General features: G+C 49.2%; 45 protein-coding genes and 2 pseudogenes (1 of these 47 running past the window's edge). 19 read left to right on the top strand and 28 right to left on the bottom strand.

The features are described 5' to 3' along the window. Positions 1 to 384, top strand: a pseudogene (locus AC6R0R_RS02570) (aminotransferase class III-fold pyridoxal phosphate-dependent enzyme); its annotated part reaches 232 nt to the left of the window's first position; the annotation flags it as partial. Positions 385 to 430: 46 nt separating this feature from the next. On the opposite strand, the gene AC6R0R_RS02565 reads toward AC6R0R_RS02570, so the two are convergent. Next, positions 431 to 1,069 (bottom strand): YccT family protein, encoded by a 639-nt coding sequence (locus AC6R0R_RS02565; RefSeq protein WP_500625602.1) that lies wholly within the window; start codon positions 1,067 to 1,069, stop codon positions 431 to 433. A 73-nt stretch (positions 1,070 to 1,142) separates the two neighbouring features. After that, the gene (locus AC6R0R_RS02560; protein WP_500625601.1) at positions 1,143 to 2,075 is read right to left on the bottom strand and encodes a porin; all 933 of its coding nucleotides are present in this window, start codon (positions 2,073 to 2,075) and stop codon (positions 1,143 to 1,145) included. Between the two features lie 515 nt (positions 2,076 to 2,590). Here AC6R0R_RS02560 and dinG point away from each other — a divergent pair. The 4 genes from dinG (at position 2,591) to rsmS (ending at position 6,323) form a co-directional block, all read left to right on the top strand. After that, entirely contained in the window at positions 2,591 to 4,663 is a 2,073-nt protein-coding gene (dinG, locus tag AC6R0R_RS02555; protein ID WP_500625600.1) for an ATP-dependent DNA helicase DinG, read from the top strand. A gap of 60 nt (positions 4,664 to 4,723) precedes the next feature. After that, the gene (locus tag AC6R0R_RS02550; RefSeq protein ID WP_487902031.1) at positions 4,724 to 5,503 is read left to right on the top strand and encodes a sulfite exporter TauE/SafE family protein; all 780 of its coding nucleotides are present in this window, start codon (positions 4,724 to 4,726) and stop codon (positions 5,501 to 5,503) included. A gap of 95 nt (positions 5,504 to 5,598) precedes the next feature. Next, on the top strand, positions 5,599 to 6,147 hold the full coding sequence (locus AC6R0R_RS02545; RefSeq protein ID WP_500625599.1) for a primosomal replication protein: 549 nt from the start codon (positions 5,599 to 5,601) through the stop codon (positions 6,145 to 6,147). Further along, positions 6,147 to 6,323, top strand: coding sequence for a pleiotropic regulatory protein RsmS (rsmS, locus tag AC6R0R_RS02540; RefSeq protein WP_500625598.1), 177 nt, complete (start codon positions 6,147 to 6,149; stop codon positions 6,321 to 6,323). The genes AC6R0R_RS02545 and rsmS overlap by 1 nt, the downstream gene beginning before the upstream one ends. Positions 6,324 to 6,452: 129 nt before the next feature. Here the strand turns inward: rsmS and AC6R0R_RS02535 are convergent, their stop codons facing one another. Then, the gene (locus AC6R0R_RS02535; RefSeq protein ID WP_500625597.1) at positions 6,453 to 8,570 is read right to left on the bottom strand and encodes a methyl-accepting chemotaxis protein; all 2,118 of its coding nucleotides are present in this window, start codon (positions 8,568 to 8,570) and stop codon (positions 6,453 to 6,455) included. A 213-nt stretch (positions 8,571 to 8,783) separates the two neighbouring features. On the opposite strand from AC6R0R_RS02535, the gene xthA reads away from it, so the two are divergent. After that, entirely contained in the window at positions 8,784 to 9,590 is an 807-nt protein-coding gene (xthA, locus tag AC6R0R_RS02530) for an exodeoxyribonuclease III (protein ID WP_500625596.1), read from the top strand. A 151-nt stretch (positions 9,591 to 9,741) separates the two neighbouring features. Here the strand turns inward: xthA and fabV are convergent, their stop codons facing one another. The 3 genes from fabV to psrA form a co-directional block, all read right to left on the bottom strand. Beyond that, positions 9,742 to 10,944 carry an enoyl-ACP reductase FabV gene (gene fabV, locus AC6R0R_RS02525; RefSeq protein ID WP_334550818.1) on the bottom strand — a complete coding sequence of 401 codons (1,203 nt, stop codon included), beginning with the start codon at positions 10,942 to 10,944 and terminating at the stop codon, positions 9,742 to 9,744. Between the two features lie 204 nt (positions 10,945 to 11,148). Then, positions 11,149 to 13,434 carry an acyl-CoA dehydrogenase gene (locus AC6R0R_RS02520; RefSeq protein ID WP_500625595.1) on the bottom strand — a complete coding sequence of 762 codons (2,286 nt, stop codon included), beginning with the start codon at positions 13,432 to 13,434 and terminating at the stop codon, positions 11,149 to 11,151. Positions 13,435 to 13,527: 93 nt separating this feature from the next. Continuing rightward, positions 13,528 to 14,154 carry a TetR family transcriptional repressor PsrA gene (psrA, locus tag AC6R0R_RS02515; RefSeq protein ID WP_334550821.1) on the bottom strand — a complete coding sequence of 209 codons (627 nt, stop codon included), beginning with the start codon at positions 14,152 to 14,154 and terminating at the stop codon, positions 13,528 to 13,530. Between the two features lie 447 nt (positions 14,155 to 14,601). Between psrA and AC6R0R_RS02510 the strand changes: the two genes are divergently transcribed. Both AC6R0R_RS02510 and AC6R0R_RS02505 read left to right on the top strand, forming a co-directional pair. Next, positions 14,602 to 15,498: a 1-aminocyclopropane-1-carboxylate deaminase/D-cysteine desulfhydrase gene (locus tag AC6R0R_RS02510; RefSeq protein WP_500625594.1), complete on the top strand. Its 897-nt coding sequence runs from the start codon at positions 14,602 to 14,604 to the stop codon at positions 15,496 to 15,498. A gap of 54 nt (positions 15,499 to 15,552) precedes the next feature. Continuing rightward, positions 15,553 to 15,879 carry a DUF1496 domain-containing protein gene (locus AC6R0R_RS02505; protein ID WP_334550831.1) on the top strand — a complete coding sequence of 109 codons (327 nt, stop codon included), beginning with the start codon at positions 15,553 to 15,555 and terminating at the stop codon, positions 15,877 to 15,879. Here AC6R0R_RS02505 and AC6R0R_RS02500 read toward each other — a convergent pair. Beyond that, a complete protein-coding gene (locus AC6R0R_RS02500; protein ID WP_487902367.1) occupies positions 15,876 to 16,997 on the bottom strand; it encodes a GNAT family N-acetyltransferase/peptidase C39 family protein in 1,122 nt (373 codons plus the stop codon). The genes AC6R0R_RS02505 and AC6R0R_RS02500 overlap by 4 nt on opposite strands. 69 nt (positions 16,998 to 17,066) lie before the next feature. Between AC6R0R_RS02500 and AC6R0R_RS02495 the strand changes: the two genes are divergently transcribed. After that, positions 17,067 to 18,518, top strand: a complete 1,452-nt coding sequence (locus tag AC6R0R_RS02495; RefSeq protein ID WP_500625593.1) for a RimK family ATP-grasp domain-containing protein — start codon at positions 17,067 to 17,069, stop codon at positions 18,516 to 18,518. Between the two features lie 60 nt (positions 18,519 to 18,578). On the opposite strand, the gene AC6R0R_RS02490 is transcribed toward AC6R0R_RS02495, so the two are convergent. The 7 genes from AC6R0R_RS02490 to AC6R0R_RS02460 form a co-directional block, all read right to left on the bottom strand. After that, positions 18,579 to 20,213: a response regulator gene (locus tag AC6R0R_RS02490; protein WP_500625592.1), complete on the bottom strand. Its 1,635-nt coding sequence runs from the start codon at positions 20,211 to 20,213 to the stop codon at positions 18,579 to 18,581. Beyond that, entirely contained in the window at positions 20,210 to 20,569 is a 360-nt protein-coding gene (locus AC6R0R_RS02485) for an Hpt domain-containing protein (RefSeq protein WP_500625591.1), read from the bottom strand. The genes AC6R0R_RS02490 and AC6R0R_RS02485 overlap by 4 nt, the downstream gene beginning before the upstream one ends. A gap of 10 nt (positions 20,570 to 20,579) precedes the next feature. Further along, positions 20,580 to 21,968 (bottom strand): sensor domain-containing diguanylate cyclase, encoded by a 1,389-nt coding sequence (locus tag AC6R0R_RS02480; RefSeq protein WP_500625590.1) that lies wholly within the window; start codon positions 21,966 to 21,968, stop codon positions 20,580 to 20,582. Next, a complete protein-coding gene (locus AC6R0R_RS02475) occupies positions 21,965 to 22,561 on the bottom strand; it encodes a response regulator (protein ID WP_487902371.1) in 597 nt (198 codons plus the stop codon). The genes AC6R0R_RS02480 and AC6R0R_RS02475 overlap by 4 nt, the downstream gene beginning before the upstream one ends. Continuing rightward, positions 22,558 to 23,727 carry an EAL domain-containing response regulator gene (locus tag AC6R0R_RS02470; protein ID WP_500625589.1) on the bottom strand — a complete coding sequence of 390 codons (1,170 nt, stop codon included), beginning with the start codon at positions 23,725 to 23,727 and terminating at the stop codon, positions 22,558 to 22,560. Before AC6R0R_RS02470 ends, AC6R0R_RS02475 begins: the two co-directional genes overlap by 4 nt. Further along, the gene (locus AC6R0R_RS02465; protein WP_500625588.1) at positions 23,724 to 27,419 is read right to left on the bottom strand and encodes an ATP-binding protein; all 3,696 of its coding nucleotides are present in this window, start codon (positions 27,417 to 27,419) and stop codon (positions 23,724 to 23,726) included. The genes AC6R0R_RS02470 and AC6R0R_RS02465 overlap by 4 nt, the downstream gene beginning before the upstream one ends. A gap of 314 nt (positions 27,420 to 27,733) precedes the next feature. Beyond that, entirely contained in the window at positions 27,734 to 28,816 is a 1,083-nt protein-coding gene (locus tag AC6R0R_RS02460; protein WP_500625587.1) for an ABC transporter substrate-binding protein, read from the bottom strand. 128 nt (positions 28,817 to 28,944) lie between these two features. Here AC6R0R_RS02460 and AC6R0R_RS02455 point away from each other — a divergent pair, with 128 nt between their 5' ends. Further along, positions 28,945 to 29,997 (top strand): FecCD family ABC transporter permease, encoded by a 1,053-nt coding sequence (locus tag AC6R0R_RS02455; RefSeq protein ID WP_500625586.1) that lies wholly within the window; start codon positions 28,945 to 28,947, stop codon positions 29,995 to 29,997. After that, a complete protein-coding gene (locus tag AC6R0R_RS02450; RefSeq protein ID WP_487902375.1) occupies positions 29,997 to 30,767 on the top strand; it encodes an ABC transporter ATP-binding protein in 771 nt (256 codons plus the stop codon). Before AC6R0R_RS02455 ends, AC6R0R_RS02450 begins: the two co-directional genes overlap by 1 nt. A gap of 53 nt (positions 30,768 to 30,820) precedes the next feature. Here the strand turns inward: AC6R0R_RS02450 and AC6R0R_RS02445 are convergent, their stop codons facing one another. Both AC6R0R_RS02445 and sohB read right to left on the bottom strand, forming a co-directional pair. Then, positions 30,821 to 32,683, bottom strand: coding sequence for a methyl-accepting chemotaxis protein (locus tag AC6R0R_RS02445; protein WP_500625585.1), 1,863 nt, complete (start codon positions 32,681 to 32,683; stop codon positions 30,821 to 30,823). 200 nt (positions 32,684 to 32,883) lie between these two features. Further along, the gene (gene sohB, locus AC6R0R_RS02440; RefSeq protein WP_500625584.1) at positions 32,884 to 33,945 is read right to left on the bottom strand and encodes a protease SohB; all 1,062 of its coding nucleotides are present in this window, start codon (positions 33,943 to 33,945) and stop codon (positions 32,884 to 32,886) included. Positions 33,946 to 34,034: 89 nt separating this feature from the next. Here sohB and AC6R0R_RS02435 point away from each other — a divergent pair, with 89 nt between their 5' ends. The 4 genes from AC6R0R_RS02435 to AC6R0R_RS02420 all read left to right on the top strand — a co-directional run bounded on the left by AC6R0R_RS02435 (position 34,035) and on the right by AC6R0R_RS02420 (position 40,135). Continuing rightward, complete coding sequence (locus tag AC6R0R_RS02435; RefSeq protein ID WP_500625583.1) at positions 34,035 to 34,778, top strand: YciK family oxidoreductase; 744 nt, start codon at positions 34,035 to 34,037, stop codon at positions 34,776 to 34,778. A gap of 129 nt (positions 34,779 to 34,907) precedes the next feature. Then, positions 34,908 to 35,591, top strand: a complete 684-nt coding sequence (gene imuA / locus AC6R0R_RS02430) for a translesion DNA synthesis-associated protein ImuA (protein WP_500625582.1) — start codon at positions 34,908 to 34,910, stop codon at positions 35,589 to 35,591. A 2-nt stretch (positions 35,592 to 35,593) separates the two neighbouring features. Then, on the top strand, positions 35,594 to 37,042 hold the full coding sequence (locus AC6R0R_RS02425; RefSeq protein WP_500625581.1) for a Y-family DNA polymerase: 1,449 nt from the start codon (positions 35,594 to 35,596) through the stop codon (positions 37,040 to 37,042). A 21-nt stretch (positions 37,043 to 37,063) separates the two neighbouring features. Next, positions 37,064 to 40,135 (top strand): error-prone DNA polymerase, encoded by a 3,072-nt coding sequence (locus AC6R0R_RS02420; RefSeq protein ID WP_500625580.1) that lies wholly within the window; start codon positions 37,064 to 37,066, stop codon positions 40,133 to 40,135. Positions 40,136 to 40,181: 46 nt separating this feature from the next. Here the strand turns inward: AC6R0R_RS02420 and AC6R0R_RS02415 are convergent, their stop codons facing one another. Both AC6R0R_RS02415 and mlc read right to left on the bottom strand, forming a co-directional pair. Next, a complete protein-coding gene (locus AC6R0R_RS02415; RefSeq protein ID WP_500625579.1) occupies positions 40,182 to 41,129 on the bottom strand; it encodes a chemotaxis protein CheV in 948 nt (315 codons plus the stop codon). Positions 41,130 to 41,242: 113 nt separating this feature from the next. Next, positions 41,243 to 42,460 (bottom strand): sugar metabolism global transcriptional regulator Mlc, encoded by a 1,218-nt coding sequence (gene mlc / locus AC6R0R_RS02410; RefSeq protein ID WP_500625578.1) that lies wholly within the window; start codon positions 42,458 to 42,460, stop codon positions 41,243 to 41,245. A gap of 351 nt (positions 42,461 to 42,811) precedes the next feature. Between mlc and pyk the strand changes: the two genes are divergently transcribed. Next, positions 42,812 to 44,254 (top strand): pyruvate kinase, encoded by a 1,443-nt coding sequence (gene pyk / locus AC6R0R_RS02405; protein ID WP_500625577.1) that lies wholly within the window; start codon positions 42,812 to 42,814, stop codon positions 44,252 to 44,254. Positions 44,255 to 44,357: 103 nt separating this feature from the next. Here pyk and AC6R0R_RS02400 read toward each other — a convergent pair whose 3' ends face one another. Continuing rightward, entirely contained in the window at positions 44,358 to 45,503 is a 1,146-nt protein-coding gene (locus tag AC6R0R_RS02400) for a patatin-like phospholipase family protein (protein WP_500625576.1), read from the bottom strand. Between the two features lie 8 nt (positions 45,504 to 45,511). After that, entirely contained in the window at positions 45,512 to 45,604 is a 93-nt protein-coding gene (gene cydH / locus AC6R0R_RS02395; protein WP_334550872.1) for a cytochrome bd-I oxidase subunit CydH, read from the bottom strand. A gap of 142 nt (positions 45,605 to 45,746) precedes the next feature. Here cydH and AC6R0R_RS02390 point away from each other — a divergent pair, with 142 nt between their 5' ends. After that, positions 45,747 to 46,340 (top strand): outer membrane beta-barrel protein, encoded by a 594-nt coding sequence (locus AC6R0R_RS02390; protein ID WP_500625575.1) that lies wholly within the window; start codon positions 45,747 to 45,749, stop codon positions 46,338 to 46,340. Positions 46,341 to 46,411: 71 nt separating this feature from the next. Here the strand turns inward: AC6R0R_RS02390 and AC6R0R_RS02385 are convergent, their stop codons facing one another. The 6 genes from AC6R0R_RS02385 to AC6R0R_RS02360 all read right to left on the bottom strand — a co-directional run bounded on the left by AC6R0R_RS02385 (position 46,412) and on the right by AC6R0R_RS02360 (position 52,529). Next, the gene (locus AC6R0R_RS02385) at positions 46,412 to 46,834 is read right to left on the bottom strand and encodes a hypothetical protein (RefSeq protein ID WP_500625574.1); all 423 of its coding nucleotides are present in this window, start codon (positions 46,832 to 46,834) and stop codon (positions 46,412 to 46,414) included. Between the two features lie 156 nt (positions 46,835 to 46,990). Beyond that, positions 46,991 to 47,986 (bottom strand): murein tripeptide/oligopeptide ABC transporter ATP binding protein OppF, encoded by a 996-nt coding sequence (gene oppF / locus AC6R0R_RS02380; RefSeq protein ID WP_487902387.1) that lies wholly within the window; start codon positions 47,984 to 47,986, stop codon positions 46,991 to 46,993. After that, positions 47,983 to 48,954 carry an ABC transporter ATP-binding protein gene (locus AC6R0R_RS02375; protein WP_334550877.1) on the bottom strand — a complete coding sequence of 324 codons (972 nt, stop codon included), beginning with the start codon at positions 48,952 to 48,954 and terminating at the stop codon, positions 47,983 to 47,985. Before AC6R0R_RS02375 ends, oppF begins: the two co-directional genes overlap by 4 nt. Positions 48,955 to 48,981: 27 nt before the next feature. Then, on the bottom strand, positions 48,982 to 49,884 hold the full coding sequence (gene oppC / locus AC6R0R_RS02370) for an oligopeptide ABC transporter permease OppC (RefSeq protein WP_334550879.1): 903 nt from the start codon (positions 49,882 to 49,884) through the stop codon (positions 48,982 to 48,984). Between the two features lie 15 nt (positions 49,885 to 49,899). Continuing rightward, positions 49,900 to 50,820: an oligopeptide ABC transporter permease OppB gene (gene oppB, locus AC6R0R_RS02365; RefSeq protein ID WP_248331649.1), complete on the bottom strand. Its 921-nt coding sequence runs from the start codon at positions 50,818 to 50,820 to the stop codon at positions 49,900 to 49,902. A 74-nt stretch (positions 50,821 to 50,894) separates the two neighbouring features. Then, positions 50,895 to 52,529, bottom strand: a complete 1,635-nt coding sequence (locus tag AC6R0R_RS02360; RefSeq protein WP_334550882.1) for an ABC transporter substrate-binding protein — start codon at positions 52,527 to 52,529, stop codon at positions 50,895 to 50,897. 754 nt (positions 52,530 to 53,283) lie between these two features. On the opposite strand from AC6R0R_RS02360, the gene AC6R0R_RS02355 reads away from it, so the two are divergent. Beyond that, the gene (locus tag AC6R0R_RS02355) at positions 53,284 to 54,762 is read left to right on the top strand and encodes a phospholipase D family protein (RefSeq protein ID WP_500625603.1); all 1,479 of its coding nucleotides are present in this window, start codon (positions 53,284 to 53,286) and stop codon (positions 54,760 to 54,762) included. Positions 54,763 to 54,798: 36 nt separating this feature from the next. Here the strand turns inward: AC6R0R_RS02355 and AC6R0R_RS02350 are convergent, their stop codons facing one another. Continuing rightward, a complete protein-coding gene (locus AC6R0R_RS02350) occupies positions 54,799 to 55,269 on the bottom strand; it encodes a GNAT family N-acetyltransferase (RefSeq protein ID WP_500625573.1) in 471 nt (156 codons plus the stop codon). Positions 55,270 to 55,633: 364 nt separating this feature from the next. Continuing rightward, positions 55,634 to 56,179 (bottom strand): RICIN domain-containing protein, encoded by a 546-nt coding sequence (locus tag AC6R0R_RS02345; RefSeq protein ID WP_500625572.1) that lies wholly within the window; start codon positions 56,177 to 56,179, stop codon positions 55,634 to 55,636. Positions 56,180 to 56,894: 715 nt separating this feature from the next. On the opposite strand from AC6R0R_RS02345, the pseudogene AC6R0R_RS02340 reads away from it, so the two are divergent. Continuing rightward, a pseudogene (locus AC6R0R_RS02340) lies at positions 56,895 to 57,671 on the top strand (reverse transcriptase domain-containing protein); the annotation flags it as partial.

Genomic DNA, 57,671 nt, shown 5'->3' with positions numbered 1-57,671 from the left:
GCCCTACTTTTATGGGGCAACCCCCTCGCCTGCGCCGTCGCGAGTGCCAGTATGGCGTTGTTAAAAAAGGGCGAATGGCAAACACAAGTTGCGGGCATCGAACGTCAGTTTGCCTCACTACTACCGAGACTAAAAAAACATAAAAAGGTCAAAGACGTGCGCTGGCTCGGCGCGATTGGTGTGGTAGAGACGACAACCACTGTGGATATGGAAAACATCCAAGCGCATTTTGTTGCGCAAGGTGTCTGGATACGCCCATTCGGACGTCTAATCTATATGATGCCGCCGTTTATCAGCGAACCTGAGCATATTGAGAAGTTGGTGATAGCAGTAGAGAACGCGCTAGAGAAAGAGGTGTGTTTTAAAACTCAAACTAAATCCTAGTTCCTAAAACCCAAAATCTAGGAACTAGGAACTAGACACTAGGAACTTACTCCTGATCAATCATCCAGCGGCGGAAAGCTTTGCGCTCTTCGGTGGAAGATTTTAGGTACCAGGCTTTGAGTTGCTCAAGACTGTTGGTGTCAACACTAGGCATAGCCTCACTTCCTTGCTTCGACTCGGTTTCAGGGGCTAACTCAGCGCTGGCGACTAGAGCAGCACTTGCAGCAAATACCACACCTCTCGCTTGGTTGTGTTGGGCAACGAGCTTAGGTAGGTCGTAATACGGAAAAATACCTTCACCGCTATCCAATACCTCCTGAGAGTATTCAATCGACTCGCCATTTTTAGTTTTTATTACCCACTCCGGAGCTTGTTTAAAGTGCGCGTTGGCTTGCTGATAACTGTGTAATTTTGGTGCTTCAACGACCAAATCACTTTCCGGTGCATTGAACATAAGGACGTAAGGCGCAGAATCAAAGACTCGCGATTTACCTGAATCACTCAATTTCTTACTGTACTTTACCACCAACTGGGTAGGGCCTTGATCGACACTGACACTTTGACGCTTTTCTTGATTTTGCTCACCGTCGACAAACAGCAACTCAACGTTCGATTGTGGCTCTAGCATCCCCGCTGACACTCCGAAACTCATCAATACGCAAAGTAAGCCCATGGATTTATTCATACACTCAATTCCTATAGTCCATAATAAAAAACCACCCCGAAGGGTGGTTTGATTGTATCTCATTTAGGTGAGATTAGAAGTAAGCTTTAACACCTACAGCAACGCCAGTTTGGTTGCTATCTACGTTGTCACCACCAACTTCTGCATAAAGTGTAGAATTTGGTGCTAGTCCGTAACCTGCGTTTACATACCAAGTATCGACGTCATCGGCACCGTCTTGCTCAGAAGTACTGAAACCTGCTGCTAGAGTAACTTTTTCGATAGTGTAAGTAGCCGCTAGACCAATTGTATCAACGTCAGTGTAATCTTTGTCAAGGTTGTAGTAAGCCACTGCTAATTCTAGGTTTTCAACACCAGCGTAGCGTGCTTGAACAGACCAAAGTGACTCATCGCGCTTGCCAGTTGCAACGTTTGAATCGAAAACTTCGCCATTTCCGTAGAAAGCAGTGAAGTCGAAGTCAGCAACTCGGTAGCCAAGTTTACCGTCAAAGTAAACAGTGTCGTCTGTTAAAGTACCTGTATCACCATTTTCATCTTGAACTAGTGCAACAGAAGCGTAGAAGTCACTCTTGTCGATATCCCAACGAACAGTTTCGTCAGCACAGAAGTGGTCATCACTGCCGCCAAAGAACGTGTTTAAACCAAACTGGTAGTCAGAGCCGATACCAGCGTCGTCCATTACAGCACATAGACGACCAACCTTGAAAGAACCTGCTGTGTCAGAGTACAAAGCTACATAAGCATCACCTTCAGATGTACCTACGTCAGTAAACTCCCAGAAACCGCCGAATTGTAGGGAATCGTTGATCGCGTAACGAACGTCAAAGCTTAGGTCAGCGTCTTGAATGTCCTGAGTGAAGTCAGAACCATCGGCTTTATCCTTCACATAAACAACTTCGATGTCGCCGCCCATGGTTACTGACACTTTGTCTTGATTGTAAATTTCAAAACCAGCGTGTGCTGAACTTGTTGCAAGTACTGCTAGTGCTACTAGAGTCTTTTTCATAATAATCCACTGCCTTTTCTATAGAATGGGAATTCCCTATCCGGTTCCCTTTATGTTTTAGAAGATGACTCAAACTCTTTATTGGTCCGATGTCATCGCCACTAAATTTCGAGGTTTAGATTGCAAAAGATTCCCCTAAGTGTCAAATGTTCTAAATCACACAACTAAAAAAACATAAATTGGTTTAAAATCATGTATTTACATATAAACCTGCCGTTTTTTAGACCAGGTTCATAAAAATATCGTTACGCCACGCACCTTACCAAAACCGTTAACATTTAGACTTAAACGCCAATAAATCGATAAAATTATGCGAATTGCAGAATATAAGCCTACCATTTGTGATTATTTGGAGTGATATATATTTTACAATTAGAATTAATTATAAGTTCTTGAAGGTTCAGTTTTTTTTTGTGAAGGAGATCTAGATTTGATCATTTGAGATTCTATTTCGTGAACTGAGTAGCGTTTAGCAAACTGTGCTATCATCCGTCGCCCATAGCGAAGGTCCCCATATGATTGCCAGTAAGATACAAAATTCTATCCGCCACAGTTATCAATCTCTCCAACATCAGTTAGAAAACTTCGTTCCTCGCCGGGCACAAAACTACTTGGTCGCAGAGATCGCCAAAACATTATGTGGCGAGTATCACAAATCTAATCGGATGATTGTTGCAGAAGCGGGGACCGGGATCGGCAAATCACTCTCCTATCTGATGGCAGTAATACCCGTTGCGCTGTTCAATAATCGTAAAGTGGTCATCTCCACCGCCACCGTCGCGCTGCAAGAGCAGCTCATCAATAAGGATTTGCCCCTATATAGACGCCTCTCTGATCGTGAGTTCTCCTTTATCCTCGCCAAAGGCCGAGGCCGTTATTGCTGTGCTGAAAAGCTCTACACCGCGTGTGGGGCAGACGGCGGGCAGATGGCGATGTTCGAAAGTAAACCGAAGAAAAAAGAGGTTGAACTGCTTGAGCTCATGCACACCAAGTTGGCACAAAACAAATGGAATGGTGACCGTGACGCTTGGCCCAAGCCAATTCCCGACCACTTGTGGCAAATGATTGTCAGCGATAAGCACAGCTGCAACACCAGTTTACCAGCGCATCGCCAGTGTCCGTTTCAAAAGGCCCGTGCCGAGCTTGATAAGGTCGACGTGATCATTGCCAACCACAGCTTGGTGATGGCCGATGCCGATCTCGGGGGTGGCGTGATACTTCCAGAGCCTGAGAACACCTTTTATGTGTTTGATGAGGCGCACCACTTACCCCACGTCGCGCGCGATCACGCCTCTGCCGCAGCCAGTTGTAAAGGCGCTGCCAGTTGGCTAGAAAAGCTCAATCAAAGTGTGACCAGATTTGCAGGCCTTGCCGATGAAAAGCGCGTCGCAAGGTTTAAAAACGAGTTGCAAGACAGCATTGCGCAGCTTATTCCAACGTTAGCGAAGCTCCCCGCACAGTTTGATACGCAAGCGTTTGAAGATCGTCATTATCGCTTTGAACATGGCGAACTGCCCACTTGGCTATTTGAACAGGCCAAAGAATTGAAGACCTATTCGGTCAAAGGTGCTCAGGCCGTCGCTAAAGTGGCGGATCTGATTTCAGAACGCGTTAAAGACGGTGAAATTGCGAACCGACTCGCAGAACCCGCGCTCGCTGAGCTCGGTTTTTACATTCAGCGTTTTGACAATCTCGCCCAAGTTTGGCGCTTAATGGCCGAACCCACACGTGAAAAAGGCGCGCCTTTAGCGCGTTGGCTATCCCTACATCCAGAACGCGAAGGCGACATTATCGTCAATGTCTCGCCGCTCGAAGTCGGTTGGCAATTGGATCAACAGATCTGGAGTCGCTGCGTCGGTGCAGTGCTCACTTCCGCGACTCTGCGCGCGCTCAACTCATTCAGTTTTTTCTGTCGCCAAGCTGGCGTGAGTGAAAAAGAGGAAGACGGCGTGCGCTTTCTTGCGCTCTCATCGCCGTTTGATTACGCCAACCAAGCCGAATTGGTCATACCGGCAATGAAGATGGAGCCCCAAGCGCCACAGTTTACTGAATATCTTATAGAGATATTGCCTAACTGGATTGAAGACAAACAGGCCAATTTGGTTTTATTCTCCTCCTATTGGCAAATGAACCAAGTCGCAGAAGCGCTGAGTAGCGAATTTGTTAAAAAGGGTTGGGCGCTGCAAATTCATGGTCAAGAGTCGCGCTCTGAAATTCTAAAAAAACATAAAACCCTTGTGCAGTGCGGCAAGACGAGCATTCTGTTTGGCACTGGCAGCTTCTCAGAAGGGCTGGATTTACCGGGTGACTTGCTGACCAACCTGGTGATCACCAAGATTCCGTTTGCGGTGCCGACCTCCCCCGTGGAGCGCTCCCATGCAGAATACATCGAGCGCAAAGGCGGAAATCCGTTTATGCAGATCTCGGTACCCGAAGCGAGTAAAAAGCTGATTCAGTCTGTCGGTCGCTTGCTGCGTAAAGAGCGCGATTCTGGTAGAGTCGTCATCCTTGATCGCAGACTGGTCACCAAACGTTACGGGAGTGCGCTGTTGGACTCACTTCCGCCATTTAAACGCACCATCAAATAGTGGCGCGATTGACACCCATAACTTACAAGCGCTTCAAGCATATAAAGAAGAATACACATTATGGAACTTTTTGAGCCAACCATGTTGTTGGTGTTGGCACTGGTTGCTTTTGTTGCTGGATTTATTGATGCCGTCGCCGGCGGTGGCGGCATGTTAACGGTACCTGCTCTGCTGTCACTCGGCCTACCGCCGCACATTGCGCTCGGTACCAACAAGTTAGCGGCGACCTTCGCATCATCAACCGCCGCGTTTACTTACTACCGAAAGCGCCTGTTTAAACCTGAATGTTGGCTAAGAGCGTTCTTTGCCACCCTAGCTGGGGCAATCTTGGGCACCTTGTTTGTTGATTTCATCTCAACTGAGTGGCTTGAAAAAATCTTACCGCTGATTATTCTGGCGGCGGCTGTCTATACTGTTTGGCATAAAACACCGAACGCAAACATCAATGAATCGCCACCACCTTGCCCTGTACTGCATAAAAAGCAGATAGGCCAAGGTTTGATTCTAGGCTTTTATGATGGCGTTGCCGGCCCCGGTACTGGCGCTTTTTGGACCGTGAGTTCAATGGCGCTCTATCGCCTCAATATTTTGTTGGCTTCAGGCTTGGCCAAGGCGATGAACTTTACCAGCAACTTCACGTCATTGGTGACATTTGCCATTTTGGGTCATATCGATTGGGTGTTGGGCCTGACGATGGGTGTCTGTTTGATGGCTGGCGCGTTCGTCGGCGCTCATTCCGCGATACGATTTGGCGCAACGTTTATACGCCCAGTCTTTGTCACCGTCGTCAGTGTGCTCGCCGTCAAGCTGGCGTTTGATGCGTGGTTTATCCCTAGTTAACGCAATCATTGCTCAACGAAAGCATTACTTGACGAAAACACTGATTAACGCCATCACTGCGCGTAACTTGCATAGGAAGCGACAAGTAGAACGCTATGAATAGATTCGATTCGCTAAAACAAACCTTAGACAACCTTGCCCTGCAAGCGGCGGGGCTTGATCGCCAACGCGGAGAGCACCACCTACCGCTATTTGATGAACGGCTGTTTTCTTGCCGAGCTAAACTGCTTGTCCCCTGCGTGACAGAAACCCAAGCCACATTGACGTCGATTTTGCGCGAAGAACAAGCGGGCAAATTGACCACGCACCGAGCAGAATACCTCGGCGAGCGTTTACTGTCGCAAATCAGTGCCATTGAGCGCGAATTGGCCACCACCTCAATCCGTAAAAACGAACCTAAGCACAAAAGCTATTATAGAAAGCCCATCAACGAGCTCTATCAACAACTGGCGCAGCATCAAGAGTGGGAACGTCGCTTAAAAGAGATGGTGAGAGATAAAGAGCGTGCACTGCAAAACGCCTCATCGTTTGCCCAAGCACAAGCGCAGCAAGCGTTACTGGCTACCGAGCAGCGTCTAAAACGGTGCCAAGAGTCTAAGTTGAAAATCGAAAATCAGATCACCTATCGAGAGAGAAACCAGTAATGTCTAGTCAAGAACAGTCAACGGCAGTAAACAGCGGGCTTGAAAACGCCCCCGAAGAGGTCAAACTGGCGGTAGATTTAATCTACTTATTGGAGAGCAACGAGATCGATCCTCACACTGCTTTGGCCGCAATCGACATCGTAAAAAGCGATTTAGAGAGAAAATTGGCGCAATAAGGTCAACGTCCTGACTTCAAAGACTTACTTTCTTGCTTAACGACTAATCGCTGGATAAAACAAAAACGCGCTCGGTGATGTGATTCACCGAGCGCGTTTTTCTCAATAAGAGGTGTATGTCCTTTGAGGCTACACCTTAAATTGATTGACCAGTTGCTGCTGATTTTTCGACAGCTCACTGATCTGGCCGCTGACCGTTTCTGACTCTTCCGCTTGAGACAAAATTTGTGCGCTCAGATCGCGGATATTAGCGACACTTTGATTCACTTCGCCTGACACCGACTGCTGCTCTTCTGCCGCTTTAACAATCTGATTGTTCATATCGTTGATGGAAGCGATCGCGCCAAATACGTGATTAAGCTCTTGTACCGCCTGTTCAACCTGGCTGGCAGAGTGATTGGCGAGCTCATTGCCCTCTTGAATCGCAGACACCACATCTTGGGTGCCCTTCTGCACACTTTCAATCACTTTGCGAATTTCACCGACTGAGTCTTGGGTACGGCTGGCGAGATTACGGACCTCATCGGCCACCACGGCAAAGCCACGCCCCTGATCACCCGCGCGCGCCGCTTCAATCGCAGCGTTGAGCGCCAACAGGTTGGTTTGCTCCGAAATGCCCTCAATCACAGTCAAAATTTCCGTGATGTTGGCGTTGTTCTTCGCCAGCTCTTCCACTATGGGCACCGCTGCGGTCATGCGTTCAACCAGATGTTCCATTTCATGTTGCGATTTTTCAATCACTTGTTGACCGACGGTTGCCGCCTGATGCGCTTTATCCGCCTCTTGCACCGCAATTTCTGCGTTTTGTACCACAAGGCCTGCGGTTTGCGTCATCTCTTCAGACGCCGTCGCGACTAAGTCGACCTCTTTAAACTGGGCGTCACTGCTGCGTCTCGTGCCTTGGGCGGCCACTTTCGATTGTTCGGTTGTGGTCCCTACTTGCATCGTGGTATCAATCACATCACGAATAATGTGTTGCAGCTTTTCCAAAAACGAGTTGAAACCCATGGCGAGCTGACCAATTTCATCCGCCGATTTCACCTCAATACGTTGGGTAAGATCGCCTTCGCCCGACGCGATATCATCCAAACGCGCCACCACGTCACGAATCGGTTTCACCAAGCGATTAGCCATAACACCAATCGTAAATAAACCAAACAGCACCAGGACCGAACCCGCCAACAGTTCGGTGGTCACGCTCGATTCCACTTGCGCCGTAATGGTCGCGTCAAGGTCATCGGCATCGGCCAACACACTGTTTCTTGGCATATCAAACAATACGCCCCAGGTTTGATTCGCCACCATAATCGGTGCGAACACCGTCATCCAGTCACCGCTTTCGCTCCACTGTGTCACCACTTCTTGACCCAAGAGCAACTCTCGTAGCGCTTCACTGCTGTGCATGTCGCTCTGATAAGGTTGACCAATGGCCGCGTCAGGCGCGTCACTGGCGATCAAAGAGCCATCAAAGCTAACAATATTGACGCTGCCATCGCCCGAAAAGAGTTTGCTATCCGCATCTGCCACCACCTCTTTCAAGGCGTCGAGACGCAAATCAATCCCAAAGAAACCAATGCTGGTGCCATCAAGCATAATCGGTACCGAAATCGAGGAGGTCAAAAATGTCTCCTCCTCTTGTGTAATCACTCTTGGTGTGGTCACACACGCTTGGGCTGTGGTCACTGGGCACTCAAAACGCTCACGATTACTTGAGTCTGACAGCAGGGCTTCACTGAGCACGCTGTTCACCACATTTTCACCATTTTGCGCGGTGATCCAGTAAGGTGCAAAACGGCCCACTTCGTTGGAACCGACATATTCGGCATCAACGTAATTGCTGTCTTCATTGTCGAGCATGTCCGGTCTAAAGACCAAATACGCCCCTTGAATCGATTCAAAGTCCATCACCGCACGACGAACCATTTCATCCAATGCGGTACGCAGCTCTTCACTGTCACCAAAATTTTCTTCGGTATTGCGTTTTAAGAACATGGCGCTGGAGGCCAACATTTCTGCGCGGTAGAGCGCTTCATTGAGATACTCCGCCACCTCAGTGCCACTGAGTAGAGCGCGCGTTTGCAGCAACTGCTCGGATTTATCGATCACCGATTCCGCGCTTTGCGCTTTGATCAATTGTTGATTGGATAAAGCGTTATAGACCGAGAAGCCAATTAAAGAGAGTGACGTAATGAGGAGACAGCAGCCAGCGAAAAGCGTGATCTTCCATTGAACCGAAAGCGTTCGCATAATACATCCTTATAAGCAAACTTGTTGATAGTTTTGTTCAATCATTACAGCATATTGAACTTGATTATCAATCAAAAGTTTAAGAATTTGTTACTATCGCTCAGAGTAAGATGCTAAACGCTCGGCATTAGTCAGCCAAAAGTGGAAGTGTTACTATTCAAAACCAGTGGATTTAGACTGCAAAAACGAGACCTATTCAAGCAAGGATTATCAATGAAAGTCATCTCTTTTAATATCAACGGCCTTCGCGCCCGCCTTCATCAACTGCAAGCCATTATTGATAAGCATCAACCTGACGTGATTGGTCTTCAAGAAATCAAGGTGCATGATGAAGCTTTCCCACTCGAGGATGTGGAAGCGATGGGCTATCACGTGTACTTTCACGGTCAAAAAGCGCACTACGGTGTGGCCATGCTGTGTAAGAAAGCGCCGATTCACGTGCAAAAAGGCTTTCCGACCGACAATGATGATCATCAAAAACGCATGATCATGGCGACGTTTGAAGACGACGCGGGAGAGAAAGTGACCGTCCTCAATGGTTACTTCCCTCAAGGTGACAACATCCACCACGAAACCAAGTACCCGTATAAGCGTCAGTTTTATCAAGATTTAATGACCTACTTGAACGAGTATCACAGCAGCGACGAGCAATTGATTGTGATGGGTGATATCAACATCAGCCCACTGGACAGCGATATTGGTATTGGCGAACCCAACCGCAAACGTTGGTTAAAAACGGGCAAGTGTTCGTTCCAACCTGAGGAGCGCGAGTGGCTTAGCACCTTGATGAATTGGGGCTTGGTCGACACGTTCCGTCAGGTTCATCCGAGTGTCGACGATCGTTTTTCATGGTTTGATTATCGCTCTCGCGGTTTCGATGATAACCGTGGTCTACGTATTGATGTGATTCTAGCTACGCCAAGTTTGGCGCAAAAATGCGTCGAGTCGGATATTGATTACGAGCTGCGCGGCATTGAGAAACCATCTGACCACGCGCCTATTTGGTCGACGTTTAAGTAAGCGGACTGACTAGGATAAAGAACTGGGAAAGCCGACGTTACAAAGCCGTCGATTGAAAATAGCGCAGTGAAAAAAAAATCCGGAGCATCAACTCCGGATTTTTTTGTTTCTAACGCCACATATTGAGTAGTGACGTGACGATAAGCAGCGGTTAGATAGCGATAAAGTCGGCTTTGTAGTCTGGGTTAACATCTGCGTCGTAATCCACGCCTTCAACACCAAAACCAAACAGTTTCAAGAACTCTTCTTTGTACTCGACGTAATCCGTCAGCTCTTTTAGGTTTTCAGAGGTGATTTGTGGCCATAGGTCACGGCAGTGTTGTTGGATGTCGTCGCGCAACTCCCAGTCGTCTAAACGTAGGCGGTTCTTCTCATCCACTTCTGCTGCGCTACCATCTTCTTTGTAGAGACGCTGGCTAAACATACGGTAGATTTGTTCCATACACCCTTCGTGAACGCCCTCTTCACGCATCTTCTTAAATACCATAGCGATATAAAGCGGCATAACAGGAATCGCAGAACTCGCTTGAGTCACAACCGATTTCAATACTGCGACATTCGCGCTGCCACCGGTTGAAGAAAGTTTCTCGTTCAGTGCAGCGGCGGCGCGGTCTAAGTCCATCTTCGCTTTGCCTAGCGCACCGTCCCAGTAGATCGGCCACGTCAGCTCAGTGCCAATGTAGCTGTAAGCGACGGTTTTGCAGCCATCAGCCAGTACGCCAGCTTCAGAGAGGGCATTGATCCACAATTCCCAATCTTCACCACCCATTACGGTGACGGTGTCTTTGATCTCTTCTTCAGTCGCAGGCTCAACGCTCGCTTCGATGATCACATCTTTGTTGGTATCCACCGCGGTCGATGTGTAGGTTTCGCCGATAGGCTTGAGAGAAGAACGAATCACTTCACCCGTCTCTGGCATTTTACGTACTGGAGAAGCCAGTGAGTACACCACCATATCGATCTGACCCAGATCTTGTTTGATCAGCTCAATGGTTTTTTCTTTTGCTTCGTTTGAAAACGCGTCACCGTTCAAGCTTTTTGCGTAAAGACCCTCTTCACGGGCGAGTTTTTCAAAAGCGACAGAATTGTAGAAACCGGCTGTGCCCGGCTTTTTCTCTGTGCCTTCTTTCTCGAAGAACACACCGATGGTTGAAGCGCCGCCACCAAATGCCGCTGCGATACGAGAAGATAGACCGTAGCCACTCGATGCGCCCACAACCAGTACACGCTTAGGTGCGTTCTTGATTGGGCCTTGCGCCTTAGTGTAAGCAATTTGTTCTTTTACGTTAGCTTCACAACCCACTGGGTGCGTTGTTGTACAGATAAATCCACGAATTCTAGGTTTGATGATCATATTCAACTTCCTTAACAAAACCCGGCTAGGATAAAAGGTTCAACGCCAGATCGCATCTAATTTCTGTAAAAATGTCGTGAAAAGGCAAGTGGTTGGATCACTTCCTGTGGCTTCTCTCTGTGGTATCCAAAGCATTTTACTGAGCAGAAACAGCAGAGGCACCATGACGGTGCCTCTGAGTAGTAAGAGCGGTGACGTGTTTTGTTACGCCACGCTATCGAGCTTTGGCTTCGCGCCCTCTTGATGGGTACGAGTCTCGCTGAAATCGTGGCTAAAGTGGTCCACTTGAATGGCGCGGTAACGCAATTTATCCGCGGCCAAGATCTTATCCACCTCAGCTTGAGTCAGCACGCCAGCGTCTAAGGCTTGCGCTAATCGCTCGGTCAGTAGCCCTTTACGAGCGACTACACCGTCTTTAGCTGCACGCATCAGTTTGCGCTCTAAGCTCTTCACCCCATACATGGCAAGGAAGGCGTTTTCCATCAAGCCGACACTGTCATCCGCATCTTTGCCAATGTAGCAAAGGTGAGTGAGGCGATCACGGTGCGCTCCCGGCGTCATCAGACTTTCTGCCAGTTTCACAGTAAGCTGATCACTTGGCTTGGTGTAGCGATTGCCCAGTGGGAAGATGATCACTTTCAGCAAACGCCCAACCGCTTTTTGTGGGTAGTTGGTAAAAGCTTGCTGCAATGACTGCGCCGCGTGATACAAACAGTGCTGCACGGCGTAGTGTACGTAATCGAGATCTTGCTGCTGGCGACCTTCGTCTTCGTACTTTTTCAGTGCCGCAGACGCCATGTAGAGATACGCCAGTACATCCCCTAAGCGTGCAGAGATCATCTCTTTACGTTTTAAATCGCCGCCCAGTGTTGCCATTGCGATATCCGCACTAACCGCCAACGCACGGCTGAGACGCGTCATCTCTTTATAGTATTGCTGCGTTGGCCCGCTCATATCGGCTTTGATAAAGCGAGAGCCGGTGAGCGCCGCGCCAAACGCACCGAACGTATTGCCCATTGCGTGTTTGATGTGTTTGAACAGTAAATCATCAAATTGCTTCGCACCCTCTTTTTCATCCGGGTTGGCGGCCGCTTCCATCTCTTTCAGCACGTATGGATGACAACGTGTCGCCCCTTGACCAAAGATCATCAGGTTACGGGTCAAAATGTTCGCGCCTTCCACGGTAATAGCGACCGGCACACCGAGATAGTGCGTTGCAAGGTAGTTCATCGGGCCATCTTGAATGGCACGGCCTGAGTGAATGTCCATCGAATCATTCAAAATGGTGCGGGCCATTTCCGTCATGTGATATTTGGCAATCGCCGTCACAATGCCCGGTTTCTCTTTCAGATCTAACGAGGTCGTGGTGAGTGTGCGGCTCGCTTCAAGCAAGTACGTCAAACCACCGATGCGCCCTAGCGCTTCAGCAACCCCTTCAAACTTACCGATCGACATACCAAACTGCTTACGCACGTAGGAATACGCGCCTGTAGTGCGTGACGTCAGATGGCCAATCGCAGTGCCAAGTGCTGGCAACGAGATACCGCGGCCTGCTGACAAACATTCCACCAGCATGCGCCAGCCTTTACCGGCGTAGTCTTGGCCACCAATCAGCCATTCCATAGGAATAAAGACATCTTTACCGCGCGTTGGACCATTCATAAACGCCAAACCTAGCGGGTCGTGACGCTCACCGATTTCCACCCCTTTGTGATCCGCCGGGATCAACGCACAGGTAATGCCAAGCTCTTTTTCATCGCCTAGCAGACCGTCTGGGTCATACATTTTAAACGCAAGGCCAAGTACCGTCGCAACGGGTGCGAGAGTGATGTAACGCTTGTTCCAGTTGAGGCGAATACCGAGCACCTCTTTCCCTTCGTGCTCGCCGTAACAGACGACGCCATCATCGGGAATGCCACCAGCATCTGAACCCGCTTCTGGGCCAGTTAGCGCGAAACACGGAATGTCGGTACCATCGGCAAGACGTGGCAGCCAGTAATCTTTTTGCTCTTGCGTACCATAGTGGGACAACAGCTCACCCGGACCTAACGAGTTTGGCACCATGACCGATACCGCTGTACTGATACTGCGAGTGGCGATGCGCGAAACGATGGTTGAGTTTGCCAATGCAGAGAATTCACGGCCGCCATACTCTTTCGAAATGATCAGCGAGAAAAAGCGCTCTTTGCGCAGGTAATCCCATACTTCTTTTGGCAGATCGCGATCTTCTTTGACGATCTTGTGGTCATTGAGCATCGCCAGCAAGGTTTCGAGCTCATTGTCCATAAACGCCTGCTCTTCCACTGTTAGCGTTGGTGCAGGATATTGGTGCAACTTACGAAAATCAGGACGGCCTGAGAACAACTCTCCGTCCCACCATACGCTGCCCGCTTCCATGGCTTCTTTCTCTGTGCTTGATAGCGGCGGTAGTACTTTTTTGAACATTTTGAAAGCTGGGTCGCTGACCCATTTTCTTCTTAGAGAGCACATAATCCGATCCTTTTGTTCGCGTTAGGGTGTTGAACTTATTGTTAGTGTTATAAATGCTTTGTTCGTATTTAAAAATCTTAACTATTACTCGATTTATTTGGCCGCGACGCCCGCAGCCAAATAAGGAATCAGTTGGTCAACGACGGACTTGGCATCCATCGCTTTGCCGTAATCATTTTCAGCGATCTCCAGCAGCGCTTGACTCGAAGCCATAGTGAATACGCACGTGCCGAGGGTAAAATGCAAACGCCAGAACAGCGCTTCTTGAGTCAACTCAGGGTTGGCTTTCATCACCGATTGCGTAAACAGTGATAACGTCTCTTGGTAACGTGTGGTGATGAACCAACGCAAGTGACCTTGCACATCGGTATAACCACGCCCAATCAGCAACATAAAGCGGCTGGTGCCGTTCGGTCTTACATCGTTTAAGTTTCTTAGTGGCGTACGCAGTGACTCAAACACGTCTGACATTTCATACGTATCATTGAGATTTAAGTTTATTAGCGCATCTTGCACTGAGGGCATAAAAGCTTCGAGATAACGGTTTAGCACTGCACGTACCAAGGTTTTCTTATCGCCAAAGTGATAGTTGACTGACGCGAGATTCACTCCAGCTTTGCTGGTAATGGTACGAAGAGACGTGTCATTGAAACCATGCTCAGCAAACAACGCTTCCGCTACATCTAGGATTTTCTCTTTCGTCTTATTTCTCGCCGACATTTTAAAGCACTCGTATTAAACAACTGTTTGAAATATACATCCGAAACATTTAACTAACAACCAATTAACATCACATTTTTGCGCTTCGGTCTGACCAGATAAAAAAGTGTGAAAGTAATTCATTGAAACGTAAGAGAGATTTTTCCTCGCGAACAAAAAGTGTGCAAAAAAGAAAAAAGAGAGGAAATTTATTGAACTGTTTGGGCCGTCCCCGGTCTGAATAGGTGTAGTGAGCAGAGCATTCGAAGTTTACAGGCCGTCAAACTTGTTTCCTTTCTGAACCTACTCATATGCTGCTTTTTCTTATTAACTCCTATGTTTTATGTATCCGCCCAGAGACCTTTTACTCTGGGCTTTTTTTATCTTTTTCGCTCCAACCGATCAGCAAGACTTTTTAGAGCTAGTTTTATACACTACGCCTCTTTTTGACACCCTGCACGTTAGACCATGAAACTCAGCGATACGCCCGTCACGCAACATCAAGTGGCTTCGATCCCCTTTTTTCTCAAGCGAGACGATCAACTGCACAGCCACTTCTCTGGTAACAAGGCACGCAAACTGATGTCAGTGCTGAGCGGCGAGTGGCCAAAGGTGAAAACCTTGATTGGCTATGGCAGCGCACAGGCGAACTCTGCCTACTCGCTTGCCGCGCTTGCTGCAATAAAGGGCTGGGCGTTTGAGTTTTATGTCGATCGTATCCCCGCATGGCTAGAGCAGCAGCCGATGGGCAATTATCGCGGTGTGTTGGAGCTCGGTGGGCAAATCATCGCCGTCGGCGATTCAGGGCTAGAACCCACGCGCTACATCGAGAAAATCCGCCAACCTGATGCAACCTGCTTAGTGATCCCCGAAGGCGGCCGCTCTACCCTGGCAGAGCCCGGCGTGGCAGGACTGGCACGAGAAATTCTCTCTTGGACTCGTTATCATCCCGAGCACGAGTTTGTTGTCGCCTTACCTTCCGGGACCGGTACCACGTCGCTCTATCTGCAAAAAGCACTCAGACCGCACGGCATTGAGGTGCTGACTTGTCCGTGTGTGGGCGGGAGAGCCTACCTCGAAGCGCAGTGGCGAGCATTAGGTGAAGAGGTGTTTCCCACCGTTCTTGAACTCGAACAAAAGCATCACTTTGGCAAGTTGTATCAAGCGGACTATCGGATGTGGCAGCAACTGCTGGCCGACACCGATGTTGAGTTTGATCTGCTTTACGATCCCATGATGTGGCGCTGCCTGCTCAACTGGTACCCAAATCACCCGCAAAAGACTATTCTCTATGTGCATCAAGGGGGATTGCTGGGCAACGAAAGTATGCTGGCGCGTTATCAACGCAAATTTGATGGTGTTTAAAGCCACCGCATCCCCTAAGTCCATCACCAACCAAAGAGTAAAAGGAGCGCAGCGATGCGATTGTGCACTCAAATTCTAAGTCTGCTGTTGGCTCTCGGCATGACTTATCCTGCGTTGGCAACCGTCATCACAACGCCGGGTAAACCGGTTGTCGGCGTCAACGCTTCGCGCCTTGCTGAGCGCGTCTGCTACTACCAAGACCAAGCCTACTCCTTGGGCGCCGTGATTGAAGTCAAGGATCACCTGCTGCGCTGCTCCAAAGCCAACGACTTTGAGAGCAATGGCGCGCTGAAATGGCAAAGCCTTGATAGCCAAGACGAAAGTAAAAGCGAGCAACCTGACGCTGACGCGACCCCATCTAAGCGTTATTCGGTCAACTAGCTCTGTGACGCCACTGCGCTGGAGTCAGAGTGCGCAGGGCGAATCACCACACAAGCGGTATGACGCTGCTTGCCAAAACCGATGATCTGCGACAGCGCCGCTTTGCTGACCGTCACGTGCGCCGATCCAACGGCATCCAGCTCAGATTCAGCGTGCGGATCATGAATGAAAAAGAACTGCTCGCTCATCCCACTCAGTACCACCCAGTGCGGCTCTTTGCTGCCATTAAAACGATAGGTGCTGATTAACAGCAGAATGCTAGCCCCTTCTTCCACCCAGCGCTCCAACTGACTCTGTGACGGTGGAGAGTCGATGATATCCACGTCCTGCTCCGCCAACTGTTGGCAAAAATCCTGATGAACAATTTCAATCACTTGCTTCTTGTTGTCATCCCGCACACTGTCGATAAATGGCGTTGACTGGGATTGGCTCCACAGCTCGACATGATACCCGCGCCGTGCCGCTGCCAGTGCCAATCCATGACCACTGCATCCACCGTGGCCTGACGCCATGAAAATCGTCGTCGCCTCGCGCCACAGTTGTAACTCAGCACTGCGTGTCAGAGGTTGTGATTTATCGAAATGAGCAAAAGCCATTAGCAGCGACGCCGCGCCACAAGTAAATGGCGTGGTTTGCACATAAAGTGGCATATTTAACAAGGTCTTAGGTCCGTAATGACTCAAGCGTTTTTGCATTTTTAGCCCATCACACAAATCGTCGTAGTAATGGATCAGCAGCTTGAGGGTTTTATAGCCCAATTTCTTGTATAAATTTATCGCGCCTATATTGTCTTCGCGCACTTCTAGTCGTATTGTTGTGAAGCCTTTTTCGACGGCAGCGCGCTCACACATTTCGATCAACGATTGTGCAATATTTCGTCCCCGGTACTGCGGCATCACCGCGATGGAATAGAGTCTCGACAGTTGTGTTCCTTGGTGAAACAAAACTAATGCATAGCCAACCACCTGCTCATCGCACTGTGCTACGAACAAAGAAGAATGTTCAGATTGGATGAACCTTTTCATCTGCCGTGGTGAGATCCTATCACTGGAGAAAAGTGACTTTTCCAACTGATTTAACGCACTGAGATCTGTGATTTTCGATTGGCGAAAATTCATGTGATACCTTCAAAAAAAGCTTATGCTAGTGTTTACCCATCATAGCGTTATTATTAAGGAACAAGATAGATGGCAAACTTATTAATTGTCGCCGACCAAACCAGTGATTGGCAGCAATATTTCCCGTCAGAACAAGTGGTGAGCGTGGCGCAATACCTCGACAGAGATTGGCAAACCACCCAACGTAACGTTCAAGTCGTCAACCTATGCCGCGATTACAGCTACATGAGCAGTGGTTACTACTGTTCGCTGATGGCCGAGGCCCGTCGTCACCGAGTGATCCCGACGGTCACTGCCATCAATGATATTTCTCAACCCCTGTTGATGTCATCTAATTTCCTCAAGCTGAGTAAACTGCCGAGTGACTTAACGACCTTGTCTTGCAAGATCTATTTTGGCCGTACGCAACAAGCAGGGCTTGAAAAACTTGCCCGTCAGCTTTTTGAGCAGTTTATGATTCCGATCATCGAGCTCAAGATGACCAAACACCAAACGCAGTGGCAAATCGAATCAGTGGCGGCCTTCCCGTTCCAAGAGCTAGAAGATCAAGAAGAAAACTTCTTTATCGAGTCGCTTGAGCAGTTCTCAGACAAAGTTTGGCGCAAACCCAAGCAGGTGAAAAAATACCGCTATGATCTGGCAATGCTGGTCGATGAAGAGGAAAAAATGCCGCCATCGGATGCCTCTGCATTGAAGCGTTTTAAACGTGCAGCGGATCGCTTGGGGATGAACCTAGAGACGATTGGCAAAGACGACATTTCGCGTCTTGGCGAATTTGATGGCTTGTTTATTCGCGCGACCACCAACATCAGCAACTTCACTTACCGCTTTGCCAAAACCGCCGAAAAGCTTGGCCTAGTGGTGATGGATGACTCTGAGTCCATCATGAAGTGTACCAACAAGGTGTTTTTAACTGAGCTGTTGAAGAACAACAAAGTCCCTGCGCCTGCAAGCGTGATTTTGAATCGCTTTGACCCAGACTGGCAAGACGACTTGCTGAGTGAGTTGAGCTTTCCTATGGTGCTTAAGATTCCAGATGGCGCCTTCTCTCGCGGTGTGGTGAAAGTTAAAAACCAAGAGGAGCTTGAGCGCGAAGCGGCTGCGCTATTTGAGAAAAGCGCATTGATTTTGGCTCAAGCCTTTATGCCGACCGACTTTGACTGGCGAATTGGTGTTTTGAACCACCAAGCGATTTTTGCCTGTAAATACATGATGAGTCGTGGTCACTGGCAAATCTACCAACACCACAACAGTGGCCGTGTTTCATCTGGTAGTTTTGAGACGCTCGATCTTAAGCAAGTGCCAAAGAATGTCGTCGATGTGGCGGTCAAAGCAGCGAATCTGATTGGTCATGGTTTATATGGTGTCGACTTGAAAGAGATCGACGGTCAAGTCTACGTGATTGAAGTCAATGACAACCCAAGTATTGACCACCATGTTGAAGACGCTTTCCTCGGCGATCTTCTCTATGACCGCCTGATGACGGAGTTCCTGCGTCGTATCCAAATGCGCGGCTTCTAACCCATATCATCCGATCATTCGTATCAAAGCTTAATATCACGCCTAAGTCACTCCGGTGGCTTAGGCATACTCCATCACATTATCTTTCGCCATCGCATAGAGCTGTTTGTAATTGCTGTTGTTGCGCTCTTGTGCCGACATTTGCGCATGGACCACTCGATGGCAATCCGCCAACAAGTTAAATACCTCTCGATAGTTGCGAATTCGAATGCGGTTATTGGCCAGTAGCTTGATGATCGCCAAGCTCACTTTATAGGAGTTCGGCATCAGGGCTTTGAGCGTCGCGTATTGCTCTAAGTATTTCTCGCCCTCTTTTTCGTCGCGTTCGTTCCATTGCGCCATAATGCTTTTCACTCGCTGAATTTGGCGCTGCTTATCTTTGAAGCGGCTTTCAAAATTTTTCCACATGACGTGCTGGCTCTTCTTAATATGGGCAATTTGCTCGTCTCGAATCGCCATTTTGGCCTGCTGCAAGAGCACGGGAATGTCGTTAAACAGCGACAGGTGCTCCAGTAGATAGAGCCAATGAAAATAATCATAGAAATGCAGTGGCTTATCAACGGTGAGCTCAGAGAGGAGCGACACGGCGCTGCGCATATCTTGCGACAACCAATGAATGTGCACATGCAGCAACGTCACTTGCACATCAAGATGACGACACTTTTCAAGCTCATCCAACTTACCATTGATGAGGTAACGCTGAGCTTCAAATACTGCGGGCTTATCCTCATCAACGGCTCGATAGAGAAAACTACGGACCGTGTTGAGCGTGATGTATTCACTTTGCCGATAGGTATTTTCGTTCTTTTCGCTGTAGCGCTTAATGTAATAAAACGCGTCGTCATAATGAGCAATCGCTAGCGATAGATTGGAGAGAATCAACTCGCGTTCTGTCCCTGCCTCAAGCAGGTTGGTGGCCAATTTTAAATGCCCTATCGCCCCCTCTATATTGTCGTTTCGCACACACACCGCCGCCATCCCATCATGGTAGTAGGGATTATTGTCTTGATTCGACAAGGTGCTGAGTACATCCCTTGCCATATCAATCTCTTCTTGTTCAATCAGCACTTTGCTCAATGCGGTTTTCACGCTGTCGCAATCATATTCATCGAGCAGCGCGCGATACTGCTGGGCCGCATCCTCATATTGACCCAACTGGGCATAGCATTGGGCTTTCAGATGGCCCAGATGACGCCCATACTGCGGGTGAAACGGGTGCAGCTCATCACATACCTCTAGCGCGTGTTGGTATTGCTTGTCATAAATAGCGGCATAGACACTCGCCAGTGCCTTTTTCCGCTTGAGACCGCTGTAAAGACGCGCAGAGAGAAAGGGCTTATTGAAGGGCTTAAGCCAATAATCATCCGGGTTACAGTCAATGATGGTACGCACGATTTGCGGTTGGTTTTCACCGGTTAAAAAGGCGAAAAAGAGATCGCTTTTGAGCAGTTGTAAGTGATGCAACTCTTCGAGCAGTTGGTAGCCGTTGATCTGGCTATTAAAGTTCACATCACAAATCACGATGTCGAACGCAATCTGCTTGCAGTGATTGATCACCTCATTTGGCCGATAGGCACAAACAACGTTACTGCTATCAAAACCAATCTCTCTTAGGATCAACAAGATAGAGCTGCACACTAAACGCGAGTCATCCGCGACCAATACTTTAAGCTGGCTGACATTGATCCCATTCATGGCCCTGCCTCCTCCGATGTCGGCATCGATTGCCAGTTCACGACATGCTCAATGCTTTGGCTTAGGTTTCGTGAAAATTGAATAAGCGACGGCTCACCCTGCACCGATAGAGAACTGGCTTGCAATAAGTGATGTGCCTCAGTCGCCAATAAGTGGTGACCCACCATCGCCGCGCCGCCCTTGATCTTATGCAGCAGAGCGCGAGCGGTCGCTTCATCCGCCCGTTCAAGCGCCTGGGTTAAACCGGTGGCGTCTTCTTGCATCACATCGATATAGCACTGCGCCATCATCGGCCTTGTGCTTGGCTCAAAGGCATCTAGCCACGCCGTGTGATCGTTAGGCTGGATTTGCTGCATCACCTCTTACTTACCCCCGCTTGCCTTTGTCTTGATAGAGATTTTCATCCGCCATGATCAGCGCATGGTCTAGCTCATCATCTGGCCGTTTAAACGCCACACCCACGCTCACGGTCACCGCGATGTTCATCGGTCTTAACAGCTGAGCCGATACCTGCTGTTGCAACTTCTCTTTGAGCTCCAACACACGAGGCGGAGTACAGCCCGGCAAAATGGCGAGAAACTCATCACCGCCCGAGCGAACAAGATAGTCGGAGTCGCGGAAAACACGCTTCATCGCGTTGGCAATGTGTTTAATCGCTTCATCACCGGTATGGTGCCCATATTCGTCATTGATGGTTTTGAGTTTGTTACCATCCACGGCCAAGATAGCCAGAGTTTCACTGTGCGTTTTTTCTATGAACTTGCGAGTATTGAACACCTTGCGGTTATACAGCCCTGTCATCTCATCACGGTGTGACTCTTCGTACACTTTGGCGATATTGGCTTTCGCCTCACGCAGTTTGGCGTAGTGATTCACGCTAAGTAGCGAGACACACCAAAGCAAGAAAAAGGCGGGTAACGTATCAAGCAACAACTTGCTGACCGGATAATTGAAACTGAGCACCGATTTGTTATCAATCACATAGTGCGAGCGAAAGCCCAGCTCTGCCAACGGGTAGTCCGGGTAACTGATTTGCACATAATTAAGCTCGCCCACATTGCCTGAGCTGTACGTCGCTTCTTCACCAAATTTTGAACCAAATGCGTACATATCTACGCTCACATCGCCAATCACTTCACCACGATGCCACACGGGGCTCGACAGTGTTATTGTCGGTTCGCCTGAGATCATATCCTGGTAGATTTTTGATACTACTAAGCGATCTGAAAGCGCCTCTGCGGTGGAAAATCGAGAACAAGTTCGAAAACGTTCGCAGCGCTGATCGTGGATGGCGCGTGTACCCAAGTCAATTTGCCCCATATCGCTGAAAAAGATGAACTTTCCCTGCCCTTGAAACGATTGGTAGTAGGTCGCAGAGCGATCATCGAGTAAAAACGCATTCATATTGCCAAAGGCATAAATCAGTGAGGACAACACCACTTTTTCATCGCGATTCAACTGGTGTGACTCTCCGGTCAGTGGGTAAACGTAGGTCTTAATGCCATATTGGCCGATATTGTTGTACGTCTCCTCCAACACCGCCTCATCAATATGAAAAACCGTATTCACAAACAAAGAGGTGTAAATCAGGCGCTGCTTTTGAGTATCGATGCTTTCCGTCAGCAGCTTGAAGTCGTTTTTTTTCGTGCTGACTTGCACATAGGAGTAGGCAAAAAACAGCAAGACATAGGTGATAAACGCCAACGCGCAAGACTTCGTCAGCACGCTGACACGACTCACTTTTTTGCTAATCATAATGCCGCGACCTTGTTGAGCTCCATTAAGTTGCCCACACCATATTTGTCTAAAAGACGCTTCTTATAGGTGCTCACGGTTTTGTCGCTGATGGACAAAATATGCGCGATCTCCTTGTTGGTTTTTCCGCGCAGTAAATGGTTCATCACGACGGCTTCACGATTAGAGAGCTCCACTTTCTCGCGCTCAGGGCTCGGAGTTGATTTGAACTTGAAGAAGGTATAGCCGTTGAAGATCCCTTCTACTGCATCACGCAAGATCTCTTGCTGCTCCGACTTACACACATAACCGTCAGCGCCTGCTTTAAACGCCAATTCGCTAAACAGCGCGCTCTCTTCCGCCGAATAGAACAAGACCTTACCGCGATAGCCATGAGACTTAATGCGGCGGTAGAAATCGTATCCATCGACATCGGTGAGATTGATGTCCAAGATAAGCAAGTCCACCGCCCCTGACTTAATGGTATTGAGCGCACTCTTGGCGTTGTTGGCCACAGAGACACTGTCAATAAAGGGTAAGGTTGAGATGGTGGCGCGAATCGCCACTCCCACCAGCGGATGGTCATCAAACACTAAACAGCGACATTTACTCATAATAAGCTCTCTACTAAATTAGGTTGGCAAAGCGGCAGCTCTGCCAAAGGAACAGGTTTACTGACCAGGTAGCCTTGGCAGGTATGCACACTCAACCCGCGCAATACATCCCACGATTGCTTCGTCTCCACACCTTCTGCCACAACATGAATGTTGAAAGATTGCGCAAGTTGGCTGATAAACGTCACGATGCGCTGCTTTTTGGTGTCGTTCTCAAGACCAAGCACAAAGGTGCGGTCTATCTTGATTTCGTTAAATGGGAAGGCATACAAGTTCTCCAACGAGGAGTAGCCTGTACCAAAATCATCAATCGCGACATTGATGTGATTGACGCGCAGCTTGGCTAAGTTTTTGTATAGCGCACGATTTTTCTGGTACGAGTACTCTTCGGTGATTTCTATCGTCAGACGCTGCGGATCAACTCGGTGCTGACGACACAGCGTCAGCACATGATCGGCAAAATTGGGGTTCTCCAGATTCGCTTGATCGGCGTTCACGGAGACTTTGGCGGGCAGCAAACCCTGCTGCATATCCATGAGCGCGTTGAGCAATACGGTATCAAACAGCTCGTTCGACAACTGGCATCGCTCTACCATAGGAAGAAAGGTATCGGGGAAGAGCGTGCCATGCTCTGGGTGTTGCCATCTCGCCAGCGCTTCAACGCCCACTACCTCACCAGTATTGAAATCCACTTGAGGCTGATAAAAATTGCAAATGTCCCCCGCAGCCAACGCGAGCAAAAACTCCGCATCCGTTAGCGTTAGCGCGCGTCGAACGGATGTGCGCTGGGCCGGTTTGATGTAGGAAAATAGAGCGCTTAATTCAGCCTCAACAAAAGGCTTACTGATCTGGGCAATAAGGTCAAAACTGTAACCTTGGCACATGGCTTTCACGGTAGAGAGCACAGGTTGATCTAGCCCACTGAGAATGGCGACATGTCCAGAAAAACCGACCTCATTGAGCGCTTCAAGCATGTCGATACCATCTCGACCGGGCATGCTCAAATCACACAAGATCAACTGGTAATCCCGTTCACTCACTGACGCCATCGCCGCATCTACCGAGGTAAAACTGTGAATATCACTCACCCCGAGTTGGCGTAGCGCTCTGTCCAGCATTTTTAGCTGTAAGGGGTGGTCGTCTAATAACATCACTGTGTGTGTCATGATTGGGTTCTCCAGCGGTCTACCGCGGCTACCTCTTGCGTCAGACTATCAATCAATGACGCGACTCCCTGAGAGAATGAGTGAGCAGAAGAGTGCTCTATGTGTTGACACTGAGTCATCAGTGACGTGAGCCCAACGGCTGCCAAGCCGCCTTTAATGCTGTGTATCGCCTTGCGAAGCACATCGATATCATCGCTGTCTCGCAGCACCTTTAAATCTTGATTCATCGACTGCACAAACAGCGCCGCAAATTCGGCTTGTTCGCTCTCGCTTAACTGAGCAAGCCAAGCAGGCATGGCGCGGGTTTCGTTCACCTCTGCGGGCAGATACAAGTCAAGCAGAGCGCGTAATTGCGCCATTGAATAAGGCTTGCAAAGGACATGGTCCAAGCCGCTTTGGCTGGCAAGCTCCGTCGCCACTCGCGAATCTTCTGCGGTGAGGCCAATCACGGGTAACGCACTCAGTGTCGAGTCTTGACGAATGTGACGCGTCAAGGCAAAACCGTCCATGATGGGCATATGAAAGTCAGTCAGCAGCACATCGATATCCTGGTGCTGAGCAAGATAAGCCAACGCTTGTTCGCCGTTATCGACTATCTTGGCGTCAACGCCCAACTCAGCCAGTTGCATCGCGATGATGTTTTGATTGATGAGGTTATCTTCCGCCACCAAAACACGCCCGCTCAGCGCGGGACTTGCAGGCGCATCCTTAGCTGCTGACGTGGAGGTCGATGTCTGACGCGTGCGCTCCGTCAAGGCTTTAAGCACCAGATGAGGGTAGCGATAGTGCAGACTCGGCATCTCATGTACGTCGTCACTCAAACCTCGAATCTGAAGATTATGGTTTTCAAGCATCATCACATCCGCGTGACTCTCACAGGCTTTCAGCCCCCAGGCGCGAAACCACTGTGTCATTTCTACAGGTAAACCTGATTCGTTGTAGCTCACATCGCTCAATATCGGATCTAAGCGAGCACTGGGTTTGAGTGGCAGCTGTAAGCGAAACACACTGCCAACATTGACGATGCTTTCAACATTGAGTGACCCGCCCATGCAGGCCACCAGCTTGTCGACAATGCTCAACCCTAAACCGGTGCCGCCAAATTGGCGCGTCACGCCATCGTCAGCTTGGGTAAACGGCTGAAAAATCTTTTCTATTTGGGCGCGCGTCATTCCGATGCCACTGTCCGAGATCGTCACGTTGAGTGCCCGCTCAGTCGCGGATGCATCAATTTTAATGAAGCCCGTCTGAGTGAACTTAATCGCGTTAGACATCAAGTTGTTGATGATTTGCACCACTCGCACATCATCAATCACGCCATAACGCTGGGCAAAGGGTAAAAACGCCACGCGACACTCCAGTCCTTTGCTCTGCGCTGCACTTTCAAAGGAACGAACCGTCTCCCCCACCACCTGAAGCAGATCGGTCTCAACCGGATTCACACGCAACTGATTGGCGTGCAATTTGGAAAAATCGAGCACTTCATCCACCAACTGATTGAGGTGACGGGTCGATTGTTTGGCTTGTTCCACCAGTTCAGACACGTCAGCATGCAACGGCTTGGTTTGCATCAGCTCCAATAGCCCTTGCGCCGCCGCTATGGGAGTGCGCAGCTCATGGCTCATGGTTGCCAAAAAGCGCTCACGAGAGACGACCGCTTCCTGCGCATGTTGCTTCGCTTTGAGAAGCTCGGCTTCTTTCGCTTTGTGCTCGGTGATGTCGTTGAGCACCGTCAACACAAAGCGATTGTTTGAGCTCGGAGACGTGATCATTTTACGTTGGCGGAAAATGTGCGCCACCGACAGACGGCAATCTTGAGTTTGGTGATAATCTGCGATCAGTTCACCCGCCAATACCCGCTCCACTTCTTGCGCATTATCGACCAAAGGCGACTGCGCGCTACGACTGGCCACGGTGCACCCGTTGCAATCGCCACGTTGAACGTGCTCGCAGTTACTCAGCACCATCTGGTTGCGGCTGTCATGAATAAATACCCAACTGTCGAGCTCTGAAATAATGGTCTTCAACCACTCTTTTTCGTTCTCTTCTTGATTTGCACTTGCCTCAGCCAAGCCCACTTTGAGCCTGAGGTTAGAGATAATAAAGTAGGTCAGTAGCGCCGCCAGCAACACCAATGTCAGCACAGCGCCAGCGACCTGCACTACTTGCTTATCGTCATAGCCGTAGATGAAGTTGATTTGCCGATAGCCTCGCATCAGCTTCGCCATCTCGTTAACGTCAATGGTGCTAAATACACTGTCGAGCAATCGCTTCAACTGCGGGGAGTTTTTCACCGCAAACGCGAGGTGTACTTTCAGAGGCTCACGTTCATTGATTTCGAGCCCGCCGACATCGCTTCGTACCACCAAACCGTGCGCGATATCTTTAGGGATATAGGCAAAATCAATTGCTTGAGATTTCAAGTCTGCAATCAGCGTTTTCAGGGTGTCGTATTGTTTGATCTGGCGATCACGCCACCCTGTAAGATGAACAAATCCTTGGTGCTCACTGCTGGTCAAAACGCCGACAATGTCATGCCCCTGATGTTGAGGTACGTCACCCTCACGGGTCACGGCAACATAGTTGAGAGACAAAAAGGGCTCAGTCAATTGCCACTTCGCCATCGGCTTTTCATCGGTATACGCCACGGGAACCAAATCGGCGTTATAGCCTGACAAGCTCCCTTCATCGAGATGATCAGGCTCTACATGGGTAAAATCGAGTCCGGTACGCGAGCGAAGCAGTTGGAAGAAATCATGCAAAAAGCCATCAAGCTTGCCGTCTTCACCACGAAACAGAAACGGATAGGCGGTGGTCGCTGCGCTATAAGTGATCGGCTGTTCGGCGCTATGGGTACGCTGAAAATCGTGCAGTTTGAGTTCAACCGAGTGATAAGGGTTGTCGGAGACAATCGAGCGAACATTATCCCCCTGCTCTTCTAAATTCAGCACCTGATTGACGCGATCGACAAGGCTTTGATATTTGGCGGTGGTGATCAAGCGCACTTTCTCGCTCTTGACCCACTCTGGCGTCGCCAATGTACCTTTGACGATGTCATGGCCATCAAGAAAAGTGTTTAAGACCACGAAACTGGAGATAAGCGCATCACTCAATCCCAACTCCATCGCTTGCTTGGCATCATCAAGATCGCGGGCGTAGTGAATGTTATCAATGCCCGCCGATTTGAGCTGTTCGCAATGAGAAGTACCGCGAATGCATGACCAAGCAAGAGATTCAGGCGCATGTTTGGCGAGATGACGATCGGCGTACCACACCGCCACACTGCTAGTGAAAAAAGGTTTAGAGAAGATAAATCGCTTGGCTCGCTCCTCGGTGTGGCTAAAGCCCACCGCCCCGACCACTTCATCACGCTCAATCGCATCCAGCAGTGCAGACACCGTCGGGTAGCCTTTCAGTTCTACCTTCAACTTCAGCGCGTTGGCGATGTTGACCAGATAGTCTTGATTGATGGCGTCAAATGCATTGATGCCATCGCGTTGGGTACCCATCGCTCCCTCTTTTGACACGATACCAAACACCAACGTCGCCCTTTGTGGCTCGCTGGTCGGCGCTACTGGCGCAGTTTTGGTCGCATTCACCTCACCTGTACCTAAACCAAGCAGGCAAAGCGCACACAGCGCCATCACGCGAAAGCGCGGCATGTGAAATCGTGTTTGAAAACGTGGCATCATAAGTCTTTCCTACTCTACTGATCGGCAAGACTATGGATATAGGAAGCAAAGTCAAACGAGCAAGTTCAACGCGGGTTTCATAACTAATTGTTAAATATAAATAATTTTAAATTTTGTAGGAAGAGTATGACACGAGTTCGGGAGATACCAGACAAATCGACTCTGTCAGAAAAGAAGAAAATTGACGCTCTCTAGGATCAGTAATGACAGAAAAGCCGAAGTGACCCGACATACGGTTCACTTCGGCTTTCGTTGAGGGCAGCACGCTTATTCAACTTGCCCAAAAGAGCGTAACCAGCCTAACAGCTGAGCTCTTATAACTCAGTCATAAAAGTGCCGGTTGGGCTAATCGGCAGGTATTTTTCATAAAACGCCTGGTATTGACCAGCAGGGTCTAAATCACTAAACAGGGATGGGTAGAGAATTTTCGCGTAAAACTGGATCATCGCGCCATCAAGAATCGTACGACATGCACCGTGATACGCCGCAAACATACGCTGGTTTTGCACCGCAGATAGGGTTGACCAACCGACACGCTGCTGAAATCCGACTAAACGCTGCTTCGCTAGCGCTTCATCCACACCTTGCCCCATGACCATAGAGTCATCGGCGCTGCCTGATTCATAGCCTGTCATCACAATCACTTCTGGATTCGCAGCGAGGATTTGCTCTGGGTTGAGTTTGCCCCACCACTCGACGTATGGAGCGGAGATATTGTCACCGCCCGCCATGGTCGCAATCGCACCCCACATGTTTTTGCCAAAGGTGTAGCCAGTTTCGCTTACGCCCGCCGCACCATATTCGGTGTAGACACGCGGCTTAGGCAGGTTGGCTTTCGCGAGACGCTCGCTGATCATCTCTACGTTTTTCTGGTACTCATCAGCAATGGTTTGTGCGCGCGCTTGCTGACCAGTGATGACCCCAATCAGCTTAGTGCTTTGCACATGGCGCTCCACCGTTTGGGCGTTGTAATCCACAACGACCACTGCGATCCCGGCACTTTGCATACGCTCAACATCCGATTCAAGTGCCTTAAATTGCCAATCCGCCAGTAGCACGACGTCGGGATTCAAGCCGATCACTTTTTCTACCGAGAAGGTGTTGGTGTCTACACGTCCGATTTCGGGGATCTCATCAAGAGAGGGGCGGTGCTTGACATACTTCGCCCAGCTCGCCGAACGTGCTTGCCAAATGTATTTAGACATGCCAACCACATGGTCATACGCCGCTTCCGTGCCTATTGCCATATAATCTTCAGGGTAAAATCCTACGACGGCTCGTTGCGCCGGTGCATCAAAGGTCACCTCACGTCCTAGAACGTCAGTTACTGTGGTGGTTTGGGCAAAAGTGAAACCGCTAAAACAGAGTGCGGCAAACATCATTAACTGTTTAATCATTGGGTCAATTCCTTGTTGTTTTGCGACATATTAATCCCTTTATTAATGATAATGCAACTAACTATCATTAATGGTAATATCACCACCTTTATTTATGCGAATACGCCCTTTTGTACAGGTAAGATGACGTGGAATCTGTCGCCTTAGAACAGTTAATCAAGCAGCAGCGCCGCAACGAGAAGCAACGCGTAGGCGTCATTGTCGCCTTTGCTTGTCTGATTGTGATGACGTTTGTTTTTGACATCATGACCGGGCCTTCGATGCTCAATGCATCCAAAGTCCTCTACTCATTATTGGAATGGATTGGCTTGCCGTATCAAGTCGATGCATCCACGCAAATCATTGTCACCAACCTGCGCTTGCCCATCGCTTTGATGGCGATCGTCGTTGGCGGCGCACTTGGCGTTGGTGGTGCAGAAATGCAGACGCTCCTGAACAACACCATGGCAAGCCCCTACACCTTAGGTATGGCGGCAGCCGCAGGCTTTGGCGCGGCCATCACTCTGTACATGGGATCTTGGGGGATCAGCAGCAACTATGCGGTGCCACTTGGCGCGTTTTTGTGTTGTATGTTGTCGGCGTGCTTTTTGTTCTCTCTCGCGTCGGTGCGTCATATTAGCTCTGGCCAGCTGATTCTTGCCGGCATTGCGCTGCTGTTTTTGTTTCAATCGCTGCTCTCGTTGGTGCAGTTTGTCTCCTCCCCTGAACTCAGTCAGCAAATTCTATTTTGGCTCTTTGGTAGCCTATCAAAAGCAACGTGGAATAACCTAGCCATTACCGCGGCGGTGGTCTTATTGGGTGGCGTGTTGCTGATGAAAGATGCCTGGCAACTCACCGCGCTGCGCCTTGGTGAAGAGCGGGCAAAAAGCGTTGGCGTTAACATCAAACGGCTGCGATTAAAAACTCTGTTTATCGTCGCGGTGATCACCGCAACCGTGACCAGTTTTGTTGGGATCATCGGCTTTGTCGGCATTGTCGCCCCCAATATGGCGAAATCCATGGTGGGTGAAGATCAGCGATTCTTCTTGCCGATGTCGTTTTTAGTTGGGGCATTTTTGCTCTCAGGCGCCTCTGTGCTGTCTAAAATCATCGTGCCAGGCGCGCTATTTCCCATTGGCATAGTCACCGCCATTATTGGCGTGCCTTTCTTCTTCTGGCTTATCTTGGCGAAGCGAGGTTAATGGTGCTGGTTGCGGATCATATTCACATTCATATCGATAATCTCACGCTGGCAGATAACATCAGCTTTGAACTCAATCCCGGTCAAGTCACTGCGGTACTGGGTCCCAACGGCGCCGGAAAGAGCACACTCTTGAAAGCGCTGTTTGGCGATATTGACCTCTCTCAAGGTGCCATTCGTCATCAAGAGACCACGCTCAACCCGAAAGCCCTCGCTCGCTGGCGCGCTCGCTTTGGCTACATGCCGCAAGACATTCACCTTGAAGTGAGTTTGAGTGTGATAGAAGTGGTACTGATGGGCAGGCTCGATAGTTTGAGCTTGCGCATTGATGATGATTTACTCAAGCAAGGGCTGCACATTCTCAACAGTATTGGCATGGCCCATTTGGCGAATCGTAACGTTAGCTCACTCAGTGGCGGTCAACGGCAGATGATTTTGTTTGCCCAAGCCATTATGCGCAACCCGCAGATCATGTTACTTGATGAGCCCGTTAGCGCATTGGATCTTCACCACCAGCATGTCTTGCTTGATCACTTAGTGAAACAGACACGCGAGCAGCAGTTTGTCAGCATTATGGTGCTGCACGATCTTAATTTGGCGGCGCAATACGCCGACCATCTTCTGGTCATCAAACAGGGGCAATTGGTCGCCAGCGGCGCGCCCAATGCCATTTTGACCACAGAGCTGGTGAAGTCCATCTACAATGTGGATGCCACGGTTCATCATGATAACGATGGCGTACCCTTCGTACGTACTCTAAAAGCCAGTTAACGCACGCTCACCGCTCAAAAAAAAGCCCCAGCATTAAGCTGGGGCCATTTCGACTAAACAATAAATTTGTTGAGTGCTGATGATTGCTCTTCGACAAGGCGCGTCTGTTGCTCGACTAAGTTAGACGTTTCCAACGTACGTTCTGCTACTTGGCTCGACAGATCTTTGATGTTCACCGTGTTGCCGTTGATCTCTTCAGCCACCAAGCTTTGCTCTTCCGCCGCGGAGGCAATTTGGATATTCATTTCGGTGATTTGCGACACCGCATCTTTAATGCGATGCAGTGACTCATTGGCACTGTGCGCGTGCTCTACCGTCTCCATCGCCAGATCGTAGCTCTGAGTCATCGCCGAAGCCGTCGTGTTCGCGCCCGCTTGTAAGCGTTCAACCATAGCGCGAATTTCGGTGGTCGATTCCGTTGTGCGCTGCGCTAAGGTGCGAACCTCATCCGCCACTACCGCAAAACCGCGTCCTGAATCGCCCGCACGCGCCGCTTCAATCGCCGCGTTCAATGCAAGCAGGTTGGTTTGATCAGCAATGCCATTAATCACGCTGACGATAGATTCAATGCTGTCAGTTGAGGCTTCCAGTTCACGGACACTTTTCGACGCGCGCTCCATCTGCTGAGCCAATGTTTGGATAGAATCAGACGTCAGCGAGACAATGCTGGTGCCCTCTTCTGCAGCGTGATCCGCCGATTGCGCAGCGTGCGCGGCGCTCTGTGCGTTCTCTGCCACCAACGCACAGGTCGTCGACATCTCATTCATCGCAGTCGCCAACTGCTCCACTTCTTGTACTTGAGTGTCCAGCAGCATTCGTGAATCGTTCGCCGCGATATTGGTCGACTCCGCCACATGAGTGACATCGTGCGCTGTGCGTTGGCTGTCTTTAATCAGCGCTTGAATCGTCGCAACAAAGTTGTTGAAGCTTTTCGCTAGCTGGCTAAATTCTTCATCGGTATTGGTATCAAGACGCTTGGTCAAGTCACCATCGCCACTTGCAACGTTGTCCATTGCAGCGCTCAGTTGACGCAGTGGGCGGGTTAGCCAAGCGATGATCGCCAAGAAAACCGCTAAACTGAGGAACATCAAGAGAGTGGCAATGATCATCGAGCTTGTTCTCATGTTCTGCAAAGGAAGATGTGTCTGCTCAAAATCGACGAGGATGCCGACAAACCAGCGTGTATCAGGCACTGGCTGGTAGGTGACATAGTAATCTCGCCCATTAACAGGCAAGATCTTAACATCATTGCTAATCGCACCATTTGCAATGAAACGGGTCAGAGGCTGACCATTAAATTGCGCGTTTGGGTGACCAATGATGGTGCCATTTTCATGAACAATGAATAGCGTGCTGTGTGGCACGTCAGCCTCATTGACAGTGGCTGACAACACAGAAAGGTCAACATCAAAAAAGCTCACTGCCTCAAGCTGACCACTCTGGTAAATCGGTTGTGACACAGAGATCAATACCGCGCCTGTGCCTTCATCTACATACGGCTCTGTCACCACTCGTTGACCCACGCGCTTTGCGTCCACATACCAAGGGCGGGTGCGAGAATCCCAGTCACTCGGTGGCGTCCAACTGGCATCATTGTGCACAATTCGGCCATCGTCTTCATAACCCACTCCAGCGGTAACAAAGACATTCTTCAGTGCTAATTGATTAAAAATAGTATGAACACTCTCTTGAGGTGCGTTCGCCGTCAACTCCGATAGGTAATCAGCAAAGTCATATTTGGCTTTCATGGTCTCCGACAAATTATCGGCTACCTGTTTCATCGAGAGGTCAATCATTGTTGAGATAGAACTCTCCACTTCTTTACTCAATGCACGGTAGTTAAGGGTCGATAATAGACTCAACGACACTAAACATATCGCTGATCCTGCTACGATCAATTTGGTACGAAATTTCATAATTCCTCAGAGACAAATAAGCATGCCCGTGCGAGTGTAGCGAAGTGCATATTTTATGAGGAATATCGGTTATTCCTCATACAGTAACGAGCTACACATTGGCTCCGTACCAATACCAAACAGCAAAAAGCCCACCGAAGTGGGCTTTTGGAGTTAGGCTTTAAGTATTGTGTTACCAAAGCGTCTATCTTTATCATTTATCACACAATCGGTCTTTGTCCGCGGTCCATCAGCTTCATGAGCACGTTATCGGCGGCTTCTCCGGCAATGCCGGCCAGCTTGGATGACAGCTTTTTCTTTTGTGTGTAATGGATCGCCAAAACGGTTTTTTCCTTGCAGGCGGTGGCGATAAGGTCATCAGAAGTGTTGATTTCATCCACTAAGCCCAGTTTGTGCGCTTGTGTGCCGAACCAGTGTTCACCGGTGGCGACTTTCTCCAACGCTAACTCTGGGCGATGTTCACGGATAAAATCTTTAAAGAGATCGTGCGTCTCTTCGAGCTCTTGTTTGAATTTTTCACGCGCTTTGTCGGTGTTTTCGCCAAACATAGTGAGCGTGCGTTTGTACTCACCGGCAGTCAGCTGCTCATAGTCGATGTCGTGCTTTTTCAGCAGCTTATTGAAATTTGGCAACTGGGCAATCACGCCAATAGAGCCGACAATCGCAAACGGTGCCGAGACAATTTTGTCCGCAATGCACGCCATCATATAACCGCCGCTGGCCGCTACTTTATCGACCGCGATGGTCAGTGGAATGCCCGCGTGCTTGATGCGATCCAATTGCGAAGAGGCCAAGCCATATCCGTGCACCATGCCACCACCCGATTCAAGACGCAGCAGAACTTCGTCTCCCTCACGGGCCACGGCAAGAATGGCGGTCACCTCTTCACGTAGCGAAGCCACCTCTTTCGCATCAATGCTGCCCTTAAAATCCAACACAAAAAGGTGCGGCTCGCGCTGGCTGTCTAACTCACCCGCTTTACTTGCCTGTTTAATGGCTTTCTCGCGCGCTTTGGTCTCTTCTTTCTGGCTCTTCTTCTCCACCTTGTCGCGCGCTTTCAAAAACGCATCATCATGCAGATGATGTTCGAGGGTATCGACGGTGTGTTTATGCCGTTCACTGAGGTTGGTCACCTCCAGTTCACCTTTGGCACTTCCACTCTTGCCACCCGCGGCTTTGGCTATCACTAAAATCGCAATAATCGCGACCACAACAGTCACAATCTTGGCTAAAAACAGCCCGTACTCCAACAAAAATTCCAATGTGAATATCCTCTCCTAGGCGAATTGGTGTATTGTAACCACCTTGTCACGAAGACTTAAAGCAGAAGATTACAATAAGGATGCACATCGTGGATTATGCTGTCTCTTCAGATGCCCTGAAAGGTAAGGTTATTCTGGTTACTGGCGCGGGAGCCGGTATTGGTAAACAAGCGGCGCTCTCTTATGCAGAGCATGGCGCAACGGTGATTCTCCTTGGCCGCACCGTCAAAAAACTCGAAGCCACCTACGACGAAATCGAAGCCGCCGGCTACCCTCAGCCAGCGATTATTCCCCTAGATATGAAAGGCGCCAGCAAGCAAAACTATCTGGATATGGCCGATACGATTGAGAGCCAATTTGGACGTCTTGATGGTGTGCTGCACAACGCCAGTTTGCTTGGCGTGATCAGTCCGTTTGATCAAATCGGTGAGGACACCTATGACGACGTGATGCAAGTCAACGTCAAAGCGCCCTTTTTGATGACGCAGGCCCTACTGCCTTTGCTGCGTAAATCCGACGATGCGCGCATTGTCTTTACCTCATCCACCGTGGGTCACAGTGGCCGCGCGTTCTGGGGCACGTATGCGATGTCCAAATTTGCAACCGAAGGCATGATGCAAGTGTTGGCGGATGAGCTCAGTGACTCGACTATTCGTGTTAATGCCATCAACCCAGGCGCGACCCGCACAGGCATGCGCGCAAAAGCCTACCCAGCGGAAGATGCCGATTTACTCAAAACACCGCTCGATCTGATGCCCCTGTATCTCTACTTGATGGCACCAGAAGGTCGCGCCGTCAACGGTCAGTGTATTGACGCTCAACCGAAAAAATAATCACCAATAAACGCCGACTTCTCAACGCCTTGCACTCTGTGTGAGGCGTTTTTTTATTCACTCACACCACAAGGATCTTGTCGATCGTTGATAAACAATTATACTGTATATGTATACAGGTAAATGATTATGTATGAACTGATCGAACATCTTAAGCAAAAACAATGGCTTTGGCAGGGTAATCAAACCTTAGCAGAACAAGACCACTACACCACTGGCTATGATCTGCTTGATCAAAAGCTCAGCGGCGGCTTCCCGAAGCAAGGTGTGGTGGAACTGAGCTCGCCCACTGCGATTGGTGAGCTGCGCCTGTTGCTTCCCCATCTAAGAAACACCACTCAAGAGCGGTTGTCGGTCTTTATTCAGCCGCCGGGGTATCTGTGCGCCGAGCAGCTCATCCGCGAAGGGTTCGATATGAATAAGATTTTGCTCCTCTACCCACGCGAGCACAAAGAGGCGCTGTGGGCCGCCGAGCAATGTTTAAAAAGCGGCGCTTGCAGCAATGTGCTGTTATGGTCGAGCGAGTTAGAAGTGCACCAAGCTCGGCGTTTGCAAGTCGCCAGTGAACGCGGTGATAGTTTGTCTTTTTTGTTCAAATCCGAGCAGCACAGCCAGGCATCACTGCCGGTGAGCTTAAGCCTTGCCCTGCGCCCGCACCCTTTGGGCTTAGAGGTCACCATCACCAAACGCCGCGGCGGATGGCCACACGCCAGTTTTGTGCTGGATATGAGCCGCACTTGGCCAGCACTGACGCAGGCTCGCTCACCATCAAGCGCTGACGTTCTCCCCTTTCCACTGAGGCAGCAAGGCTAACGATGACGCTCTGGTTGTATCTCCATTTTCCATCCTTGCAACTGGACGCGCTGTTTCACACGCCGCAAGGTGAGCCGCTGGTGATTGTCGATCCCCAGCGCTTTCGGGTTGTGCAGTTAAATGCAGCGGCTCATGCTCAAGGGATCCAACCCGGCATGGGGCTGGGCAGCGCCAGTGCGCTTTGCCCGACTCTGCAAGTGCACCCTTATGACGCCGATGTCGAGCATAAGCTGTTACTGGAACTGGCGCAGTGGCTCTATTTCGTCACCTCTGACATTGCGCTCTATCCCCCCAATGGCTTGCTACTTAAAGTTACCGATATGCTGACCTTATACGAGGGGTTGGATAAGTATTGGCAGCAGCTCAGTCAGCACCTCACGCGCTGGTCGCTGGATAGCAAAGAGACAGAAGAGAGCGATAGCAACGCGCCGATGCGCCTTCACTATCATTATGCCACTGGGTTTTCTCCGCTGTGCGCCATGCTATTGGCCAAATCGGGTACAGCCATGATTGAAGAGCGTCAAGAGAAACTCCATCAAGCTCTTTTACCGTTTGCTCTGCACGCGACCGAACTCGCCCCCTCGCAAGTGGATAAACTCGCGCGCGTCGGGATAACCACACTCGAACAGTTGCTGGCGTTGCCAATGCAGGATATTGCCCGCCGCTTTGATATTGATTTGGTCAACTATGTTGGCCGCTTGATGGGCCAATTTAAGCATCCGGTGGATTTCTACCATCCGCCCGAGTCCTTCCAGCGTTATCTGGAGCTGCTGTTTGAGATTGAGACCATTGCGTGGCTCACTCGCCCTTTGCAGCGCCTGCTCAATCAACTGGAAAACTTCCTTATGCTGCGCAATCAAGTGGCCTACGAGCTCACACTCACGCTGCATCAACGGGAAGGACAAGAGGCGCAGATTCACTTTACCTCCGCTAGTGGTGATTATCTGGCCACGCGCTGGATGACGCTGTGCCAGCTGACGTTGGAGTCGATGAAACTCGACGCGCCAGTGCAAGGGCTGACGCTCAAATTAGTACGCGGCGGCGAATTAGAATCCACCAGCCCCAACCTGTTTGGCAAAAAGCAGGGCCAACAGAGCGAGTTGGAGCTCATCAGCCTACTGCAAGCCAAGTTGGGCACGCAGCAGGTACGTAAAATCGCGCTCACCGCCGACCCTAGACCGGAAAAATCACTGGCGCTGCGCGAGCCAGAGCGCCCCGTTCCGACCTCTCTGACTACGCCGAAGTTTCGCCCTTTGGTGTTACTCGACAACGCTCAGCCACTGGAAGAGAACGTCACCTTGATTCAAGGACCCGAACGCATTGCAACCGGATGGTGGGATGGTGGCAGCATCACTCGGGATTACTTCATCGCTCGCAGTGAGGTTGGGCGCTGGTTGTGGGTCTATCGCACCCCGCAGCGCCAGTGGTTTTTGCATGGCCTATTTTGTTAGCGCTGAATCCAAGAGAAAAGCATGTCGTACGCTGAGCTTTACTGCCAAACTAATTTCTCGTTTCTGACCGGCGCCTCTCACTCCGAGGAGCTGATCTTGCAGGCGGATTTTCTTCGCTATCACTCGCTGGCCATTACCGATGAGTGCTCCGTCGCGGGCGTGGTGCGCGCCTACAGTGCCGTTAAGCAGCACCAACTCGGGATTCATTTGATTGTCGGCAGCGTATTTTGGTTGAACCCTCATTGCCACGTAGTGTTGCTCTGTCCAAACCGTGAAGCGTACGCCGAGCTGTGCCGGATTATTACCAATGCGCGTCGGCGCTCAGAGAAAGGGCAATATCAACTATCAGAGTGGGATCTGATGTCTGTTCGCCACTGTTTTGTACTTTGGCTACCCACCCACCATAGCGAAGATAACCGCTGGGGACGCTGGCTCCATCAACACCATGCCGACCGCTTATGGATTGGTGTTCAGCGCCATCTTAAAGAGGACGATCACGCCTACTTAGCCCATTGTGAGCAGCTCGCCGAATCGCTTCATTTACCCATTACGGCGTGCGGCGGCGTATTGATGCACAGTGCAACACGCCTGCCTTTGCAACATGTCCTCACCGCGATTCGTCTTGGTCAAAGTGTTGAACAGGTCTCTGCGCATTTGCTCGCCAACACGGAGCGCAGCCTGCGCAGCCAAGATAAGCTCAACAAACTGTTTAAAGCCGAATGGCTAGCGGAGAGTGTTCGGATTGCTAAGCGCTGCCATTTCTGTCTCAGCGAGCTCAAATACGAATACCCAAGCGAGCTGATTCCTGACGGCCACACCCCGATGAGTTACCTAACCGCATTAGTAGAAAAAGGCAAAGTAGCACGCTTTCCAGACGGCGTTCCTCAGGAGATTGAACACACCATTCAAAAAGAGCTAGCACTGATTGAAGCGCTCGATTATCCGTTTTACTTTCTCACCATTCATGACATGGTGATGTTTGCCAAGCGCCAGAAAATCCTCTACCAAGGACGAGGTTCAGCGGCCAACTCCGTCGTCTGCTACTGCTTAGAAATCACCGCCGTTGACCCAAGACAAATCTCAGTGCTGTTTGAGCGTTTCATCAGTAAAGAGCGCGATGAGCCGCCCGATATTGATGTCGATTTTGAGCACGAGCGACGCGAAGAGGTCATTCAATACCTCTATCAAAAATACGGCCGTGAACGCGCCGCGCTCGCCGCAACGGTGATCTCCTATCGTTTTAAAAGTGCGGTGCGTGATGTCGGCAAAGCGCTTGGCATTGAAGAGAGCCAACTTGACCACTTCATTCACAACGTTAACCGCCGTGACCGCACCCAAGGTTGGCAGGCTCAGATCGTACAGTTAGGTCTACAACCGGGCTCACTCAAAGGCCGGCAGTTTATCGACTTGGTCAATGAGATCTTGGGCTTTCCGCGTCACTTATCACAGCATGTGGGCGGCTTTGTCATCTCCGCAGGTCCACTCTATGAACTGGTGCCGATCGAAAATGCCGCCATGGCCGATCGCACCGTGATCCAATGGGATAAAGATGACTTAGAAAGCCTCAAACTGCTCAAAGTCGATGTGCTGGCACTGGGCATGCTCAGCGCCATTCGCAAATGTTTTGCCTTGATTGAGCGCTGGCACGGACGCAACTTATCGATTGCCGACATTACCCGCCTTGGCGATGACCCCAAGGTCTATCGCATGATTCAAAAAGCCGACACCGTGGGCGTGTTTCAGATTGAATCACGCGCGCAGATGAGCATGCTACCGCGCCTCAAACCCGCCAACTACTATGATCTGGTGATACAGATTGCGATTGTGCGCCCAGGGCCAATTCAAGGGGATATGGTTCATCCCTTTCTCAAGCGCCGCGATGGCTTAGAGCCCGTCACCTACCCTTCAAAAGAGGTGGAAGAGGTGCTGTCACGCACTATGGGGGTGCCGATTTTCCAAGAGCAAGTGATCAAACTGGCGATGGTGGCCGCCGGCTTTAGTGGCGGGGAAGCCGATCAGTTGCGACGCGCAATGGCGGCATGGAAGAAAAATGGCGATTTGGTGAAGTTTCGCACCAAGCTGATTGAGGGCATGTTAGCGCGCGGCTATGAACAAGCGTTTGCCGAGCGATTATTTGACCAGATCTTAGGCTTTGGCGAATACGGTTTTCCTGAGAGCCACTCCGCCTCCTTTGCTGTGCTCGCTTACTGCTCGGCATGGCTAAAGTGCCATTACCCTTACGCGTTTTATACGGCGCTGCTCAATAGCTTGCCGATGGGCTTTTACAGCCCTTCTCAATTGATCCAAGATGCGCGTCGCCACCAACTGCGCGTATTACCTACCTGTATCAACCACTCTGAGTATGACCATCAGGTCGTACGCGATGAACACGGATTTGCCCTAAGGCTGGGCTTTCGTCTCATCAAAGGCTTTAGTCAAACCAGCGCTAAGCAGGTACTCAAAGCGCGCCATAACGGACCCTTTCACCACCCAAGCCAACTCAAACACATAGGCTTAAACCAGAAAGAGCTCGAAGCACTGGCCTCAGCCAACGCCATGCACACCATTGCCAACAACCGCTACCATACCCGCTGGGCGATGATGGATTCGCTCAATGACCTGCCACTGTTTCGCCACCTCAATGATGAGCAAGCCGCGCCGGTGCCCGCCCCAAGCGATGTGCAAACCTTACTTGAAGATTACGCCGCCACTGGGCTATCGCTGCACAGCCACCCGATCACACTGCTGGATAACGCTCAGCGATTAGGTCGCTTTACGCGGATGAATCAACTGGTGCAAAAGCCGCATCAGTCCTTAGTCACCGTAGTAGGTGTGGTCACGGGCAGGCAATCCCCGGGAACCGCCGCCGGGGTGACTTTTTTTACCCTGGAAGACGATACCGGCAATATCAATGTTGTGGTGTGGCAAGCGACCGCCAGAGCGCAAAAAAATGCTTACCTGACCGCCAAGATACTCAAAGTCAAAGGGATTTTAGAACGCGAAGGCGACGTCACACATGTCATCGCTGGGCGCTTAGAGGATATGACCGAGCAACTGGCAGACTTAAACAGCCGCTCGCGAGATTTTCATTAAATGGTGAGCACGTCAGATCAAACCAAAAGGTCACAACAAGTCAGACTTACTTGCTCAGTACATCGCGCAGACGATCTTGCGCCACTTCCACCAGCAAATCCGGTTGGAACTTGGAGATAAAACGATCGCAGCCCACTTTTTTCACCATGGCTTCATTAAAACTGCCACTGAGCGAGGTGTTCAAGGTCACGTAGAGATCTTTCATACGCGGATCGTTACGGATTTCATAGGTGAGTTTGTAGCCGTCCATTTCTGGCATTTCGGCATCGGTGATCATCAGCAACAAGTCCTCAACCACATTCTTGCCTTCATCCGCCCAAGACTTCAGCAATCTTAATGCTTCAAGACCATCGCGGCACTCAATGATATTAAGGCCCAGTTGCGACAAGGTTCCTCTCACCTGAGCGCGCGCCGTCGAGGAGTCATCAACAATCAAGACGTTGCGTCCGACCATTTGTGTCGACAACTCTTCATCCAGTACGCCTTCGGAAATGGAGACGTCGTAGTCAATGATCTCAGCCAGCACTTTTTCTACATCGATGATTTCGACAATCTTCTGCTGGCTGTCTTCTTGCACATGTGTAATGGCTGTCAGGTAGTTCGCACGTCCTGCCGTTTTCGGTGGCGGCTGAATTTCACTCCATGCGGTGTTAACAATATTGCGCACTTGACCTACTAGGAAGCCCTGCACAGTACGGTTGTATTCGGTGATGATGAGATTTTCTTCTTGATTTTCAAGACGAGAAGGCGGGAAGCCAATGGCAGCGCGCAGATCAATCACGGGCACAGAGACACCACGCAGTGATGCGACACCCGTGATGTTGTAATGAGAGCCGGGCATTTTCGTCAATGGCGGCACTTTGATCACTTCACGCACTTTAAACACATTGATCGCGAAGATTTGACGACTGTTGAGGCTAAACAGCAACAACTCAAGTCGGTTCTCACCCACCAAGTTTGTGCGCTGATCTACGGTATTTAATACTCCAGACATACTACTTCTCAACCAATGTATTAAGACAAATTAACTAGGGTATTCACCCCGTCCCTTTTCAAGATTATATGGGAAAGTGGAAAAGATAAAGCTTGGCTATGAGATGACGTGCGTTAACCCTCAATGACTTTCATCAACAGCAGGCCATCGTATAGCGCCTGTTTGATTAGCGCCGCGCCCGGCATGGTCGCTTGTTTGTAGAAGCGCGATTCCACCAGTTCCAAATCTTGATGATAGACAGGCAAACTCTGCTCTTCAATGCAGGTTTGGATTTCCGGGTACAAAATGGTTTTGGCTTGGTTAATGGCGCCGCCAATCAACACCTTCTCGGGGTTGAACAAATTGATCACCATCGCAATCGCAGAGCCGAGGTAGCGCCCCAACTTTTGGATGACATCCACCGCCAGTGGATCGCCGTTCGCCGCCGCTTCACAAATGTCTTCAACCGACACTTCATCAATCGATGAGAGCGATGACTCTTCACCATTGGCGATACGCTCGGTCACCTCATCACGAATCGCTTGTGAACTGGCAACGGTCTCTAAACAACCACGGTTGCCGCAGTGACACTGCTTACCGTTTTTGTCGATCTGAATGTGGCCAAGCTCACCAATGTTTCCGTGACGACCTTGCAAAACCCGGCCATCCAAAACGATCCCAGCCCCGAGACCGTGGTGAATCGAGATGAGTACCGAGTTGTCGTTCTCTTGTGAGTGGCCAAACAGTTTTTCTGCTAGTGCCCAAGCTCGGGTATCGTTGGCAATAAACACAGGCAAACCCGTGGCTTTAAAAATCTCTGGGCCTAGGGCTAGATTTTCGACGTGATAGTGCGGCATTTGCAGCACGACGCCTTGCTCAGAGTTCACTAAGCCCGGCAACGTGATGGCAATACTGGTGACGCGATCAAGCTGATCGGCGTAGGTTTGGAAGAACTCGTCAATTTCATGTAAAAGTCGCGCGAGCACGTCGTCTTGGTCTGTCTCGTGAATATCGATTTTGGTATCGATGAGGACATCACCACCCAGCTCATGCAGTGCAATGGTCAGATAACCGCGACCAAGACGCATCGAGAGAAATTGCCAGCCTTCGTTATTGACTTGAAGCCCCACCGCAGGTCGACCACGACTGGTGGCTTCTTGCACTGTGGTTTCATGGATAAGGTGCGCCTCTATCAGCTCACGAGTAATCTTGGTGATACTCGCTGGTGCTAACTCGCTCAACTTGGATAAGTCGATGCGAGAAATAGGGCCGAACTGATCGATCAGTTTGTAGACACGGCCAGCGTTGACCTGCTTGATATGATCAATATGGCCAGGTTGAGCCATGTACATAGAGTGCTCCAAATATCAGTAACCTGGTAATTTTTTTACTTTGCGAACTAATTGTGAAGAGCTTTGATGAATCGCCGTGACCAGCATCACGTATAAAGCGTTTTGTTTGTGTCCCGAGTCAAATCACAAAACGATTCCTGCCCCCTTAGTGTTATTTTTTTGCATTAATAAATATGTCTCCATCCTCAAGTTTGAAACAGCGTATATACTTATCTCATAGGGAACTTATCTCATCGAGCATTTAAGTTATCAGGGACTTAATTTCTCAAACACTTAATTTATCGACCACAGACATCATCGAGCGCTTGGAGAAAGCGAGTCTGGCGAATAACGCCTTGCAAGGAGAGTTCAATGACCATCATCCAGAGAAGAACAAAAATCGTCTCAACCCTCGGACCTTCAACCGACCAACCCGCTATCTTAGACGCCATTTTGCAAGCGGGGGTCAATGTGGTGAGAATGAACTTCTCGCACGGGACGGCTCAAGATCATAGAGATCGCGCCACCAAAGTCCGCAATATCGCCGCCAAATTGGGCACACATGTCGCCATTTTGGGTGACTTACAAGGCCCCAAGATTCGCGTCTCCACCTTCAAAGAGGGCAAAGTGCACCTCAAAGTGGGCGACATTTTTATTCTCGATGGCGACCTGCCTGCAGGTGAAGGTGACAAGAACGCCGTCGGTTTGGATTACAAAGCGCTGCCAGATGACGTCACCACCGGCGATATCCTGCTTCTTGATGATGGCCGAGTGCAACTCAAAGTGATTGGCGTATCCGGCCAGCAGGTGCGCACCGAAGTAACCATCGGCGGCACGCTCTCGAACAACAAAGGCATTAACAAAAAAGGGGGCGGCTTGTCGGCCGCCGCCTTAACCGAAAAAGACAAACGGGACATTCTTCTTGCGGCAGAAATCAATGTCGATTACCTCGCGGTGTCGTTCCCACGCAACGGCGAAGACATGAAGTACGCTAGACGCCTCGCAAAAGATGCCGGGCTCAACGCCAAATTGGTCGCAAAAGTTGAGCGCGCTGAAACGGTGGAGAGCCTTGAGAACATCGACGACATCATTCTCGCTTCCGATGCCGTCATGGTCGCTCGGGGCGATTTAGGGGTGGAGATCGGTGACCCTGAGCTGGTCGGCGTACAAAAACAACTGATTCGCCGCGCACGTAGCCTGAACCGCACCGTGATCACCGCGACGCAGATGATGGAATCCATGATGGAAAACCCGATGCCCACTCGAGCGGAAGTCATGGATGTGGCCAACGCGGTACTGGATGGCACCGATGCGGTGATGCTCTCGGGTGAAACCGCAGCGGGTAAATACCCTCTTGAGACCGTGATTTCGATGGCCGAAGTCTGTTTGGGTGCCGAGCGTGTGGCCTCCATCAATCGCAGTCAATTCCAAGTCGATTCAGAATTTGAATCCGCCGAAGAAGCGGTCGCGATGAGCACCATGTTCGCCGCCAATCATACCAAAGGCGTTAAGGGCATCATTACCCTGACTGAATCTGGCCGCACCGCACTGATGATGTCTCGTCCAAGCTCAGGGCTGCCCATCTTTGCTCTCTCTCGCAACGAAGATACGCTAAATCGCAGCGCCCTTTACCGTGGCGTGTTCCCGATTTTCTTTGACTACAAAGGCGACACAGGCTTTAACACCGCTCAAGCCGCGGTCAATACGCTCAAAGAGAAAGGGTTACTCGATGAAGGCGACTTAGTGTTGATCACGCTCGGTGACGTGATGGATGTGGTAGGCTCGACCAACTGCATGCGCATCTTGAAAGCCTAGCCAAATAACGCCAATAGGGAGCAAAGCTCCCTATTGGTTTTTATTTTCGGAGCCGGCTTACTGGCCGAATTTACACCTCTTCTCGCTTAACTCGCCAGCACCTCTAAACACTGAACAAGCGCTGTTCACTGCATCGGGCGAAGGTCTCGACGAATCGATAACCTGCCTCTAAACCGAGTTGATAATCGTGTTCTAACGCGGATTTCTCGCTCATCAGCGAACTCGATTGCAGAGGTTTATCGGGCTTAATTTGCACAATAAAACAATCATCCGGTGGCGAATGAAGGAAATCTTGCGTCAAGGCGTAGGTTTGATAGTGCACCATCAACATATCGGCTAAATGTGAGTCAAACTTATCGCCCAGCAAGTGACTCAAACGGTACACATCGTCGGCGCCAAACAACCAACGCCCACCATTGAGCGCCTCAAAGCCCTGTTTTTGGATTTGCAGCTGTTTGTTTTTCTGCACCTTTTCCGACAAAAACGCGCCCCAATCCAACTTCCATTGCGACAGCTTTTGCTGCCACTGCTCTTGAATCAGATTGAAAGAGTCACGAAACCACTCAACTTTCTCTGTTTGTGTAAGAGGAGTGGGCTCCACGGCAAGATCATCCCCTTCAGTGCGGATCACGACAATGCATCGAGCGCCCTTGCGCCACGCTTCTTGTACCGGGATCGACGCCGACACGCCGCCATCCACGTATTCTCCATGATCAAATGCCACTGTATTGGGATAGAGCCTTGGAATCGCGCAGGTGGCAATCAGCACCTTTTTCCAATCATCCTTTAACATGGGCAAATAATGATCGAGAAGATGATGCGTATCCGTGACCGCCGCATAGGCATCACGCTTACCCAGCACTTTGCGTCCTAAGTCGACATCCAATCGGTAGGGGTAATCACTGATTTTATCCAGCGACCAATCTAGCCCAAGGTACTGTTTGCGGCGGATGTAACCGAAAAGATTGAAGAACTGCGGATCCGTGGTCAAATCTAAGATGAAAGAGCGACCGATTCCGCGTTGGCGGCAGAGGTACGCACACAAATTCAACGCACCAGCTGAGGTGCCATAGAAGGTATCAAACGGGTCAAAATTGGAGAGAAGAAAAGCATCGAGTACACCGGCAGTGAAGATACCTCTTTGGCCGCCCCCTTGGGCAACCAAAGCGTTTTTGCCACCGGTATATTTGGCGAGTCGGGATTCGTCTAACTCGACAGCAGCATTAGTAATGCATCCGCTGTTGTTCATGATGACGGTTAAGCCGCATTGATCGCGATAAGTCCATAGCCAATTAACACGGTAAAGACGGTCGCGACGATGATGAGGGCAAATTTGAGATCGTGTTCCATAGACATCTCCTTGTTGTTTAACAAAGTAATAACACCTCTGTGAAGTATCTTCAAATACCACATCTTTTTTGTGTTTAATTATGGCGTTAGCGTCACAATTGCCTTACCCCACTGCGATTAGATTCTCGATAAGGAACCGCTCATGACTTGTCTGCGCTTGCTCACTCCCTTGCTTTTACTCTGCACCCTACCCTCCATCAGCTACGCCGAGACTTTCCTCACCCCTTGGCTAGGTGTGACACTGGGCGGCGAGTTAGAAGATCAAAACGGACAAACCTACGACCTCAACCCCTCAGAGAGCTATGCCTTTAGCCTAGAACATACGCTAGATAAGGGACGCATCGGCCTTTTTTACGCCACCCAGTCGACCGATGTAGAAAAGATTTCAGAGCGAGCGACCACTCACTATCTTCACTTTCAGAGCAGCATTTACTATCCCTTGAATCAGGGGCTGTCGAGCTACGTTGGCGTCGGTTTGGGCGCGTCCTACATGGATGCCCAATGGGTGGATGACCACTATGGGTTTTCCGCCTCAATCTTTGGTGGCTTTGATTACCAGCTCAACTCGCAACTTTCTGTTAACACGCAAGTACGCTGGCTCGGGACTGTGGTGGACAATGACACCAGCGGGATATGTAATCTACCCAGCGATGGCAGCGAACAGTGCATCATTCGCTTTAAGACCGATTGGATGAATCAATTTTCCGCCAACATCGGGCTCACGTGGCGATTCTAGGATTCTCAATATCGAGCAGGTATAAAAACGCCACCGACAAAGCGGTGGCGTAGAGAGTCCAATTGGAGCGCTTAAAAGTTGTACTTAATGCCGAGTGCGCCACCAATTTGCAGTTCAGGACCACTGTATAGGTCAAGCTCTGGGTGGAGTTGGCCGTAAAGATCCCAACCTTTGCCCAGATCCCATTTCAAGCCCAGTGGCACGCGCACGCCAAACTCTTTGTGATCCCACTCGCTCCAACCACCAACACCGACATACCAAGAGACTGGGGCGTTGCCATCAAAACGACCAGAAGTGATCAGGTAGTCAAATGCAGCACCATCATTGCCAAGGGTGAAACGGTATTGATTATCGAGCTCCAATACCGCACTGAGCTCTTGATCGTAAGCCATACCGACCGAAATTGGGGTTTTATCTGGGTTTGCCATGGCTGCGGACGAGCCAAGCAATACTGCCAACGTGCCCCCTACCATGCTAACGCTTCTCTTGTTCATTGATGAGTTCCTTAGCGGTTTAAGTTCTGCAGGAAATTATCGTCAAAAGTGCCTATCAGGTGTCAGGAAAACGTCAGAACCTAATAACAAAGGGCTAGAGACAACAATGCCAGTCATCAGACTGGCATTGAAAGTTGAACGTGCATAATGCGTCAATTAAGAGACGGACACATGCAAACACGACACTGCGTGCACATCGCTACCTTGAATAGTTGGCTTGGTCTTGGCGCACGCGTCGGTCGCTTGTGGACAGCGGGTGCGGAACACACAACCAGACGGCGGACTGATCGGTGATGGCAGATCGCCTTCTAACATTTCAATCTGCTTCTCACGTTCCAACTTGGGATCGGGAATCGGCACCGCCGACATCAGTGCGCGTGTGTAAGGGTGTTTCGGGTTATCAAACAGCGCGTGAGCTTCACCCAACTCCACTGCGTTACCCAAGTACATCACCAACACGCGATCAGAAATGTGTTTGACCACCGACAAATCGTGGGCGATAAACACCAGTGACAGACCCAGCTCTTTTTGCAGCTCTTTAAGCAAGTTCACAACCTGAGCCTGAATCGATACATCTAGCGCCGATACCGGCTCATCACAGATGATCATCTTCGGATTCAAGATAAGCGCACGAGCAATACCGATACGCTGACACTGACCACCCGAGAACTCATGAGGATAGCGGTTAATCACGTTAGGCAGCAGACCGACCTTCTTCATCATCTCTTTAACACGCTGCTTCACTTCCTCTTTGGAGAGATCTGGGTAGAAAGTCTCCAGCGGCTCGGCGATGATGTCACCAATGGTCATTCGCGGGTTAAGCGACGCCAACGGATCTTGGAAAATCATCTGGATCTCTTTACGCGTTTCACGGCGCTGGACCTCTTTCATCTTGGTCAAATCTTGCCCAAGCCACACCACTTCACCGTCGGTCGCTTCGACCAAGCCGATGATGGCACGGGCGAAGGTGGATTTACCACAGCCAGATTCGCCCACTACGCCGAGCGTTTCGCCTTCGTACAAACGCACGTTAACACCATCCACCGCTTTTAGCGTTGAAGGTTTGGCCCATGGCCACGCCGATTTTGCGGCAATGTTGAAGTGCACCTTCAACTCTGAAATGTCTAGAATGACTTTTTTATCTGCGCTCATTTCGTCCAAGCCTCCCAATCAGAAAAACACGCGCGTTGACGACCTTGACCAAATGGCGTCAGGATCGGCGCTTCTTGCTTACAGCGATCCATAACGCGATGGCAACGCTCTTGGTACGGACAGCCCGTCGGCAGACGTAGCAAGTTTGGCGGGTTTCCAGGAATGGTGGGCAGTACCTCACCTTCGGTATCCAGGCGAGGAATCGCTTTGAGCAGACCCTCTGCATAAGGGTGACTTGGGTTGTAGAAGATCTCATCCACGCTACCGTACTCCATGGTACGGCCTGCGTACATCACCAGCACTTTGTCACATGAACCTGCAACCACACCTAAGTCGTGCGTGATCATGATGATGGCGGTGTTGAATTCTTGTTTTAGCTCGTTGAGCAAATCCATGATCTGCGCTTGAACTGTTACATCCAGAGCGGTCGTCGGCTCATCAGCGATCAGCAGTTTAGGACGACACAATAGCGCCATTGCGATCATCACACGCTGACGCATACCGCCTGAAAATTCGTGCGGGTACATGGTAATACGCTTGCGCGCTTCAGGGATTTTCACCGCTTCCAACATGCGGACCGACTCTTCAAACGCTTCGGCCTTGCCCATGCCTTTGTGCAGCATCAGCACTTCCATCAACTGATCACTGACCTTCATATAAGGGTTCAGTGACGTCATAGGATCTTGGAAGATCATCGCAATTTGCTCAGCGCGCACTTTATTGAGCGCTTTTTCTGGCAAGTTGAGGATCTCTTTGCCTTCAAATTTAGCACTACCTGAGATGATGCCGTTTTTGGCCAGCAGCCCCATGATAGCGAAAACCGTTTGCGATTTACCCGAACCAGATTCACCCACAATACCCAGTGTTTCACCTTGGTTGAGTGAGAAGTTCAGATCGTTAACTGCGGTGACGATACCATCCTGCGTGGTAAATTCGACGCGCAGATCTTTGACATCTAATAAGCTCATCATTGCTTCCTTAATCTTTCTCTTTAATTATCTGTCTTTAGGATCAAGCGCATCGCGCAGACCGTCACCAACGTAGTTGAAGCAGAATAAGGTCACCACCATGAACGCGGCTGGGAAAGTCAGCTGCCAAATAGCGATTTCCATCGTTTGCGAACCTTCTTGTAGAAGTGCGCCCCAACTTGTCATCGGCTCTTGTACACCTAGACCAAGGAATGAAAGGAAAGATTCAGTCAGAATCATGCTTGGGATCAACAGTGTGGAGTAAACCGCCACAATACCCAGTACGTTTGGCACGATATGACGCGTAATGATTTTCCAATTGCTGACGCCACAGACGTGTGCCGCTTCAATGAACTCTTTACTGCGTAGGCTCAAAGTTTGACCGCGTACAATACGCGCCATATCCAGCCAAGCAATAGCACCAATCGCGACGAAAATCAAAATGATATTTCGGCCAAAGAAGGTCACCAATACGATCACGAGGAACATAAATGGCACCGCGTAAAGGATCTCCAAAATACGCATCATGATTCTATCGACTTTACCGCCGATAAATCCAGAGGTTGCGCCATAGAGGGTACCAATCAGAACCGCCACCAAGGCGCCGAGTACACCCACCATCAGTGAGATTCGGCCACCAATCAGCGTACGTACGTAGAGGTCACGACCTAGACTGTCGGTACCAAACCAGTGCTCAGCACTTGGTCCAACGTGCATCGCGTACCAATCGGTATCATCGAATGTGTACGGCGCAATCATCGGCAGGAAGATAACCGCTAAAGTCATCACAAACAAAATGCACAGGCTGATCATTGCCGCCTTGTTGCGCATAAAACGAATACGGGCGTCTTGCCACAAACTGCGGCCTTCGACTTCCAAATTCTCTGCAAACTTCTCGACCGCTTCGAGGTTCTCTTTTTTCGTTAACATAACCAATCTTCCCTGTTAGTAGCGAATTTTCGGGTCAATCATTGCAAGGAGAATATCTACCACTGCGTTGAAAAGAATGAAGAGGAAACCGATCAAAATCGTAATTCCCATCACCAGCGAGTAATCGCGGTTAAATGCGGCGTTGACGAACAACTTACCAATGCCAGGCAGACCGAAGATGGTCTCGATCACCACCGAACCGGTAATGATGCCAACAAACGCAGGGCCCATGTAAGAGACGACAGGCAACAACGCAGGTTTCAGCGCGTGTTTAAGAATGATGTAACGGTAGCTCAAACCCTTCGCACGCGCGGTGCGGATAAAGTTACTGTTCAAGGTTTCAATCATCGAGCCACGGGTAATACGCGCAAACGTGGCGATGTACAAAAAGGACATACCGAGGACAGGCAAAACCATGTACTCAATCGCGCCGCCGTTCCAGCCGCCCGCTGGGAACCACCCCAGACCAATCGAGAAAATGTAGATAAGGACGGGGGCAAAAACAAATGACGGTAGCACCACCCCTATCATGGAGGTGGACATCACCGTATAGTCGAGCCAGGTGTTTTGCTTTAACGCGGCGAGCGTGCCGACCGCCACTCCGACAATCACAGTGAAGATAAAGGCATAGAAACCGACTTTTGCCGATACAGGTAGCGCCTCAGACACCAACTCATTCACCGTATAATCTTTGTACTTGAACGAGGGGCCAAAGTCGCCTTGAAGAATATTACCTAAGTAGGTGGTGTATTGCTCAAATAGAGGCTTATCCAAGCCATATTTCTCGTTGATATTTTGCATCACTTCAGGAGGCAGTGTCTTCTCTGAAGAAAAAGGGTTACCCGGTGCAAACCGCATCAAGAAGAACGATACGGTAATTAGGACAAGTAAGGTTGGAATAGCTTCCAAAATTCGAGAGAAAATTAGCTTTAACATAAAACATCTCACATCTAAAAAAACAGTGCGCTAATAACGCGGGCTATCAGCGCACTGGATATCTTACTCAAGGATTACTTTTTGATAATGTACATGTCTTTTGAGTAGATATTGTCTTGCGGGTTTTGATCAGGGTAGCCACCAAGCTGTTTGCTTACTAGACGTGGCTGAACGTACTGATAGATAGGTGCGATTGGCATATCTTGTGCCAACTGAGCTTCTGCGATCGCGTAGTACTTGTTACGCTCTTCTTCAGTTTTCGCCACTTTTACTGCGTCGTTCATGGCCTTATCAAAAATCTCGCTAGAGTATTTCTGGTCGTTTGAACCGTTCTCAGTCATCGCAATCGCTAGGAAGGTAGAGGCTTCGTTGTAGTCTGCACACCAACCTGCACGGCGAACGTCAAAGTTGCCTTGCTTAGAGCTGTCTAGGTAAGTTTTCCACTCTTGGTTCTCAAGCTTAACGTTGACGAAACCACCCAGCGATTTTTTCCACATAGATTGAACCGCAACGGCGATCTTCTTGTGGTTTTCACTGGTGTTGTACAGCAAAGTGAAATCTAGAGGTTTGCCTTGACCGAAGCCCGCTTCAGCAAGAAGCTCTTTCGCTTTCTCTACGCGCTCTTTTTGCGTCATTGTTGCGTACTCTGGCGCTTCAGGTGCGAAACCTGTGATGCCGCTGTGCGTCAATGCGTAAGCAGGTTTTTGGCCTTGACCTAGAATCGCTTGAGTGATGATGTCACGGTCAATCGAATAAGACAGCGCCTTACGTACGCGAACATCGTCAAACGGAGGACGTTGGTTGTTGAAACCGTAGTAGTAAGTACATAGGTTTGGTGAAACAACCACGTTATCTGGGTAATCTTTCACAAGACGACGGAACTGCTCATTTGGCACTTCGTAAGTCATGTGGATTTCACCCGATAGGAAACGGTTCATTTCCGCGTTTTGGTTTTCGATAGGAAGGTAAGTCACTTTATCAATGACGGTATCGGCGTTATCCCAGTAGTTAGCATTACGCTCTAGAACGATCTTCTCGTTCACTACCCAATCAGACAACACGTACGCACCGTTACCGACAAAGTTACCTGGTTTCGTCCAGTCGTTGCCGAACTTCTCAACCGTCGCTTTATGTACTGGGTACATCGTGGTGTGCGCCATCATCTTCACGAAGTATGGCAGTGGTACTTCAGTCTCAACCACGAGCGTGTGCTCATCCACGGCTTTCACACCCAGCTCAGCCACGTCTTTCTTCCCTGCGATGATGTCTTTCGCATTTTTCATCTTGGTGTATTCGATATACCAAGCGTAAGGAGACGCAGTCATTGGGTCAGCAGCGCGTTTGAAGCTGTATTCAAAATCATAAGCGGTGACAGGATCGCCGTTCGACCATTTCGCATCTTTACGGATTTTGAATGTGAACGTTTGATTGTCTTCAGTAGACCAAGATTCAGCAGCACCTGGGATGGTATTACCCGGGCCATCTTGGATAACAAGGCCTTCCATCAAATCACGTAGAACGTGAGACTCAGGCACACCTTCAACTTTATGAGGGTCTAGCGACGCCACTTCCGTACCGTTACCACGGACGAATTCCTGTTTTGCTGCTAGTTCGACACCCGCTGGAACATCAGCGGCAAAAGTTGCGGTAGAGGCCACTGCAAGGCCAGCACCTAGTAGAAGGGCTTGTGTGATTTTGTTCTTGTACATGAGTAAAACTCCAAGTTTTTCTTTTGCATCCATGACGTCTTTGTGGTTTTCACTTGAACGGCCAGTGATTTAGGTTTTTTTAGCCCAAAATTCGACCAAGAATAACCTAAAAACCCCACAAAGATTGCGGCACACATTACCAACCATTGAAGCAATTTGCCATAAATTTGTAGCATTCAACCGTAATATTCCACGATCATATCAATGAATTGGCATATAATTCTGCATACGTAAACGTTTGCCAGAGAGTTGGCATTTCTTTACATCTGCAGACAGACTAATGCGCCTTTTAGTCTAAATTAACACCAGCATCTAGCATCATCTGCTAGAAAGCGTGCAGAAAATTTAACATTAGTTATGAAAGGTGGCGACTACTTAACTACAAATCGCTTATCCGATGAGAGGTTCTGTGAAGCGAATCACCATGATGCACCTATTTAGTCAACCTGCGCCAAAAGTGATCATTCACGAAATAAATAACTCACTGCCAATGCTCAACACGTCAGTCAATAGCCCACTCTACATTGATAAATTTAGAGCTTTATTTTGTGTGTTTTTTAGCTATTCATCGTCGTGGCGAATGCGTGGAATGCTTTATAAACCGCCAATGTGACGTCTCTCATACTTATCCATCTCAAAAATGCAAAATAGCGAGCTCTCCATCGTGACTCATTTACACTCAAAGCTATCTATCGGTTTTGAACAGGCGCTGGCTTTGTCTTCTTTATTTAAAACGCTGTTGATTAGCTTAGTTATGATCGCCATGACGGCGTGTACTTCCCTGTCACCTGACACCCATAATGAGAAGAGCACCAGCACCGCCCTGCCATATCAGCATAACTCACCCTTAGATCACTATTTCTCTGCCCTTTCGAAAAAGACGCCGGGAGAGACAGGATTTTATCCTTTAGAGCATGGCCACGACGCTCTCCTGACTCGCTTGGCGCTGATTGAATCCGCACAGGCAAGCTTAGATCTTCAGTATTATATTTTCCGTGACGACGAAACCAGCCAACTGCTCAGTTGGCGACTGTTCATCGCCGCCGAGCGAGGCGTCCGAGTTCGCCTATTGTTAGACGACATGCAAAAGCGCGATGACAAGGTTATGGCTTACATCAATTCACACCCAAACATCGAGATTCGTCTATTCAATCCTCACCAATATCGCACAGCGCGCGGCGCGGCCTTCCTCAGTGATTTTGACCGTCTTAACCACCGTATGCACAATAAATCACTCACGGCAGATAATGTCGCATCGGTGATTGGCGGGCGAAACATTGGCAATGAGTACTTTTCATTTCAATCGGATGTCGAGTTTGGCGACTTTGATCTGTTGATGCACGGTGAAGCCGTCGCAGAGGTGAGTGAGCAGTTCGATGAATATTGGAACAGCGACTTCGCTATCCCGATGGAGTGGATTTACCCCAATCGCACACCGCTCACCTCTGAAGCCATCTCAGATTGGGTCGCAAGCTCTAAAATCGAAGAGCAGTTCACGCAGGGCCAATACGACTTTACCCAATTACCTCTTTATCAAAAGCTTATTGACGCAGAACTCTCGCTTTTCTGGGGTAAGGCGCAGCTTATCTACGACTCGCCAAACAAAGTGCTAGGACAAGGCGAGCCACTAAAAAGCGGATTGACACAATTTCTTAGCCAAACAGAGAGTGAATTGGTCTTGATTTCCCCCTACTTTGTCCCGACGGAATCTGGTACACAAGCCTTGATTTCAGCGGTTGAGAAAGGGATTGAAGTGACGATTATTACCAACAGTCTCGCGTCCAATGACGTTTTCGCCGTTCACGGTTGGTACGCGAAATATCGCCAAGCGCTCATTGAAGGCGGCGTTACCCTTTGGGAAGTTAAAGCGACAGCAGACATCGACAACAGTTGGAGCATCAAAGGCAGCAGCAACGCCAGCTTACACGCCAAAGTCATCGTACTCGATCGGAGCAAAATTGCCGTCGGTTCGATGAATCTTGACCCGCGCTCTGCGGAGCTCAATACCGAGTTGGCGGTACTGTTCGAACAACCTGAGTACGCGGAGCGCGCCTTAGCGCAGCTGTACAGTAAATTGAATGAGAAGGCGTACCAAGTCATCGTGCAAGAGGGCGAACTGATTTGGATCGATCACGCGCAGTCCGTGCAATTCGATAGCGAACCCGACGCTAGCCTATGGCTAAAAATGGGCGCCTGGATCAGCGGATGGCTACCGATAGAAAGCCAGTTGTAAGCGGGTAAAAGATTCGCACTTCGGGCCATTGCCCAATCAATCTTGACCGCTTGTTTCCATTATGAAGTTAGTGAGTTGCTGCCCACGTACATCAACTTGCTGCTTTGCTACAACACGAAAGCCAAGGTACTCATAAAACGGACGGGCGGTGATGCTCACGTGAGAATAATAACGCTTGATGCCTAGTCTGCGTCCTTTCGTAAATAGGTGCTCCATTAATCGTCGCCCTACCCCGATGCCTTGATACTCGGCATGACAGAAAAAATGGTCGATGTACCCATCCTTCTGTAAATCTGCAAAGCCGACTATTTTGCCTTCGAATTCCGCAACAAAAGGTTTCATACCATCGGCGCGCTTTTGCCACACCGTCATATCAAAGCCATCCGGAGCCCAAGCGGATACTTGCTCAAAAGTGTAGTCTTTGATATTCACGGTTCTAATCGTTTGGAACTTCAGCTGCCACATTTCTAGGGCGTCAGAGTGCTGGTAGTCTCGTATCGTAATCATAGCTATCTGTTGCTCGCCGATTTTTAACGTCGTGTTCTTTGAAGATTAATACCACTCAGTCAGAAAAGCTGCGATAGCGGTTTATCTGATAATATCGCTCGAATGAAAGACGCGCAGTTCACCATACTGAATCTAATGGCGAGCATACCGTTGAACTGACCGCCTACATTGTTTTTGGACATTACTGATGTCAGCAGCATTACTAAATCACAATCTAATGAATGAACTCATGCATGATAAAAGTAACACAACGTTTAGTTGAAGAGCTCTCTCCTCCTACCACCGTAAATACAGAACCCAACGATCGCGCTAATCGAGCCGACCGTTGGAAATCTGTCTTAAAGCGTTTTGTTATCTTTTTATTTTACAATGACTTAATTGTCCAGTGCTGGTAATCATTTTTACTACTGTCACATAGCTGCAAAGTTACAGGTCTCATAACATGAACTGGTGAACCACCACGTCCTTCTTTTTTATTTTCACTATCGACTGTGAGGCACAGACCTGGAACACTATTAGGAGAAATTTGACCATTCTCTTTCAAAGAAAAGCTTTGAAGATCAGAAACCCCACAGTCTTCTAGATCAAGTGACGCTCCTGCTGTTAAAGCCGATGCAGACATACAAACATCGAAATATGAAATTTTAAAGCTACCTTCTGAGATTAGAGAAACCTCAAAGCCTTGATCTTCAAGTATTTCACCAGTGTAGTTATAACAAGTATGTGCCTGTAATCCTCTTTCTACTGGAGCATTTGCGCCCTGTCCACCTGCAATATCCAAGCAATAGCCTCTTGAATCATCCAATGGAGAAGACAGCATAACTTCTGCGATATTTACATCACCAGCAGAGTATACGACAGGTGATACAACTGCTAACAGGGCTGCACTTTTGGACAAAATCTTTATCATACCTTACCTCTATCAATCATCGAACTATATCAATATAGATGATAGCAGTCTGACGGCGATCCCCTCTAATCGCAAACATTTTTAATAACTATGATCTCACGCCCATATGGAAAAAAGATCGAAATCGAGTGGGAATTTGATAACGGAAGTACCAAATACCTGAAGAAGAACGTTGGGTAAGATAGCGCATGTTTAGTACCACTATTTAGTACCAATCGCTTTCAGAGCTAGTTTTAAAGGATAATTACTTGATAAGTAAGGATAAAGCAGTAGAAGTGTCGTTGCACCCATAAAGTGTCCAATCGCATTACAAAAATCAACGCCTTAAACATGAACTAAAACTATAAAGTGTCCCAAATTAAAACCATAAAGCGTCCAAATCTTTATCACACACAAAACTATGCTTCAAACTGAAAGAAAGTTACAAAAAAGGGCCTTATAATTCTATTGCACCCCTTTCATTTAAGGTACGACAGAATCGATTGGTGATCACAGCTAACTATCACTTGAGCTAGCTCGTTGTTGGACATTTCTGTGTCAGTGAATTTGCTAATTTAGCTTTTGACGAATTAATAGGGGTATGGAAAAACCTCTGTTCACGTGGCCAGTTTTCTCATCTACAATGCTCTGCGCTATCACAAAGATAAATTCTTATTCATATAAGTGCAATAAACGCGGTAACATATAAAAAGTCGTAATTTAAAGCGTTGTATCTATGTTACTCCACAAGAAATATAACAAGATCTTACCAACGGAAGACTTCATATCTGATGAAGTTATTCTGTTAAGTGCCTGGAAAAAGTCTCACCAACATATCAGAGGGGTCAACTGGTATGTTGATTGTTTAGACTTAGATAAATCTGCTCTCGAGCTTGATCTAAGGGTTTCCTCTCTATCTTTAGCCCTTAAGGAAAACGACCTTGAGTTATCTCCTCTAAAGCTAATACCTGCACCTAAGTCTCATCCATGGACATTTATAAAATCGGACGATGAGTCTGCCCTCACTTGGGTTCCAAAAAGCAAAGATAAGGATGAAGATGACTCTGATAACCCTCGATTGCCAATGAGACCTTTGGCCCATGTATCGATAGACGATCAGACCGTTTTTACTGCATTGATGATGCTGCTGGCTAACCATGTTGAAACTGAACAGGGTGACACCTCTACTCTGTTTTCTGATGTACACGATAAGGGTTTAATAAACTATGGTAACAGGCTTCACTGTAAGTACGTTGATAACAGTGCATCATACTCCTGGGGTAACAGTAATACATATAGTAAGTTTTTTACCGACTACCAGCGCTTTCTAGAGCGCCCTATCTACTTTGGTCGTGAAGCTAAGCGAGTTAAAACAAGCAAAGAAGAAATCTATGAAATTCATTTAGACTTTTCTAAGTTTTACGACTCTGTTGATCGGACGATACTTGCAGAAAAAATTGAGGATCTGGTCAAAGAAATAACTGGCAAAGAAGCTGATGAATGTATTAGCTAC

It is taken from the genome of Vibrio sp. R12-SW3-ISO1, assembly GCF_059834005.1.
This window is presented reverse-complemented; position numbering and strand designations above follow the sequence as displayed.

Coding starts and splice junctions, on each gene's coding strand:
- AC6R0R_RS02345 (WP_500625572.1), bottom strand. CDS start 56,179: ATGATAAAGATTTTGTCCAAAAGTGCAGCCCTGTTAGCAGTTGTATCA.
- AC6R0R_RS02400 (WP_500625576.1), bottom strand. CDS start 45,503: ATGAACAACAGCGGATGCATTACTAATGCTGCTGTCGAGTTAGACGAA.
- AC6R0R_RS02425 (WP_500625581.1), top strand. CDS start 35,594: ATGACGCTCTGGTTGTATCTCCATTTTCCATCCTTGCAACTGGACGCG.
- AC6R0R_RS02460 (WP_500625587.1), bottom strand. CDS start 28,816: ATGATTAAACAGTTAATGATGTTTGCCGCACTCTGTTTTAGCGGTTTC.
- AC6R0R_RS02465 (WP_500625588.1), bottom strand. CDS start 27,419: ATGATGCCACGTTTTCAAACACGATTTCACATGCCGCGCTTTCGCGTG.
- AC6R0R_RS02420 (WP_500625580.1), top strand. CDS start 37,064: ATGTCGTACGCTGAGCTTTACTGCCAAACTAATTTCTCGTTTCTGACC.
- oppC (WP_334550879.1), bottom strand. CDS start 49,884: ATGTTAACGAAAAAAGAGAACCTCGAAGCGGTCGAGAAGTTTGCAGAG.
- AC6R0R_RS02490 (WP_500625592.1), bottom strand. CDS start 20,213: ATGAATGGGATCAATGTCAGCCAGCTTAAAGTATTGGTCGCGGATGAC.
- AC6R0R_RS02360 (WP_334550882.1), bottom strand. CDS start 52,529: ATGTACAAGAACAAAATCACACAAGCCCTTCTACTAGGTGCTGGCCTT.
- AC6R0R_RS02385 (WP_500625574.1), bottom strand. CDS start 46,834: ATGAACAAGAGAAGCGTTAGCATGGTAGGGGGCACGTTGGCAGTATTG.
- xthA (WP_500625596.1), top strand. CDS start 8,784: ATGAAAGTCATCTCTTTTAATATCAACGGCCTTCGCGCCCGCCTTCAT.
- AC6R0R_RS02545 (WP_500625599.1), top strand. CDS start 5,599: ATGAATAGATTCGATTCGCTAAAACAAACCTTAGACAACCTTGCCCTG.
- AC6R0R_RS02520 (WP_500625595.1), bottom strand. CDS start 13,434: ATGTGCTCTCTAAGAAGAAAATGGGTCAGCGACCCAGCTTTCAAAATG.
- AC6R0R_RS02505 (WP_334550831.1), top strand. CDS start 15,553: ATGCGATTGTGCACTCAAATTCTAAGTCTGCTGTTGGCTCTCGGCATG.
- AC6R0R_RS02475 (WP_487902371.1), bottom strand. CDS start 22,561: ATGAGTAAATGTCGCTGTTTAGTGTTTGATGACCATCCGCTGGTGGGA.
- imuA (WP_500625582.1), top strand. CDS start 34,908: ATGTATGAACTGATCGAACATCTTAAGCAAAAACAATGGCTTTGGCAG.
- AC6R0R_RS02495 (WP_500625593.1), top strand. CDS start 17,067: ATGGCAAACTTATTAATTGTCGCCGACCAAACCAGTGATTGGCAGCAA.
- AC6R0R_RS02510 (WP_500625594.1), top strand. CDS start 14,602: ATGAAACTCAGCGATACGCCCGTCACGCAACATCAAGTGGCTTCGATC.
- AC6R0R_RS02485 (WP_500625591.1), bottom strand. CDS start 20,569: ATGCAGCAAATCCAGCCTAACGATCACACGGCGTGGCTAGATGCCTTT.
- AC6R0R_RS02415 (WP_500625579.1), bottom strand. CDS start 41,129: ATGTCTGGAGTATTAAATACCGTAGATCAGCGCACAAACTTGGTGGGT.
- oppB (WP_248331649.1), bottom strand. CDS start 50,820: ATGTTAAAGCTAATTTTCTCTCGAATTTTGGAAGCTATTCCAACCTTA.
- dinG (WP_500625600.1), top strand. CDS start 2,591: ATGATTGCCAGTAAGATACAAAATTCTATCCGCCACAGTTATCAATCT.
- rsmS (WP_500625598.1), top strand. CDS start 6,147: ATGTCTAGTCAAGAACAGTCAACGGCAGTAAACAGCGGGCTTGAAAAC.
- pyk (WP_500625577.1), top strand. CDS start 42,812: ATGACCATCATCCAGAGAAGAACAAAAATCGTCTCAACCCTCGGACCT.
- AC6R0R_RS02480 (WP_500625590.1), bottom strand. CDS start 21,968: ATGATTAGCAAAAAAGTGAGTCGTGTCAGCGTGCTGACGAAGTCTTGC.
- AC6R0R_RS02560 (WP_500625601.1), bottom strand. CDS start 2,075: ATGAAAAAGACTCTAGTAGCACTAGCAGTACTTGCAACAAGTTCAGCA.
- fabV (WP_334550818.1), bottom strand. CDS start 10,944: ATGATCATCAAACCTAGAATTCGTGGATTTATCTGTACAACAACGCAC.
- AC6R0R_RS02500 (WP_487902367.1), bottom strand. CDS start 16,997: ATGAATTTTCGCCAATCGAAAATCACAGATCTCAGTGCGTTAAATCAG.
- AC6R0R_RS02565 (WP_500625602.1), bottom strand. CDS start 1,069: ATGAATAAATCCATGGGCTTACTTTGCGTATTGATGAGTTTCGGAGTG.
- AC6R0R_RS02350 (WP_500625573.1), bottom strand. CDS start 55,269: ATGATTACGATACGAGACTACCAGCACTCTGACGCCCTAGAAATGTGG.
- AC6R0R_RS02355 (WP_500625603.1), top strand. CDS start 53,284: ATGATCGCCATGACGGCGTGTACTTCCCTGTCACCTGACACCCATAAT.
- oppF (WP_487902387.1), bottom strand. CDS start 47,986: ATGAGCGCAGATAAAAAAGTCATTCTAGACATTTCAGAGTTGAAGGTG.
- AC6R0R_RS02550 (WP_487902031.1), top strand. CDS start 4,724: ATGGAACTTTTTGAGCCAACCATGTTGTTGGTGTTGGCACTGGTTGCT.
- AC6R0R_RS02470 (WP_500625589.1), bottom strand. CDS start 23,727: ATGACACACACAGTGATGTTATTAGACGACCACCCCTTACAGCTAAAA.
- psrA (WP_334550821.1), bottom strand. CDS start 14,154: ATGTCGGCGAGAAATAAGACGAAAGAGAAAATCCTAGATGTAGCGGAA.
- AC6R0R_RS02445 (WP_500625585.1), bottom strand. CDS start 32,683: ATGAAATTTCGTACCAAATTGATCGTAGCAGGATCAGCGATATGTTTA.
- AC6R0R_RS02390 (WP_500625575.1), top strand. CDS start 45,747: ATGACTTGTCTGCGCTTGCTCACTCCCTTGCTTTTACTCTGCACCCTA.
- mlc (WP_500625578.1), bottom strand. CDS start 42,460: ATGTACATGGCTCAACCTGGCCATATTGATCATATCAAGCAGGTCAAC.
- AC6R0R_RS02375 (WP_334550877.1), bottom strand. CDS start 48,954: ATGAGCTTATTAGATGTCAAAGATCTGCGCGTCGAATTTACCACGCAG.
- cydH (WP_334550872.1), bottom strand. CDS start 45,604: ATGGAACACGATCTCAAATTTGCCCTCATCATCGTCGCGACCGTCTTT.
- AC6R0R_RS02450 (WP_487902375.1), top strand. CDS start 29,997: ATGGTGCTGGTTGCGGATCATATTCACATTCATATCGATAATCTCACG.
- AC6R0R_RS02535 (WP_500625597.1), bottom strand. CDS start 8,570: ATGCGAACGCTTTCGGTTCAATGGAAGATCACGCTTTTCGCTGGCTGC.